The following is a 57,671-nucleotide window of genomic DNA, read 5'->3' on the forward strand; positions in this document are numbered from 1 at the left end:
CAATCAACCACATCTGGTCATACCAGATGGTATGCACTCATTGAGGAGAATGACATGCTCTACCTAAGTGAAACTATTCAAGTAAAATGGCTAAAAGATGGCATTGCTGAACTCATTTTCAATGCACCGGCTGCAATTAATAAATTAGACACAAAAACGGTCACTTCACTGGATAAAGCCGTTGCGACCCTTGAGCAAGAGACTAAACTAAAAGGGTTACTGCTACGCTCTGAAAAACAAGCTTTTATTGTTGGTGCTGATATCACAGAATTTTTATCGCTATTCAGTGCACCTGCAGAAAAACTGCACGAATTACTGAATCTCGCTAACAATATCTTTAACCGTATAGAAGATCTTCCGGTTCCGACTATCTCGGCTATCAATGGCTATGCCCTTGGCGGTGGCTGTGAATTGGTACTTTCAACAGATTTTCGTATCGCATCCCCCGATCTTCGCATTGGATTACCAGAAACTAAATTGGGCATTATGCCAGGATTTGGGGGTTCTGTTCGCCTGCCACGCTTGATTGGCACAGATAATGCTCTCGAAATCATCTCCGCAGGAAAAGATATTGGTGCTGAAGAAGCGCTGAAAAATGGCTTGATCGATGCCGTCGTTTCTGCTGAAAAACTGGTTGATTCTGCCGTTTCAGTTCTGGAACAAGCCATTCGAGGAGATTTAGATTGGCAAGCCGCCCGTCAGCCTAAATTGTTGCCTCTGACTCTCAATGAGATCGAACGTACCATGAGTTTCACCGTAGCAAAAGGTATGGTAATGAAGGTTGCTGGCCCGCATTATCCAGCACCAATCACAGCGGTAAAAACCATTGAAAAAGCCGCTACACTCGGTCGCGATGAAGCCTTAAAACTGGAATCAGCCAGTTTTGTATCATTAGCGCACACCTCTGTCGCTCGTGCGTTAGTCGGCATCTTCCTGAATGAACAGTATGTTAAAGGGCTAGCGAAGAAACACCTACAAACCGTTACAACCCCTGAACATGCGACTGTACTGGGTGCTGGTATCATGGGGGGAGGGATTGCCTATCAATCAGCGCGCAAGGGTATTCCTGTCTTGATGAAAGATATTAATCAAAAAGCGCTGGATTTAGGTATCAATGAAGCGGCCAAGTTGCTGAATAAACAGTTTGAACGGGGACGTTTAGATGCCATGAAGATGGCCAAAATTCTGGCATCCATCCAACCAACCCTGAATTATACGGGTATTGAACAATCCCAAATTGTTGTTGAAGCTGTAGTTGAAAATCCTAAGATTAAAGCTGCGGTTTTGGCAGAAACAGAATCACATATCAGCGATGACTGCATTCTGACTTCCAATACCTCCACGATCCCAATCACTGAATTAGCAAAATCGCTAAAACGCCCGGAAAACTTCTGTGGTATGCATTTCTTCAACCCAGTACATCGTATGCCATTGGTTGAAGTCATCCGTGGAGAAAAAACTTCAGAGAAGACTATTGCAAGCGTTGTCGCCTATGCCAGTAAAATGGGTAAAACACCGATCGTTGTTAACGACTGTCCTGGCTTCTTTGTAAACCGCGTATTGTTCCCTTATCTGGCTGGTTTTGGCATGTTGCTACGGGATGGTGGCGATTTCCGCCAAATCGACAAAATCATGGAAAAAGAATTTGGCTGGCCAATGGGTCCTGCATATCTCATTGATGTTGTCGGTATTGATACTGCTCACCATGCACAAGCTGTCATGGCTCAAGGTTTTCCAGACCGCATGAGCCGCGATTATCGGGATGCCATTGATGTACTATTTGAAAATCAGCGTTATGGTCAGAAAAATGGCGTTGGTTTCTATAAATATACCCAAGATAAAAAAGGTAAACCGAAAAAAGAGCTGGATGAGACTACCGATCAGTTACTGGCAAGCATCAGCAAACCGAAACATACTTTCTCTGGTGAAGAGATCATTGCCCGAACCATGATCCCAATGATTAACGAAGTTGTTCGCTGCTTAGAAGAAGGTGTCATTGCCAGCCCAGCAGAAGCAGACATGGCACTGGTATATGGTTTAGGCTTCCCTCCATTCCATGGTGGCGTTTTCCGTTACCTGGATACCATGGGAACCGCAGCCTATGTGAAGATGGCAGAAAGTTATGCTGATTTAGGCGCACTCTATCACATACCCGCTGGCCTGAAAGCAAAATCCGAAAGCAATGAAAGTTACTACCCGGCACCAGCAGAACTTGCTGTTAATCCAGGTGAAAAAGCGTGAGGTCTGAAAACATGGAAAACGTAGTTATTATTGATGGTATCCGTACCCCAATGGGGCGCTCAAAAGGTGGTGTATTCCGTCAGGTCCGTGCCGAAGATCTCTCCGCACATCTGATGAAGTCAATACTCAAGCGCAATCCTGCCGTTAGGCCTGAAGATATTGATGATATCTCTTGGGGATGCGTACAACAAACACTGGAACAAGGGTTCAATATTGCCCGCAATTCTGCTTTACTGGCGGGCATTCCTCACTCAGTCCCCGCGGTAACCGTTAACCGCCTCTGTGGTTCTTCAATGCAATCATTGCACGACGGTGCCCGCATGATCATGACCGGTGATGCCAGTGTTGTTATGGTCGGCGGTGTTGAACATATGGGACATGTTCCCATGACACACGGTGTCGACTTTCATTCCAAATTAAGCCGTAACGTTGCTAAGGCAGCAGGTGTGATGGGATTGACGGCAGAAATGCTGGCTAAAATGCACAATATTAGTCGTGAAATGCAAGATGAGTTTGCCCTGCGTTCTCATCAACGGGCAGCACAAGCGACTGAATCCAAGGCTTTCGCTAACGAAATCGTTCCTATATATGGACATGATGCTGATGGGAATATGAAACTCGTCGATTTTGATGAGGTGATCCGCACAGATGCTAATCTCAAAGGGTTGGCTGCACTGCGTCCCGTTTTTGATCCTGTCACTGGCAGTGTGACTGCGGGTAACTCCTCCGCGCTTTCCGATGGCGCCTCTGCCATGCTGATCATGAGCGAAAGCAAAGCTAAAGCGTTAGGATTAAAACCTCGCGCCCGTATTCGCTCAATGGCGGTGGTTGGTTGTGATCCTTCGATCATGGGTTATGGCCCGGTGCCGGCCACACAAATGGCCTTGAAAAAAGCCGGCTTAAGCCTGACGGATATTGGCGTCATGGAATTGAACGAAGCATTTGCTGCACAATCCTTGGCCTGCGTAAAGGGGTTGAATCTGCTGGATAGTATGGATGACAGAATCAACCTGAACGGTGGCGCTATTGCTCTTGGTCACCCATTGGGATGCTCTGGTACTCGCATTACAACCACCTTGCTTAACTTGATGGAAAGTAAAGATGTTCAGTTCGGGCTATCAACCATGTGCATCGGGTTAGGCCAGGGTATAGCCACGATTATTGAAAGAGTATAGTCATGAAAATTTGGCTATAAAGCATAGCTGATGATTAACATTGATGACTTTTAAAAATTAACGTTTTTCCCTTGTCTGTCTTATCTATTGCATCACTCTAGTAAGTTGTTGCCATAGTTTCCCGCCTGTCAGGGGCGGGTTTTTTTATTTTTGCGTCTTATTTTTTATCGGCAAATGGCTCAAATAAACTCAAATGCATCCCCATACATGCGTTCGATAGATGCATCACGCTCACTACAGAACCGTTCACGGGCAATTTTAGCCATCTCAAAACGACCAGCAATGTAGATATCATGGTTTGCCAAACTGCCGAAATCTTCCAAAACTGCACTCAAAACTGTGCCCGTTCTTCCGCGCCAATGCTCATCAACTTGTTCAACCACCGGTACAATAGTCAAATTAGGATAGTGCTCACTTAATGATTGCAATTCCCCCAAATCATACAAATGTTGCAGCTCTCGTCCTCCCCAGTAAATGGAAATTTCGCGATTAGGATTTTGTTCCAATGCAGACAATAAGATAGAGCGTGTATATGAGAATCCTGTTCCACCAGCAATCAATAACATCGGGTTTTTGCTGTCTTCACGAAACCAGGCCTGGCCATGTGGAATATCAATATCAATGACTTTCTGATCCAGAATTCTATCCATAACCGCCATCGCATAGAGATTTAGCTCAGAAGTACCAATATGCAACTCAATGATCTGTTTTTCTGATGGTGGTGATGCCATGGAGAAAGGACGCTTATCCCTATCATCCATAATCACCATTAAATATTGCCCCGCACGGAAAGAAAAAGGCGAATCAGGTAATAAACGAACCCGATAAACTGTATCTGTAATGGAGTCAACCGATGTTACTTTACAGCTTAATATTGTCATGCGTTCCCTCTTATCGCTTCAAAATATCTAATTGATCCCAAACTTCATCGACACGGGCCCGAATCTCATCGCTCATCACTATCGGACGCCCCCATTCCCTTTGTGTCTCTCCTGGCCATTTATTCGTTGCATCCAATCCCATTTTTGAACCTAACCCAGAAATAGGGGATGCAAAATCGAGATAGTCAATGGGTGTATTTTCCATTAAGACAGTATCTCTCTGCGGATCCATTCGCGTTGTTATCGCCCAGATGACATCATTCCAATCTCGCGCATTGATATCATCATCACAAACGATAACAAATTTTGTGTACATAAATTGTCTCAGATATGACCAAACTCCCATCATTACTCGCTTGGCATGGCCTGCATACTGTTTTTTGATTGTAACGATAGCGAGTCGATAAGAGCAGCCCTCTGGCGGCAAGTAAAAATCCACAATTTCAGGAAATTGTTTTTGCAATATTGGCACCAAGACTTCATTCAACGCAACCCCTAACACCGCAGGTTCGTCCGGTGGACGCCCAGTGTAAGTAGAATGATAGATAGCATCACTACGTTGGGTAATATGGGTTACCGTAAATACTGGGAACGTATCTACTTCATTGTAATAGCCGGTATGATCACCATATGGACCTTCTGGAGCCATTTCGCCCGGTTCAATATAGCCTTCAAGGATAATTTCAGCACTGGCCGGTACTTCCAGATCATTAGATATACATTTAACAACTTCCGTTTTATGTCCCCGTAATAATCCAGCAAACGCATATTCAGACAAGGTATCAGGAATTGGGGTAACCGCTCCCAATATCGTGGCAGGATCGGCGCCCAATGCAACGGACACGGGAAAACGTTCTCCTGGATGTGCCTGACACCACTCCTGAAAATCAAGCGCACCGCCACGATGTGATAACCAGCGCATAATCAGTTTGTTTTTTCCCAATACCTGTTGGCGGTAGATCCCCAAGTTCTGGCGCTCTTTATTAGGCCCCTTAGTCACCGTCAACCCCCAGGTAATCAAAGGGGCGACATCTTCTGGCCAACAATGCATAACTGGAATACGGGTGAGATCCACCTCATCTCCTGCCCAAATTTGTTCCTGACACGGCGCAGAGCTGAGGCGTTTAGTTGGCATATTCAAAACCTGTTTGAACTTAGGCAGTTTATCGACCAAATCACGAAAGCCTTTTGGCGGTTCAGGCTCTTTAAGGAAAGCTAATAGCTTCCCAACATCATGCAGTGCCTTAACATCATCCTGCCCCATACCCATGGCAACACGCTTAGGTGTGCCAAATAAGTTGCACAAGACAGGCATCGAATATCCCTTAGGGTTTTCAAATAATAAGGCGGGACCACCGGCACGAAGAGTACGATCTGCGATTTCAGTCATTTCCAGGTATGGATCAACTTCCATACGAATTCGTTTTAATTCACCTGATTGTTCTAACAAGGAAAGAAAGTCTCTTAGATCGCGATATTTCATAGTGTTCATTCATGCCGATTTTCAAGGAGGGAAAGCCATTATAATCCCTCCCATGAGGGTTACAAGGAAAACTCATAACCTGCTAAAACACAATGGATTTAGTGTAATAATTAATACATAAATTTTTGCTAGAAATAGGCACAATAGAATATAAAAAAATACGGCTTACACTTTAAGTAACGTGTATTTTTACTGATGACCCTATAGTACTGGTTTTGTTATGCTAGACATTCTACGCAATGGAGTCTAAATATTATGGGAAATTGGTATCTTCTTTACTGTAAACGTGGGCAAATCTCTCGAGCAATAGAGAATTTAGAGCGACAAAACGTAACTTGCTTAACACCTACAGCCAAAATTGAAAAAATCATCCGAGGTAAACGAACCACTGTTACTGAACCACTGTTTCCCAATTACCTGTTTGTTCATTTTGATCCTGAAGTTATTCATACTACGACAGTTAACTCAACACGTGGTGTAAATCATTTCGTTCGATTCAGCACTTACCCTACCATTATTCCACAAACATTAATTGATGAATTAATGTCTGTTACTGAGCAAGAATATATTGCACCAGAAACCCCAAATACGGGTGATACTGTCCTGATCACCGAAGGAATTTTCGAAGGAATTCAGGCAATTTACAACGAACCGGATGGGGAAGCCCGTTCCATTCTCTTGCTAAATATTCTCAACAAAGAAGTTTCTAAAGTTTTAGATAATAAATATTTCATCAAAATTTAATCAATAAACGGGCAAAATTGCCCGTCTTTAATATCCCCTGGCTATTACAATAATCAATATTTTTGTTCATGTAACCACTGCGCTACACGCTTGGCAAAATAGGTCAGAACGCCATCTGCTCCCGCTCGTTTGAAGCATAATAATGATTCCATAATCACGGGCTGCTCTTTCAACCAACCATTTTGAATGGCCGCCATATGCATGGCATATTCACCCGAAACCTGATAGGCAAATGTTGGCACACCGAAAGTATCTTTTACCCGGCGAATCACATCCAAATATGGCATACCAGGTTTAACCATAACGCTATCTGCACCTTCCTGTAAATCCTGTGCAATTTCCTGCAAGGCTTCATCACTGTTTGCAGGATCCATTTGATAGGTCATCTTATTGCCACCTTTCAAGTTACCGCTGGTACCAATCGCATCTCTAAATGGCCCATAGTAACAAGAGGCATATTTGGCAGAATAAGCCATGATTTGGGTATTCACATACCCCCCCATCTCAAGCTGATCGCGAATAGCACCAATACGGCCATCCATCATATCGCTTGGTGCGACAATCTCAGCCCCAGCTTCAGCATGGGATAATGCTTGCTTCACCAGAATATCTTTGGTCACATCATTGATAACATAGCCATCCTGATCAATAACACCATCTTGGCCATGGGTAGTAAATGGATCGAGCGCTACATCCGTCAACAGCCCCAATTCAGGAACAGCATCTTTCAGGGCACGAACAGCACGCTGGATCAAGCCATCTGGATTATAAGCTTCTTTCGCATCCAACGATTTCTTATCCGCTTCAATGGCTGGAAACAGGGACAAAACAGGAATACCCAGTCGGGCAATCTCTTCTGCTTCTTTCAGCAAAAGATCGATTGTCAGACGATACACTCCTGGCATTGAAGGCACTTCCTGACGCTGATTTGTTCCTTCCATAACAAATACAGGATAAATCAGATCATTAACAGTAAGTTGATTTTCAGCAACTAAGCGGCGGGAAAAATCATGACGGCGCACACGGCGCATACGACGACCGGGAAATACCCCCGGAAATACATAGCTCATATGGTTCTCCTAATGTAAAACCCAGCGACAAAGCGCTGGGTTAGTCGTCATCGTTTCATGATAATGATATTAACACCATCAATCAGTTCACGATAATTATGAATGTCTGGTATCAGATTATTTTTTAAAATTGTCACCAATATCACTGTCTGCTTTATCTTCTGGGTTGATAAAATTACGCCGTCCCCATTTACCAACATAGAACTGCGAAAGTACAATTCCCAGTTCAAATAGCAAATACATGGGAACAGCCAGCAGAGTCTGGGAGAAAACATCAGGTGGTGTTAACAACATCCCAACCACAAACGCCCCAACTAAAATATAAGGACGTTTTCTCTTTAGTGATTCTGGCGTCACAACCCCACTCCAACACAGCAAAATAATGGCAATAGGGATTTCAAATGAAACCCCAAAAGCCATAAATAGCGCCATGACAAAACTTAAATAATTGCTGATATCCGTCGATATTACGACCCCAGCGGGCACCGTATTGATAAAGAAACCAAATGCTATGGGAAAAACGACAAAATAGGCGAATGCCATTCCCAGATAAAATAATATGCTACTGGAAAACAACAGGGGCATAATCAAACGGCGTTCGTGTTTATACAATGCCGGTGCAATAAATGCCCATACTTGATAAAGGATCATCGGTGCCGAAACAAAGATAGACACCATAATGGTCAGTTTAATTGGGGTAAAGAAAGGTGATGCAACATCTGTTGCAATCATATTGGCGCCTTTAGGTAATTGCTCCATTAAAGGCGCTGCAATAAGCCGATAAATGTCATTGGAAAAATAAACTAATGCCAGAAATACTACCAGCACGGTAATTAGACTATTTAAAATCCGCTTACGCAGTTCAATCAGATGACTGATAAGAGGTTGGGTATTATCCACAGACATGTTTCAGTGTTCGCCATTTGCTTGTTCAGGAAGTTTTCTTTTCTGCTGCTCTGGTATTGTGCTCGATTGGAACCCAGAAGAATGAAAATGCGTTTCGTCTTCCTCCAACTCCCTCATTTCATCCGGTTTCAACTGATAGGTATTTTTCAATGATTCAGCCGCTTCCTTCAACTCCTCCATTGAGGCTTTCAGTTCTGGCGAAAGTGATTGCAGGTCAGCTTTTTCTTCCATTTTTTTCAGTGTGTCCTGAAGCTCTTGCAATTTTAGTTCTTGAGCAAGTTCATTCTGAACGTTAGCTGCCAGCGAGCGCAATACGCGAATCCATCCAGCCACTGTTTTGACCGCGATAGGCAAACGCTCCGGCCCCAAAACAACCAAGCCAATGATCATCACTAACAGTAGCTCACTAAAACCAATGTCAAACACGGTTTATACCTGCTCTTTGTCTTTACTTTTACTCTCTGATTTTTCAGATTGCGCAACCGTGGACTTTTCAGTCAGGTTTTTAGTTTCAAACTCGGCATCCTGACTCATTTTCTCCGGCTGCTGTGACTTTTCATCATCACTCATTGCCTTTTTAAAGCCCTTTATGGATTCACCCAAGTCCGAACCCAAGGTACGAAGTTTATTAGTACCAAACAACAGTACGACAATGACGGCAATGATGAGCAATTGCCAAATACTTATACCACCCATACTGACCTACCTCTATTCATCAGAATATGACTCGTGATTTAATTATAAACGACGAACTTGATGTTCAAAAATAATGCAATCATATCAAGGTTCGTGGCAAAATTACCTTCATTTAATATTCATCATTACTGAATTATTGAAGTTTACTTAAATGACGCCAGCCCAATCCCCATGATGCAATGCCGACCCCTATCATTCCCCATGCCAGGTGTTTCTGATCTATAATGAAAAACAAACTACCACAGATAAAGAGAGTTGCACCAATCCCCAATAAATAAAGAGACTTGCGTTGTCTGAGCTGTTGTTGCCTGAATTGTTGCGATATCTGATCAATGCTGCTCTGCAAACGTCGGTGCTGCTGAAGCGAGCCATATACCAGTTCGGGAAGCTCTGGTAACTTTTCCGCCCAATAAGGCGCTTTCTCTTTAAAGGCTCGCACAATAGCGGGAAGCCCAACCTGGTTATGCAACCAATCTTCCAGAAAAGGTTTTGCTGTTTTCCACAGATCAAGCTGAGGATAAAGTTGGCGCCCCAAGCCTTCAACATACAACAACGTTTTTTGCAACAGAACCAACTGGGGCTGAACTGTCATATTAAAACGGCGGGCGGTATTGAAAAGGTTTAGCAGAACATGCCCAAATGAGATTTCAGCCAGTGGTTTTTCAAAAATGGGTTCACAGACGGTACGGATAGCAAATTCGAAATCCTCCACATTGGTATCTGCCGGCACCCAACCAGAATCGACATGCAGTTCAGCAACCCGACGATAATCACGATTAAAAAAGGCAATGAAATTTTCTGCCAAGTAGCGTTTATCATCTTTATTCAAAGAGCCAACAATACCGTAATCGATACCGATATAAGTAGGATCTTCTGGTTTGTCATAACTGACGAAAATATTACCGGGATGCATATCCGCATGGAAAAAACTGTCACGAAATACCTGGGTGAAAAACACCTGAACGCCACGCTCAGCCAACAATTTCATATTGGTGTTCTGTGCCTCTAACGCCGCAACGTCTGACACAGGAATGCCATAAATGCGCTCCATCACCAAAACATTTTCTCGGCAATAGTTAGGATAGACCTCTGGCACATAGAGCATAGGACTATCTTCAAAATTGCGCCGCAATTGAATCGCGTTTGCAGTTTCACGCAATAAATTCAGCTCATCAAGCAGGGTTTTTTCATATTCTCTTACAACTTCACGCGGACGAAGACGACGACCATCAGGTAAAAGAGGAACCAAATTTGCCAGACGATACATTAACCGCACGTCAGCTTTAATTACAGGCAGAATATCCGGGCGGATCACCTTTAGGACAACCTCTTTGCCATTTTCCTTCAGTCGGGCAGTATGTACCTGAGCAATAGACGCGGAAGCCAGCGGTTGTGGATCAAAATCCTCAAACCACGTTTCCAGTGCTCCCTCTAACGCCGTTTCAATCGATTTTCGTGCCACCGCACCATCAAAGGGAACTACCCGATCTTGTAACATCGAAAGTTGATCTGCGATGGCAGGTGGGAACAAGTCACGACGTGTGGAGAGCATCTGGCCAAATTTGATCCACACTGGGCCGAGTTCTTGTAATGCTAAACGCAAACGTTCGCCGAGAGGTTTATCCTTATGCTTATTAGGTATCCAAAACAGGAAATAACGCCCAAAACGCAACGGCCAGGTCAAACGAATATTCGGGATGAGTTCATCCAACCCGTAAGAAAGAAAGACCCGGATGATAAAGTAAAGTCGTCTAATTTCACTGGGTGTCATGTTTTTCCTCCAGTGCCGCCAACCGTTTTTCGAGTTGGTTTATCTGATTGGCAACGGCATTAACTTCCTCACTGAAATAGGCCACTTCCAGCGCACTGGGAACCATTTCCCATTCTTCCGTCAATGATTCGGTGAAATGCGTTTTCTTCTTTGCAATGGTATTGCTGGCAAATTCAAAACTTTTCTTCACCATCCGGGTGATGCCTTCTGCGACAATATCACCAACATAAGGGGAGAGGTAATGCGCAGGATCCCACTCTGACATATCCAGCAAAGCAGACCATTGTTGAATCACCTGCATATCCCCTTCAATGACAATTTCACCACGGTTAATCAAGGCTGAAAGGCACTGGCGATCCCGTAGCTTGAGTAATGCAGGGAGCGTTGCTTTCATCGAGCAATCCACAGGTTCCGACCATTGGCTCAAAACATCCACTTGTTTCTCACTGAATATCAGTATCAAGGGAGTTTCGATTTCTTTCAGTTTAATGGACAGTATCTTACCTGCTAGTCTCAAGCGGGCAGGTTTTAATACAGCTTCTCGATATAAAAGACGATTCAAGGTTGTTTCCAGAAAGGCCGTTACTACCGGAAACAACACTTTTTCATTTGAGATCGCAAAAGCCATATTATGGCTTGATGAGGGTATTTCCATCTCAGAATTTGAACCCTTTGTGCAATGCAACAACGCCACCAGTCATATTGGTGTAGTAAACCTGGTCAAAGCCCGCTTCTTCCATCATGCCTTTCAAGGTTTCCTGATCAGGATGCATACGGATGGATTCTGTCAAATAGCGGTAACTGTCCGCATCATTCACAACGATCTGACCGATTCGGGGCAGAACGTGGAATGAATAAACATCATAAATCTTACTTAACGGTGCCAGTACAGGTTTGGAAAACTCCAGCACCAACAAGCGGCCACCAGGCTTAAGTACCCGATACATGGAGCGTAGCGCTTTTTCTTTGTCCGTGACATTACGCAAGCCAAAAGAAATGGTAATACAGTCAAAATGGTTATCCGGGAAAGGCAGTTCTTCAGCATTGGCTTGAACATAACTGACGTTGCCTACGATACCGATATCGCGTAATTTTTCGCGGCCAACTTTCAACATTGAGTCGTTGATATCCGCCAAAACAACCTGCCCTTTTTCCCCACAATTCGGGAGAATTTTGCGGTTAGATCGCCTGTCCCACCAGCAAGATCAAGCACCTTATGACCACGGCGAACACCACTTGACTCAATTGTGAAACGTTTCCAGATACGGTGAATGCCAAATGACATCAAGTCATTCATTAAGTCATATTTCGAGGCCACAGAGTGGAACACCTCTGCCACCATCTCTTTTTTTTGTTCTTTGGCTACAGTGCGGAAACCAAAATCAGTGGTTTCTTTTGATTGATCTGCCATATTATTTGTCCGCTTTTTATTCAAAAAAATTTATAGTCAGTGTATCAGCCTTTCCAACAAAACCCTATTCCAGACTTTACTCATTTACCTGCAACGATTGGAAAGATTTATCAATCAACTGTGAATCAATAGGACACTTCACATCCACGCCTAAATCACGAAATCCTTCGGCCTGACTAATTAAATTACCTCTGCCCTCAACAAGCTTTTTCATTGCGAAATGGTAACTCGTCTGTGCTTTGTTAAGGCTTTGCCCTAATCCTTGCATATCATCCACAAACAATCGCATTTTGTCATACATTCTGGCGGCTTTATCAGCAATCAAACGGGCATTTTGACTTTGATATTCATAACGCCACAAGTTATTGATAGTACGAACGGCAACCAGCAAAGTTGATGGGCTAACCAGCATAATATTATGTTTCCATGCTTCATCAAGTAATTCTGGCGCCTGGTTGAGTGCAACCAAATAAGCGGGTTCCACAGGAATAAACATCAAAACATAGTCCAATGATCGCAATCCGGGTAATTGTTGATAATCTTTTCGGCTCAGGCCACGGATATGTCCTCTGATAGAATTGATATGTTCCTGTAAGGCTGGCGCCTGTTGTTCTTCGCTATCACTATTGAAATAACGTTCATAGGCGACCAAGGACATTTTGGCATCAATAATGACATCTTTTCCCTGCGGCAGATGCACGATCACATCAGGTTGAAAACGTTCATTGTTTTCAGCCTTAATATTAACCTGTGTATCGAATTCATATCCCTCACGCAAGCCAGAGGCTTCCAAAATTCGAGCCAATACCATCTCTCCCCAATTTCCCTGTATTTTATTGTCTCCTTTCAGAGCCTTTGTAAGATTAATAGCTTCTTTTGCCATCTGTGCATTAAGTTGCTGAAGATTGCGGATTTCATGAGTCAAGGTATGGCGCTCACGGGCTTCTAGCCCAAAACTGTCTTGTACCTGACGGCGAAATCCCTCAAGTTGTTCACGAAATGGCATCAGAAGATGATTGAGATTTTGGCGATGATATTCATCGGTACGGAGTCGGTTCTGCTCAAAGATGCGATTGGCCAGATTTTCAAATTGGGTACTTAATCGCTGCTCACTGCTGATCAATAAACGCTGCTTTTCCTCCGCAGCTAGTCTGGTTTCTTCAAGCCGAATGCTAAATTCGCGCAATTCAGCTTCCTGCACACTGTTAATTTCACGTTGCGCCAGTAACTCTTGGTTTAATTGATCGCATTCAGTACGCCAATAGTGGGCTTGCTCCCGTTTTTCATGGCTGACAGCCAGTTGGCTATATAATTCACGCAGCTCCTGCTCTTTTTGCTGGAGCCTCTGCTGAACAGAAAGCCAGACGAAGATCCCTCCGCCCAGCAATCCACCCAAGCCACCGATCAGCATGTATAACCACTGGATATCCACCTATACACCCTCGCTAACTCTATTATTTTTTATTGGCACGATTACCGATAAATTTCAGACAACTTTTGTGAGTCATTAGCCCCAATGTAAGTTAAATAGAGGCTGTATAGATGTCCAGAGTATTCAATGGCTTTCTTTCAGTTTGCAAAGTAGCTCGCAATTATCCCATCCACTCTGCCAACCAACGCAAACCAAATGCCCCTGGTGCTAAAATACCGAATGCCCAAATCAATGCAGAAGCTAGGTTAGCAAGCTGAAAATGGCGTTTTGGCATAGCACAGATTCCGGCTACCAGCGGTACAACAGCTCTCAAGGGACCAAAAAAACGCCCAATGAAAACGCCCCATACACCCCATCGTTCAAAAAAACGATGTCCGCGAACCAAAGTTTGAGGATGGCGAGAAAGCGGCCACATCTTGCCAACATCTTCTTTGTAATGGCAACCAAACCAGTAAGAAACCCAATCACCAAAGAAAGCACCAGCGGCTGCGGCTATCCATATTGGCCAGAAAGTTAACCCACTTTCACCAATTAACGCTCCTAACCCTAACAAAATGATCGTTGCTGGTAACAATAGGGAAATAAATGCCAACGATTCACCAAATGCCAGTAGGAAAATGATGGGAATTGCCCAAACTTCATGGGCTTTTACGAAGTTTATGACCAATTCGATAATTTCATGCAGGCTCACATTAATCTTTCCTGTATTATCAGTGGGAGGTGATAAGGTCAGCCCTGAACAATCCGCCCAATGCTAACCTAATATTTTTATTCAAGAAAATAAGTTTGTAGTTTTTCACGCGCAGCGATATTGAGTCCAATATCTTTTTCCAGCCAAATATCTATGCTGCCATAATGCTGGTTGATGCTATTAAGTGCGGTCAGTAAAAACTCTTCCCTTACTGAATAAACATAGGCAAATTTTTCGACTACACTTTCGCTCATAATTTTTGCGTGTTCATTCAATAAATAGTCGCGGTATGGAGCCAATGTGACATTGGTTAATAAATAATCTTCCATTACCGTATCCAGATCAGCACCCAACGCGAATAAAACCAGTGCAGAGCCCACTCCTGTCCTGTCTTTACCAACCGCGCAGTGTTGCACAATGCCGCCTTTCTCTGGTTGCAGCAATAATGTCGCTAACGTCTTATACGCTGGATTGTTAATGGGTAACAATTCATATAAGCGAGACATAAATGTTTTCGCGTCGAATTGCTCCAATATTTTCATATCTAACTTATCCAGATTAGCATCCACTTCTTTGGAAAGAGGGTTGGCAGGAGCATGATGATAATGCGCCCCATTCCATACTCGATCTGGTTTATCCATAATTTCGCTGCTATCACGATAATCAATGATCTGCAAAAGGTTTTGATCCACTAAAAAAGCCTGATCGTTTTCTGTCAGCCTGTCCAATGAACCGGAACGAAATAACATGCCTGATTTAATCCTGACGCCATTGCCCAGTGTCTTATTACCTAAATCACGAAAATTAATGCCGCCATTTAAAGGAAGTAGTGAAGGATGGGATAGAAATGTTATGGTCATAGTCACTCTTGCTGAGATTAAAAATAGTTAATAGAACAAACTATCTATTAGTACAAAGTGCTATGACATTATCAAATTTTGAAATGAAAGGAAGAGAAGATCACACAAACGATAGGGCCAGAATCATCTGACCCTTGATAAAAGGCATTACAGCAGACGACGAGCTGCCTCCACAACTATCCCCAGCGCATTGCTTTCTGTTTTCTTCAGCAACTCAACATCTGGGATTTCCTGTTGGGTACGGTTAACAATCACACCAGCGACCATACCGGCACGCAGTCCTTGACTTGCACACATGGTCAACAATGTTGCTGATTCCATCTCAAAGTTCATTACGCCCATTTCTTGCCATTCTTTCATTGAACCCTGGAAACGACGAGCGACACGGCCAGAATAGGTATCGTAACGCTCCTGGCCGGGATAGAAGGTATCGGAAGATGCCGTAATACCAACATGGGTCGCAGAACCAGAGGCTTTTGCTGCTTCATACAAAGCATTTGTACATTCAAAATCAGCAACTGCCGGGAACTCCATTGGGGCAAAATGCAAGCTGGCACCGTCCAAACGAACCGCCGCAGTCGTCACCAATACATCCCCTACATTGATATGTGGCTGGATTGCTCCCGTTGTTCCGATACGCAGGAAAGTACGTACTCCCAACTGTGCCAATTCTTCTACAGCGATTGACGTTGAGGGGCCACCAATGCCTGTAGAGCAGACAACTACTGCTTTTCCATCAATTTCTGCACGCCAGGTCGTAAATTCACGGTGGGAAGCTAAATGTACTGGGTTATCCATTAATCGCGCAATTTTCTCAACACGGTTAGGATCGCCGGGTACAATCGCCAGAGTTGCGCCTTGCAGGTCGCTTTTGGTAATACCTAAGTGAAACACATCAGACATATCAGACTCCTCAACGGGCATGATTCAAAATATGAATACCTAAATTTAATCAATACTCTGACATTTTTTAGTAATTGAAATCATCTTTAATTAATATAAAAAAGAAACACATACATAAATTTGTGATTAATATCACATTTGAAAGGTAGTGCCCTCTACAGAGCACTATCACTATTCACATAAATCATTCACATAAACCGTTCATATAAAAAGTTACATGACGAGATTAAGAAGCAGCACACCGCATAATCCGATCCCCCATGCAATTGTGGTGGGAATCGACCAAATGATAATCTGTTGCTTCGTATTTTTAATGCCCATCATCCGGTTAACCACCCAGAAAAAACAGTCATTGAAATAACTGAAAAATAGTGTACCCATCATCGCAGCTTGAGCCGCCACCAGCATATTAACATCCGGTATTTGTTTGATAACAGGCGCAGAAATAGACGCCGCAGTTATCATTGCCACTGTGCCAGAGCCTTGAATTATGCGTATAAGCGTTGCAATGATAAATGGGATCAAAACAGGTGTTATGGGCAGGCTGGCAATATAATGCGCCAATATCGTCCCTGTCGCGCCTTCGTTCAATACTGCGCCTAATGCTCCTCCCGCTCCTGACACCAACAAAATAATGCCTACAGTTTTTAACCCTGTTTCCAGATGTTCAATTACTTCATGCTTACTGACGTTTGGCATTAAGGTATAAACCGCCAGTAATACACTGATTGCTAGCGCAATAATGGGTGATCCTAGAAAATCAAAAACCTGAAAATAGAAAGTGTCCTCTTTACCAGCAAACTCATCAGTTCTCAGTATCATTCCATTAATTACACCAATAAAAATCAGAATAATTGGCACGACGATGGGTAAAAGAGAAAGAAATAGGCTTGGAAGTGATTTTTGCTCTTTCTCTTCCAGATAACGCTGATGAACTTGTGATAAGTTTTCTGCTCTTTCTTCTGTATCACCAAGTTGATATTCAGGATATTTAGTCTCCAGCCACTTCGCATAGCAGGTAATACCAATAACACAGGGTACCGCCAATACCATACCTGCCAGCATCATTTTGCCGATACTCACCCCAAATATTCCGGCGACACCAAGCGGCCCTGGCGTTGGTGGAACGATATGGTGAGTCACCACTAACCCTCCCGCCAGAGCAACCCCAAGGGACAGTACATTGCGTTTACCTTTCTTCGCCAATGCCTTCACCAGCGGATAGAGGATCACAAAAGCTGAATTCACAAATATGGGGATACTGACAATATAACCGGTAATCGCCAAAGCCCACTCTTCACGCCTTTTGCCCAACCATTTTATCAAGCTATAAGCGATTTGCTCTGTTGCGCCTGATACTTCCAATATTCGCCCCATCATGCATCCCAATCCAATCACAATACCGATGTTGCCTAATGTCGAACCAAATCCTTTAGCGATCACATCAACGACATTATTTATAGTCAAACCGCCTGATATTCCAGCGATTATCGCTGCAATTAGCATAGCAATCAGGACATGAACACGAGTCCGCAACACCAGAAAAACCAGCGTAAATACCGCCACTCCCAACCCAATAATTGGAATGTAAAACTCCATCACCAAACCTCATCAAAAATGGACAAACTGGAACATGCCATATTTGTTATGCTTTTCGCTATCAGAAATCGATTTGGTAGTTGAAAAACTCAGTGATAAGGAATGAAAATCGCAATTGAAAAAAGGAGATTGTTTGAAAAAAAGTCTGGCAATTATCTAACTATCCAATACATGACCAACTTTTCTACCCGCCATATTGCACTAATTGTAGCGGGCAGTTTTATTACTTATTAAGTTTAAATTAAACAAATAAACGCTATACGCATTAAACTTTAAGTTGCAATTTACAATATGATATAAAACCTGATTTTTCCCCACTTCGCAGGGAAAAATCAGATTGGTATAAGTTAACTATTTAATGAAGAGCGCAAGCGTTTTGCCGCTTCAACCATGTTTGCCAACGCTTGCCTGGTTTCTGTCCAACCGCGCGTTTTCAAGCCGCAGTCTGGGTTCACCCACAAACGCTCGACTGGAATACGATCAGCCGCTTTGCGTAACAATGCCTCAATCCATTCAACGCTTGGGACGTTTGGTGAGTGAATGTCATACACCCCAGGCCCTATCTCATTCGGATAAGAGAAATCTTCGAACGAATCCAGCAATTCCATATCCGAGCGCGAGGTTTCAATGGTGATCACATCCGCATCCAGCGCTGCAATCGACGGCATGATGTCATTGAACTCGCAATAACACATATGAGTGTGAATTTGGGTATCATCTTTCGCAATGGCTGCGCTCAGTTTGAAAGCATCCACTGCCCACTCCAGATATTCCTGCCACTCTTCTCTGCGCAGTGGCAAGCCTTCACGCAATGCCGGTTCATCAATCTGGATAATGCCAATGCCTGCCTTCTGCAAATCATCAACTTCATCACGCAAAGCCAGTGCGATCTGTTTAGCAATGGTTTCACGACTAATATCTTCCCTTGGGAATGACCAGCAGAGAATGGTCACAGGCCCGGTCAACATGCCTTTGACTGGCTTCTCAGTCAAGGATTGCGCATAGGTCGCCCAGTTTACTGTTATCGCCTCTGGACGGCTAATATCGCCAATAATGACCGGTGGTTTCACGCAACGGGAGCCATAACTCTGCACCCAACCATTTTGGGTAAAGACATAACCGTCAAAGTGTTCGCCGAAATATTCCACCATGTCGTTACGTTCAGCTTCACCGTGTACCAAGACATCCAACCCCAAACGCTCCTGCTCTTGGATCGCCTGTTTAATATGTTCATTGATATTGGTTCGGTAGTGCGTACTATCCACCCGACCTTTTTTGAAATCGAGACGTAGGCTGCGAATTTCCGTCGTTTGTGGGAATGAACCTATGGTTGTTGTTGGCCACAGCGGTAAGTTGTAACGTTGACGCTGGAGCTTAGCACGTTCAGCATATGCCTGCTGACGTTCACTGTCCTGTGGCTTAATTGCCGCAATACGCCCAGCGACCGCAGGATTGTTCACTCTTGTGGAACTGCGACGGGCGCGAATTGGTGCACTATAGACATCCAGTTCGGTTTGTTTATTGCCTTCTGGCACATTCAATGCTTGCGACAGCAAAGAAAGTTCCGCACATTTTTGTAATGCAAAGGCAAACCAGCTTTTCACTTCTTCATCCAACCCAGTTTCATCATTCAGATCAATAGGGCTATGCAGCAGTGAACAGGAAGTGCCAATCCACACATTTCTCTTACCAACCCATGGTGCAACAAGCTGATATTTCTCACTCAAATCGGCTCGCCAAACATTACGGCCGTTAATCACTCCCAATGAAAGCAACCAATCTTTCGGCAGAGATGTATCCAAATTCTCAAGTGAATCCCTTCCCGCAACCAAATCAACATGCAATCCCTGCACTGGCAACGATTTGATCGTCTCCAGATTGTGACCAATGCTATCGAAATAGGTCGTCAGCAACAATTTCACCTGCCCCTCAAGTGCTTGATAAGCCGTTGAGAATGCCGCCAGCCATGTTTCTGGTAATTCCAGTACCAGAGCTGGTTCATCAATCTGCACCCATTCAATGCCACGTTTTGCCAGTTCTGCCAGTATTTGCTGGTATACCGGCAGGATATCTTTCAATAGAGACAAGCGATCAAAAACTTTGCCTTTTACCTTACCGAGCCATAAATAGGTCACTGGTCCCAAAAGTACAGGTTTTACGTTGTGCCCCAGTGCCAGAGCTTCATCAACTTCGTCCAACAACTGAGTCCAACCCAGCTTAAATGCCTGCCCCTCTTGAAATTCAGGCACGATATAATGATAATTTGTATTAAACCATTTAGTCATTTCCGAAGCAGCCGCAGGTGTACCTGTTGGTGCTCGGCCACGGGCAATACGGAACAGTGTATCCAGATCAATATTGCCATCTTCATTTTGATGACGTGGCGGAACATTGCCCAATAACAGGCTTGTGGTCAATACTTGGTCATACCAGGCAAAATCACCAACGGGGACTAAATCAACGCCCGCTTCTTTTTGTTGTTGCCAGTGACGTGCACGTAATTCACGACCTGTCTCCAGCAATTCCTGTTGAGAAATTTTGCCCGCCCAATAGTTTTCTTGCGCCTTTTTTAGCTCTCTTTTCAATCCGATACGTGGAAAACCTAATGTATGATTCAAAACCGTCATGTCGTCACCCGTAATTTTTAGCCGTCTAGATGTTTACACTTCTATAATCAACAGGTAATGTATAAACCACAAGCGCAAATTATTCATTATCATCTTGAAGGTTTTTCATGATCGAACTAAAACACTTAAAAACACTACAAGCACTGAACCATTGTGGCTCACTCGCAGCAGCAGCAAATTATTTGCATCAAACGCAATCTGCGCTCTCTCATCAGTTCAGTGAATTAGAACATCGGCTGGGATTTAAGTTATTCATTCGTAAAAGCCAACCCCTGAAGTTAACGCCTCAAGGAGAAGTGCTATTAAAATTAGCAGAGCAAGTCTTGCCCTTAGTGACAGCTTCCTTGCGTCAATGCCATGAACCACAAGAGACAAACTTACGCATTGCCATTGAGTGCCATAGCTGTATTCAATGGCTGACACCTGCGCTTAAGCGTTTTCGTGAAAGCTGGCCGCAGGTTAATGTGGACTTTAAATCTGGTGTGACATTTGATCCTCAACCTGCCCTGCAAAAACGCGAGCTGGATATTGTCCTGACATCTGACATTATTGCAGACAGTAACCTGCACTATACACCGCTGTTTGATTATGAAGTGAAGCTAGTGATCGCACCAGATCATCCACTGGCAAACACACGCGATATTCGCCCACAAGATCTCGCCGCTGAAACTTTGCTGATTTATCCCGTTCAGCGCCAACGGCTTGATATCTGGCGACGCTTTCTCCAACCCGCGGAAATTACGCCGACATTAAAAACGGTTGACAATACGTTATTGCTCATTCAGATGGTTGCCGCCCGATTGGGTATTGCCGCATTACCACACTGGGCTGTAGAAACATTCGAAAGACAAGGGTTGGTTGTAACCAAAACATTAGGAGAGGGATTATGGAGCAGATTGTACGCTGCCAGCCGAGAAGGAGAGCAGCGCCAACCCGCGATCGATACCTTTATTCGTTCTGCACGCCGGCACGCGGTGGACAATTTGCCGTTGGTAAAACGGGTTTCAGTATCCAACGGTGATGCACCCAAAGTGACGCAACAATCAGGCTGCCTCCAATGGTAAAGTTCAGCCAGTTAGGATGCTGCTGCCAAATTGCAAAATTGACCAATAACCCCGCCGGAACCAACATATTATTCATAATTGCCAGTGTTCCGGCATCCACTTGGGTGGCACCATAGTTCCACATAAAGTAGCCAATCCCCGATGCCCCAACACCCAGCCAAACCAAGACACCCCACTGAAGCTGAGTTGTGGGCAATTTTTGCGGATCACCAAACATTAGCCAGCCGATGATGGCGACGGTACAAGCGCCCAGATAGAACCATGAAAATGCCACTCGTTGTGGAATGGGATGGATCTCCATCAAGCGCTTATAACCGACCTGACCAATCGCAAAGAAAATATTTGCCAATTGCACTAACAGCAAGCCAATCCAGAAAGATTCACTCAATCGGTCATAACGAATAATCGCTGCACCAGCCACTGCCAATAAAGAACTCAAGGCATAACCCCAGCGCAATCGCTGACGCCCCATCAGATCATAAATTAATGTGACATAAAGTGGCGTCATAATGGTAAACAGCAAAAACTCAGCCACAGTCAGATAATGATAGGCATGAAAAACAAACAAATACATCACACCAAGCTGACAGGCACCAACAGCCATATACAGTGAAATAACTTTCAGAGATAACCCACGCCAGCGCAAAAATGGTAAAAATACCATTGCTGCTAACATTACCCTGACAAGAACCGAAAACCAGCTATCAACCTGACCAGCGAGATAAGCGCCAATCAGGCTAAATGAGGCGGCCCACAAAAATGTTGTGATCGTTAACAGCCACATAATTTATTGGTCTTTCACCTTTTATTGATCTTTCTCCACTAAAAGCGCTTCTAACAAATCAAGATCATGTAGCAACGTTTGTAGTGTTTCATTACTAATCTTACGGGTTGCACGCAAGTGATATAACTCCCCGCGTTCAGCCCTTAATGCCGTCAAACGGAAACGGCGTTCCAAATCTTCAACCATCAGATTATGCTCGATTTCATCCGTTCCCGCGGTACGGCGCCGCAAATAACCGGTAACGCGAGATGCAACCTCATTAATGACTTCTGCATCCAATTTTTCTTCAGTGCTGGCCGACAGACGCTCTTCCATCTTATTCATACTGACAATAGCAACTTCAGCCATTGCCGATTTTGCCATTCTGATTTCATCGAGATCTGCTTGCTTATCGCCAACTTTCATGCCACGTAGCAGCAAAGGTAAACCGATAACCCCGACAAAGAGGGAGAACAAAATCACGCCCGCTGCAATGAAAATTAACTGATAACGTGCCGGAAATGGGTCGCCATCCGGCAGGAACAGTGGCACAGACAGTGCACCTGCCAGTGTAATTGCCCCACGGACACCCGCAAAAGAAGCCAACCATAATTCACGGGTCGTATAGGAGGCAAACTGAAGCGGTTTTTTCTTTATCAGCATCTTGCTGATATTTTTCATCAGCCATAACCAACTGAATCGCAGTAATACCAGCGCAACGTAAATGATGCCAACGGCAGCAAACAGCATCCAGGTTTCAACATTTGGATCAAGCTCAGCCTGATCTACCGATGTTTCCCAAATGCCCGGCAATTGCAGACCCAGCATGATAAACACCAGGCCATTGAAGACAAAGGCCAGCATTCCCCATACATTATCGGCACGCAGACGCATATCCAATGGTGCGTTACGGATCACTCCTGCTTTACTGATAGTCATACCTGCGGAAACCGCAGCCAAAATCCCTGATACACCGATATGCTCGGCAATCATATAGGAAGCGAACGGCAACAACATCATAAACATGATTTGAGTTGCAGGATCATCCCCGCTCCAACGACTCATTAAGCGCAGTGATTTGCTGTATAACCATGTGATGGCGATGCCCGACAACAAACCACCAATCGCAACCTTGAAAAACTCCACCGTTGCGCCAGTGACAGTAAATACCATCGTGCCCATGGCAATCGCCACCGCAAATTTCAGAGCCACCAGACCGGAAGCATCATTCATTAATGCTTCCCCTTCCAGCACGCTCATCATATTTTTAGGAATACGTCCTTTTCCAACAATTGATGACAACGCCACCGCATCTGTTGGGGACAATACCGCCGCCAGTGCAAAGGCAGCAATAAGAGGGATACTTGGCAATAACCAATAGATCAAATAACCAATGCCAATAACCGTCACCAGTACCAATACTAAAACTAAAATGACGATTTCACGCCCATGCTGGAAAAACTCTCTGGTTGGTGTTTTCCAACCATCAACAAATAACAAAGGGGGGATAAGTAATACGAGGAAAAGTTCAGGATCGAAAGTAACGTGTAAACCAAAATGAGGCCAAGCCAGCAACGCTCCCATTGCTATTTGCACTATCGGCAAGGGGATACGGAACGGAATCATTTTAGTAAGAACACCAGAAACTGACACCACCAAAATCAAGATCAAGATAGTAAAGAATATTTCCATGTTACCCTTACAAATTGCCAAAAATCCGTCAGTGGAAAGATTGTGACTGTTTTTTACTGTTAATAATAGCGCTAATAACCATAAATATTACAGTTACTAAAGAAAATCAAAAAGCAATCACATTGTGAATCAATAAGCATTGCTTCATTTTTCTATTTTATGCTTACCAACTTGAGTATGTTGAAAAATTAGCACATTTTAGAACATACTTGGCAATCACAATATGGCTAATAATGAAACAGAGGGGTAGGAAGGGATGTGCAAACGCCAATTGTTTACACATCCTATTTTAATTAGATAGCCCAATTGCCGGCATAAAATACCACTAATATAATAGCAAGTATAACCGTGCCAATATTCAATTTACGCCATTCACCCGAAAAAATACGCCCAACAACCAGGACACTGAAACCCAGCATAATGCCTGTGACGATATTACAAGTCAGCACAATAAATACCGCACACAGTAAACCTGACATTGCATCAACAAAATCATCAAAATTCAGCTTTCGCACATTGCTCAGCATCAGTAATCCGACATACATCAAGGCAGGAGCCGTAGCATAGCCAGGCACTAAATACGACAGCGGGGATAGGAATACAATCAACAGGAATAAAATACCAACAACGGAAGCAGTTAAACCCGTTTTGCCTCCAGCAGCGGTTCCTGCGGCAGATTCAATATAAACCGCTGCGGGAGAAGAACCGATCATTCCAGCAAAAATACTACTGACAGAATCGGCTGTCAGTGCCTTGCCGCCATTGATAATCTGGCCTCTCTTATCCAATAAATTAGCTTGCCCCGCCACAGCCCGGATTGTACCCGTTGCGTCAAATATAGCTGTCATGACCAGAGCCAAAACACTGGGTAATACAACAGGCTGTAAAGCGCCCATAACATCCATACTGAACATCAGGGACAAACCATCTTCCCCCAATGTAGGAAATTTAAAGAATCCTTGATATTTAACGGCTGGATCAAAAATCAAGCCGATAATAGAAATTGCGATAATCATCAGCAAGATACCACCCGGCACCTTCTTACGTTCCAGACCGATAATGCCCGCCAGCCCCAATAACGTCATCACCACAGGAAATGACGTCAATGAACCAAAAGACACAGGCAAGCCAGCGTTTGGGTTCTTTACCACCAGACCTACGCCATTGGCTGCAATCAACAATAAAAACAAACCGATGCCAATACCCGTTCCATGTGCAATACCCATTGGCATATTACGCAAAATCCACGCTCGCACGCCCGTTATTGAAATTAACGTAAACAAACATCCCATCAGGAAAACCGCACCGAGAGCCACGGAAATGCTGACCTGTTGCCCTAATACCAGGCTAAATGCGGTAAATGTTGTCAACGAGATCGCACAGCCAATCGCCATTGGCAAATTAACCCACAACCCCATCAATAACGAACCAATACCGGTCACCAAACAAACAGAAATAAACACGGCGGTATGAGGAAATCCGGCTTGCCCAAGCATCCCTGGCACCACAATAACGGAATAGACCATCGCCAAAAATGTCGTTAATCCAGCGAGAACTTCCTGACGTATTGTCGATCCGCGTTCAGTAATCTTAAAATACCTATCGAGTTTGCATTGAGTTGGTGCCTGCATACCAGACATGTTTTTCCCCTGCTTCTGTTAACTATATCGCTTTAAAAGTTCTCTCCCTATTTCTTCACCTCTTCAAACGAAAACGATTACGCCACAAGATAATAAAAATCAGTGCTGCATTCATTGGCTCAACCATTCGTTTGCGCAATCGTTTGGCCTGCTGGATAAAGAAACAGTGAGAAAATTTGAAGCCAACGATTATCCAGTGAATCAGGGATAAGAATCAAGCAATAATCACATCAAAGATGATAAAACTCATACTCGGTATTCTGTATATTTACAGGGGTATTGGTTAACAAAGATGCTTTGCTTTCCGAAGCCAAATCGCAGGCCAAATTTACCGTGATAATCCCTCTGCTCAAGCGATAACGTGGGCATCAAAACAACATGGTGATAAGGCAATCATGCTATTCGGTGATCGGCTTAAAGAAAATCAACTGTCAGTCGCTATTGAATCACAGCCACTCAGGTCTTCTAACTCAGTTATCAAAGCCGTAGATTTTCTGGCTGATGAAATGGGTCTTATAACCTATAATAATCAAGATATTATCTGATCCCCACACCCTATCGACACATTTTTATGCGGCCTTTAAGCCTGACCTTGTGTAAAATCCCCTCAATTCGACTTTTGACTGATTCATTAGGATTTCTGTAAGAATTAAGGAGATAAACCATGACAACTTATGCCCTGGTAGGTGATATCGGCGGTACAAATGCACGTCTGGCATTATGTGATGTAGATACTGGGCAATTGAGCGCGGTCGAATTCTATCCCTGTGCGCATTATGAATCGCTTGAAATTGTTATCCGCCAATATTTGAAACAGCAGAATTGTGAAGTCAAATATGGCAGTATCGCTATTGCCTGTCCGGTGACGGACGATGTAATCAGCATGACTAACCATAGTTGGCGTTTTTCTGTTAGACAAATGAAAGCCTCTTTGGGATGGGAACGTTTTGAGGTGATTAACGATTTTACCGCCGTTTCCCTCGCCATTCCGGTTCTGGGAGCAGATGACGTAATTCAGATTGGTGGAAAGCAACCTCAAACTAAACGCCCTATTGCGGTTTATGGTGCAGGGACTGGGTTAGGAGTCGCGCATCTTGTTCACACTGGCAGCCAATGGATGAGCTTACCTGGTGAAGGTGGTCACGTAGAGTTCGCGCCAGATAGTGTGGAAGAAGATCATATGTTGCGCGTACTGCGCGAAGAATATGGACATGTCTCCGCTGAACGAGTCCTTTCCGGCCCTGGTTTAGTGAATATTTATCGTTCCCTGATGAAACTCAACGGGCAAGTCGCCGAAGATCTTACCCCTCGCGATGTTTCTGACCGTGCACTGAATGGAAATTGCTCTATCTGCAAACAAGCGTTAGAACTCTTCTGTACCGCGTTAGGACGTTTTGGTGGAAATTTAGCGCTGAATATGGGTGCATTTGGCGGTGTTTACATTGCAGGTGGGATCGTCCCTCGTTTCTTTGATTTCTTCCAAAAATCAGGTTTCCGGCAAGGGTTTGAAAACAAAGGCAGATTTACAGACTATTTAAAAGATATTCCTGTATATCTGATTACTCATGATAAACCAGGGTTATTGGGTGCAGGATCTTATATTCGCCAATTACTGGGTAAAGCGATTGGTTAAATAGAACCAAGATATTTATATATACGCATTAAACTTCAAGTTGCAATTTACAACACGCTATGAAACGTGATTTCTCCCCCGCTTCACAGGGAGAAATCACACGCATCTTGAAATGAGATTGGTATATGCTCATGCTATTTGTTTGCTTTGCTGGTGATAATTTTGAGCAATATTTAGCATAAATATTTTATGAGTGAGCTATTGAGTGACTATTCCTTCTGAAGCAAAGCAAGTATTGTTGATCGTCCAGAAGCGATTAGCCGAATCGCTGGTCGCGGTCTACCTTCATGGTTCGGCTGCGGTTGGTGGTCTTCGCCCCCGCAGCGATGTAGATTTGCTCGTGGTTATTGACCAACCGATGACATCTGAGGTTCGGGCATCTCTCGCTGCCGATTTAATGATGGTATCAGGCCGATATCCTTTTGATCCTGATGGGCATCGCCCGATTGAACTGATTGTTTTCTTGCGCACCAATCTCATCGCATCGCTTTATCCTGCCCGAAGTGAATTTATTTATGGTGAGTGGCTACGCCATAAATATGAGGTGGGAGAAATTCCCAAGCCAGTTTATGATCCAGAGCTTACCTTGGTGCTGGCTCAAGCACGGCAGGAAGCAATACCACTGCTCGGCTCGAACACAAGCAATCTCCTACCCGCTATTCCAAGTTCGGATATTCATCGAGCTATTAAGGATGTCCTGCCGAATTTAATTGAGACGCTACAGGGAGATGAACGTAATGTCCTTCTAACGCTGGCGCGTATGTGGCGGACATTAGTGACGGGAGAGTTTGTTTCTAAGGACGTTGCTGCCGATTGGGCGGCTGAGCGTCTTCCTGCCACACAGGCCGCAGTCTTAGCCGATGCGCGGGAAACCTATTTGAAAGGGCATGAAGAAGATTGGCAAAATCGCCAGCAAGAACTTCAAATTACGGTAAGTTCGCTGCACGATTGTGTGCTAACAAATCTATGTGTGAAACTTAAGACTTGATCTGACAATTATCGAAACAAAAACAATTGCCAGATCAAAGTTAAACGACTACAGATCGCAAAATCTGTGACTGGTTCTGACCAGAATCAAGCTGCTTTTTTAGTTCACTCGTAGAGTAGGCCTCAAGTTTGATGTCATCTCCCCAGCGGCCCCTCGTCAAACCGTGCGTGCGGTTTTCCCGCACACGGCTTTCCGACTGTCTTCTTCCTGCTGCATTACGACGTTACAAGGCGAGCATACCGACTGACTTCGTTTCCGTTTATCGACAGACTATACAACTTAAATAACCCGTGATACTTGTAGAACCAGCTCGGCGGATGGTCCCTCCATCCTTTAGTTCGCTTCTTGTGCTTCTTCCTCAACATAATACAGAGTGTCCATATCGTGTAATTTGCGATGCTTTTGAAATGCATCCGGGAGTTGCACGTCTTGAAATAATTACCCCACCCTCTAAGGATTGGGTTTATTTCTGTTCTGATTAGCTCCGGAAGATCCCGATGCTGACCTTTTCGTGTCACTTCACGAATCTTTCGCTTTACTCTTTTCATCGCTTCTGGTGAGGGGTAGTAATAGGTTCTCAATTTTCCATCCCTTTTGGACGGCTGCACTGCAAACCTGTGCCCCAGAAAGTCAAACGGTGACTTTATTGCATGAACGACTTTCGTCTTTTCGGTATTTAGCGTCAATCCAAGCTGATCAAGTACCTTACAGGCTTGAGCCAGATAAAACCTCGGTGCTTTCTTACACAAAATGACAAAGTCATCGGCATAACGAACAAGATGAGCGTCATGCTCACGCTGATTGAATCCCTCTTTTTCCCAGATATGATCCAGCCAGTGCAGGTAAAGATTAGCCAGTAGTGGAGATATCACGCCTCCTTGTGGAGTTCCTGCTATCCCCGCTTTCAGGTTTCCCTCTTCCATTACTCCAGCTTTCAGCCACATTTCAATCAGTTTCACAACTGAGCGATCTATGACTCTGGTTCTCACCGATAACAGCAATTTATCATGGGGGATAGTGTCAAAATAAGACTTCAAATCAGCATCTACCACCCAGTAACATTTAAAATTTAGCCACTTATAGATTTCTCTCAGCGCCTGCTGCGCATTTCTGCGAGGCCGAAAGCCATATGAAAAATCTTTAAAACTCGCTTCGAAAAGCGGTTCTATGACTATCTTTACTGCTGCCTGAACTACACGATCTTCAATAACAGGTATGCCCAGTGGTCTTTCCTTTCCATCCGGTTTAGGAATGTAAACCCTACGCACCGGTTGAGGAGAGTACTTCTTTTGAACTAGCTTCTTCTGGATGTCTTGCAGAAAGTTACCTACACCAATTTCAGTTTCAATCTTATCGATTGTTAACCTATCAATTCCTGAAGAACCTTTATTGGCTTTAACCTGCGTCCATGCCATAACAAGCACACGACCACTACATACCTTGTCATACAGAACACCAAATTTACGTTTTGGATCCGCCTTGGCTGCCAGGTATAGCTTGCGTTGCAGTACTCGTACCTTTTCAAATGCCGTGTTTAGAGCTTTCGCAATCACGTAGTACCTCCTGTAACAACAGGCATGACAGAAGTAGAGGTCCTTCCCTACGGTAAGGTTATGTTGTCCCTACCATCAACAGTACTATGACCTCCTCCGACTCCTCTATCCTGCATCTCTCAGAATTTCAGCGGTTACCTTATATCTTTGATTACGCAGTGGGTTAGACTACGACAGGTAGAGGTCTCGTTCGTTCCACTCAGTGCTATACATGCATCCCATCCTCAATACCCCGGATCCCTGTCATGACTTCATATGGTTGTTAATCCATCATGATTCACTGGCCTTCGCCCCCATTCTAAAGGCTCGGCAGGATCACCCTACACCACACTCTCCCAGCATAACTGTATGGCTGAAATTTACGAGGCTTGTTCAGGTTCACTTGCGTTACGGGCTGCATACTTGCGCGCACCCACAGTCTGGGTCAGGGGTCACGTTTATCCGGCGTTGCTCCCGTGTTTCAGTCACCATCCACACGTACGCCATAGCTACGCAGTCAAATCAACCAACTACTGCGGCAGGACTTTCACCTGCAAGACACTGAGCAGCTTAGCGAACCGCTCAGAAAGGAATATCATCATCGAAATCTATCGGCGGCTCATTGCTCTGTGGCATAGGCGACTGCGCTGGACGAGATGGAGCACCGCCACTGAATTGCTGAGAGGCTTGTGGCTGTTGTGGTTGCCCCCAACCGCCTTGCGCTGGCGCATCCTGTGCTGCGCCACTACGACTACCCAGCATCTGCATTACCCCACCGACAGGATTGACGACAATTTCCGTGGTATAACGGTCTTGGCCGTTCTGATCCTGCCATTTACGGGTCTGCAAAGAACCTTCAATATAAACCTGAGAACCTTTGCGCAGGTATTCACCGGCGACTTCTGCCAATTTGCCGAAAAACACGACACGATGCCATTCGGTTTTCTCTCTCATCTCACCGGTTTGTTTATCACGCCAGCTCTCAGACGTTGCCAGAGTAATGTTGGTCACTGCACCGCCATTCGGCATATAGCGAACTTCTGGGTCCTGTCCCAAATTACCCACTAAAATAACTTTGTTTATGCCTCTGCTGGCCATTGGGAATACTCCTGATGAAATGAATTTTGCTAAAAACGGATTTATCTAATTATAAGCAATGTAGTTTACCATGCGAGAGATAAGTTTAAACAGAGAGCCGTTATATTATACTTTGCGAAGCGCATCGTACTTTACATTGTCATGGTGACAGCACGATTGTCCGTTAAATACTGTATATCCATTCAGCAATGTTTGTGCAATAATAACGCGTTTATGAGTTTTGCTCTATCAATCATCTGGGAAGTGGTATATGGATAACATCGAAGTTCGGGGCGCCCGCACCCATAATCTTAAGAATATCAATTTAATAATTCCCCGTGACAAGCTGATAGTCATTACTGGGCTATCGGGTTCCGGTAAGTCATCTTTGGCTTTCGATACCCTGTATGCGGAAGGGCAACGTCGCTATGTTGAATCCCTCTCTGCATATGCACGCCAGTTTTTGTCACTGATGGAAAAACCGGATGTCGATCATATTGAGGGGCTATCCCCGGCCATTTCCATTGAGCAAAAGTCTACTTCCCATAACCCACGTTCTACGGTCGGCACGATAACTGAAATTCACGATTATCTCCGTCTGCTATTTGCGCGAGTGGGTGAACCACGTTGTCCTGAGCATGATATCACGCTGGCGGCACAAACAATCAGCCAGATGGTAGATAACGTCTTGGCTCTACCAGAAAACCAACGCCTGATGTTACTGGCTCCTGTCGTCAAAGAGCGTAAAGGTGAACATACCAAGCTGCTGGATAATCTCGCTGCACAAGGCTATATTCGCGCCCGTATTGATGGTGAAGTGTGTGACCTTTCCGATCCACCAAAACTCGAATTACAGAAAAAACATACCATTGAAGTCGTCATCGACCGCTTTAAAGTGCGTGCTGATCTCGCCCAGCGATTAGCGGAATCATTCGAAACTGCATTAGAACTTTCCGGTGGTACTGCCGTCATTGCCAATATGGAGGATACACAGGCCGAAGAACTGATCTTCTCCGCCAATTTTGCTTGTCCAATCTGTGGCTATAGTATGAGCGAGTTAGAACCTCGCTTGTTTTCCTTCAACAATCCCGCAGGGGCTTGCCCTACTTGTGATGGATTAGGGGTTCAGCAATTTTTTGATCCCGAACGCGTTGTCCAAAATGAAGGTATCTCCCTTGCCGGAGGTGCGATCCGTGGTTGGGATCGCCGTAACTTCTATTACTTTCAGATGCTAAGATCACTGGCAGAACACTACAAATTCGATATCGAAACACCGTTTAATCAGTTAAGCCCAACCATTCAGAAAGTGGTTTTATACGGCTCAGGTAAAGAATCCATCGAATTTAAATACACCAATGATCGTGGTGATGTGACTGTTCGCCACCATCCGTTCGAAGGTGTGCTGCACAATATGGAACGCCGCTATAAAGAGACGGAATCCACCGCCGTACGGGAAGAGTTAGCAAAATATATCAGCAATCGATCTTGCGTTTCCTGCGATGGAACGCGACTGCGTAAGGAGGCGCGTTATGTCTTTATCGAAGATACTACGCTGCCACAAATTTCGGATTTCAGCATCGGTCATGCGATGGCGTTTTTCCAAAATATCAAGCTGAGTGGACAACGCGCCCAAATTGCCGAAAAAGTCCTGAAAGAGATCCGTGATCGCCTGAAATTCTTGGTTAATGTTGGATTAAATTACCTGACGCTCTCCCGTTCAGCAGAAACGCTTTCCGGTGGGGAAGCCCAGCGTATCCGTTTGGCGAGCCAGATTGGTGCAGGACTCGTCGGTGTGATGTATGTATTGGATGAACCTTCCATTGGCCTGCATCAGAGGGATAATGAGCGTTTGCTGGAAACCTTACTGCACCTGCGCAATTTGGGTAACACGGTTATCGTTGTCGAACATGACGAAGATGCCATCCGTGCGGCTGACCATATTATTGACATTGGGCCGGGCGCAGGTGTACATGGCGGCGAGATTGTTGCCGAAGGAACGATTACCGCTATCATGGAAAGCCCAAAATCACTCACAGGAAAATTCCTCAGTGGTGAGCGTCAAATTGCTATTCCAGAGCAGCGCGTGTCTGTTAATCCAGATAAGATGCTGAAATTGATTGGCGCAAAAGGCAATAACCTGAAAAAGGTGACATTAAATCTCCCCATCGGCCTGTTCACTTGTATCACAGGCGTTTCTGGTTCCGGTAAATCAACGTTGATCAACGATACGTTATTTCCTATTGCACAGCGTCAGTTAAATGGAGCAACAAATATTAGTCCTGCCCCTTATATTGATATCCAGGGTCTTGAGCATTTTGATAAGGTAATCGATATCGACCAAAGCCCGATTGGCAGAACCCCACGTTCAAATCCTGCCACTTATACGGGTATATTTACGCCTGTCAGAGAGTTATTCTCAGGCGTTCCTGAATCCCGTACCCGTGGCTATACACCGGGGCGTTTCAGTTTCAACGTTAAAGGCGGACGTTGTGAAGCCTGTCAAGGTGATGGCGTAATTAAAGTTGAGATGCATTTCTTACCTGATGTTTATGTGCCTTGCGATCAATGTAAGGGTAAGCGTTACAATCGAGAAACGCTGGAAATCAAATATAAGGGCAAGAATATTAATGAAGTGCTGAATATGACTATCGAAGAGGCTCGTGAGTTTTTTGACGCAGTTCCTGCGCTTTCCCGTAAGTTGCAAACTTTGATAGATGTCGGCCTTTCCTATATTCGCCTGGGGCAATCCGCAACGACACTTTCTGGCGGGGAAGCGCAGCGGGTAAAACTGGCGCGGGAATTGTCTAAACGGGGTACAGGCCAGACACTGTATATCCTTGATGAACCAACAACCGGCCTGCATTTTGCGGATATTCAGCAACTATTATCCGTTCTGCATCAATTGCGAGATCAAGGAAATACTATTGTCGTCATCGAACATAATCTTGATGTGATCAAAACGGCTGACTGGATTGTCGATCTTGGCCCTGAAGGTGGTAGCGGCGGTGGTGAAATATTGGTTTCAGGAACACCCGAAGAAGTCATTCAATGTGAAAAATCTCACACTGCTCGTTTTTTGAAGCCAATACTTGAGCGAGATTAATTTTAAAAAAACTATTTATAATCCTCCTCACATCGTGGGGAGTTTTTTATTTATTTTATAGACAATTATTTATCAAATTCAATTTACTACGGACAGTTAAGCCTTTTCTTACGGTCAATTCAGGTGAAACAACCTTTCGTGAATTAGTATTGTATTGTTGATCTAATACTATTAATACTCACATCACCGAAGTATTAGTGCCATAATGGCATAACATATTCTTTAAATTTATAATGGAGATTAAACATGTATATGTTTTTACCATTCTTAATTGCGCTAATTATCATCGTCACAGTTGTTACCGATAAGAAAAAGCTCACATATACCCTGTGGTTTGCTTTATTCGTTATCACGGTATTTTGGTTTAAATATCATGCAACTGATGCATTGAACCTTTCTTTCTAATCGGAGGCAATAATGAATAATACAATGTCAGCTCCGCGTAATGCTAACCTTGCAATGGCCTTAAATATTCTGGGTCTGTTCGGTATTAGTGTGGTTTTGATAATCGCGTTTTATTATCAATTAGCCCGCTTTGAACTTCCCTGCCCATTATGTTTATTGCAGCGAGCAGGCATTATCATGATTGGTTTTGGCTTTTTGTTTAATATTTATTTTGGCATAAAAAATGCCCATTATAGTCTTTCACTGCTCGGCTGCATTATAACTGGTTTCATTGCCATGCGGCAGGTTTCTCTTCATATCATGCCGGGCGATACGGGATATGGTTCAACTTTCTTCGGCCTGCATTTTTATACCTGGGCTGCCATTCTATCTATTCTGACTATTATTGCCATCGCCGCTATCATGCCCCTGAAAACAGGCAATGTTGATTCAACAAGATACACACCTCCAACTTCAGGCAAAATTGTCATGGGCTTGTTCGCATTTCTGATTGCAGCCAATCTAGTTTCTACCCTATTAGAGTGTGGTGGTGGACAATGTGATGACAACCCAACGTTCTATCAGTTATTGCAAAAGTAATCTTTATTTATATTGAAACTATTAAAACAGAAGGCTGCATAATTCCAGCAACCTTCTGTTTTTTTAAGCCGATTTTTTCACCAACAAATCACTAATTTTCTTGGCGTGATTAGATATCACACCACGCCGTCTACAGATGTAGACAAGCATGGCCATTTGGTCAACACTCGCAAACAATAAAAATCATTAACTCACCGCCGCAAACGCTTCTGCAATGCGTTGCACGTTATGATGATTCACACCAGCCATACAAACGCGGCCAGAACCGACCAGATAGACGCCAAATTCTTCACGTAATCTATCCACTTGTGTCTGACTAAATCCGGTATAACTGAACATTCCACGCTGTTGCAGTAAATGGTCAAAGTTTTTTTCTGGTAGTGCTTGTTGCAGGGCATTGACCAATACTGTCCGCATTTCCAGAATACGCAAACGCATCCGTTCAACTTCGTCCAACCACTGGTTTTTTAATTCAGGATTACTCAATACTCTGGCTACAATCTGCGCACCAAAATTTGGTGGGCTGGAGTAAATACGGCGCACCGTCGCTTTCAATTGTCCCAAGACATGTTCAGCCGCTTTTACATCGTCACAGATAACTGATAATCCACCAACACGCTCACCATACAATGAGAAAATTTTCGAAAATGAGTTGCTGACCAGGCAAGGCAACCCCGCATTGGCCATTGCGCGGATAGCGTAGGCATCTTCTTCCATACCATCGGCAAATCCCTGATAAGCGATATCAAGGAAAGGCAGCAATCCCCGCTCTTTAGTCACCTGAACCACCTGATCCCATTGGTCATTGGTGAGATCGGAACCTGTTGGGTTATGGCAACAAGGATGCATCAAAATAATACTTTTTGCCGGCAATTGCTTGAATGTTGCCAGCATTTCGTCAAACTTTACCCCTTTGGTTTTATCATCAAAATAAGGGTAATAGTTCACTTTGATGCCTGCTCCGGCAAAAATAGTGGCATGGTTTTCCCACGTCGGATCACTGCACCATACTTCAGAATCAGGAAAATAACGATGTAAAAAATCAGCCCCTACTTTTAATGCGCCTGAACCACCCAATGTTTGGATCGTAGCAATACGTTGTTGGTTTAATAGTGGGTGATCTTTGCCAAACAGTAATGCCTGAATTGCCGTACGATAGGCAAACAAACCTTCCATTGGGAGGTAAAGGGAAGCAGACTGTGGCAAGGCGTTTATTTGTTTTTCAGCAGTTGCAACAGCCTGTAATTTTGGCGTTATACCCTCTTCATCGTAATACAGCCCGATGCTCAGATTTATTTTTTCTGCGCGGGGATCATTTTTGAACTCTTCCATTAACGACAGGATAGGATCGCCCGCATACGCATCAACATTCTGGAACATTACGTTATACTCCCTGCTATTGAATTATTTATTAAAAGTGCAATAACAGACAATATAACTTACCCGGATTATTCGTCTAGATATTCCATCGCAACACGTGAAGTCAGTTTCGTAATTAGCTCATAAGCGCTGATCCCCGAATGCGCTGCAATTTTTTCAACTGGCAGGGCATTCCCCCAAAGGATAACTTCATCTCCAACTTTATCCTGGCATGTTGGTCCCAGATCCACAGTAATCATATCCATAGATACACGGCCAACAAGTGGCACTTCCCGACCATTAATAAATACTGGCGTACCGGCAGGTGCACTGCGGGGATAGCCATCACCATATCCCATTGCCACAACGCCAAGATAGGTGTCTTGTTCACTGCTCCACGTACCACCATATCCTACTGCTTCACCCGCTTTGTGTTTACGAACGGCGATTAAGCTGGATTTGAGTGTCATGGCAGGGAGTAAATTAAAATCGGCAGCAGTCTTATCGGCCATCGGCGAAGCACCATACATCATGATGCCGGGACGAACCCAGTCCAAATGCGCCTTTGGCCATAATAAGATCCCCCTGATGCAGAAATGGATTTTTCGCCAGATTTATCCACGATAAATGCCATAAAACGCTCCATTTGTTGCTGGGTCGTTTCAACTGTGGGTTCATCTGCACGGCTAAAATGGCTGATGATATTAACGGGTTGCTCAACATGACGACAGCGGCTGAGACGTTGATAAAATGCGTCTGCTTCATCGATCCGGACTCCCAGACGATGCATACCTGTATCGAGTTTCATCCACACTTTAATGGGATGGGATAAATCCGCCTGTTCCAATGCTTCAAGCTGTTCAATGCTATGCACCACGGTTTCAATATGATTGACGACTAAAACGGGGAGATCAGCCGCTTCAAAAAAACCTTCTAATAGCAAGATTGGCTTGGCGATCCCACCACTGCGCAAGGCCAGCGCTTCCCCAATGCGAGCAACACCGAAGCAATCAGCATCTTCCATTGTGTAAGCAGTTTCTAATAAACCATGTCCATAGGCGTTTGCTTTCACAACTGCAATTAACTTACTGTCAGGCGCTTGTACTCTCACCTGTTGCAGATTGTGTCGCAGAGCGCGGCGGTCGATAACAGCAGTTGCCGCTTTCATTCCATCCCCTTTTTATCATTTTTCAGTCAGGTTTGATAATAACAGCCTATCTTCGATATTGATTATTGACGCTATTTGAACACGAACGATAGGCACTTGGATTTATTCGTCACTGTAACTTGGTCCAGCATAATTATCGAACCGTGACCATTGGCCATTAAATGTCAGCCTTACCGTGCCGATAGGGCCGTTACGCTGTTTACCAAGAATAATTTCTGCCACACCTTTCAGTTCACTGTTATCGTGATAAACCTCGTCACGATAGATAAACATGATCAAGTCAGCATCCTGTTCGATAGAGCCTGATTCACGTAGATCGGAGTTAACCGGCCGCTTATCGGCTCGCTGTTCCAAGCTACGGTTAAGCTGGGAGAGTGCGACGACCGGCACTTGAAGTTCTTTTGCCAATGCTTTTAATGAGCGGGATATTTCCGCAATTTCCAGTGTTCGGTTGTCAGATAGAGAAGGTACTCGCATCAATTGCAGGTAGTCGATCATAATCAAACTGAGCCCACCGTGTTCGCGGAAAATGCGTCTCGCACGGGAACGTACTTCTGTTGGCGTCAAACCAGATGAGTCATCGATATACATATTGCGTTTTTCCAGCAAGATCCCCATCGTACTGGAAATGCGTGCCCAATCCTCATCATCAAGCTGACCGGTACGAATACGTGTTTGGTCTACGCGGGACAGAGACGCTAGCATACGCATCATGATCTGGTTGCCGGGCATCTCAAGGCTGAAAATCAAAACAGGTTTATCCTGCATCATGGCCGCGTTTTCACACAAGTTCATCGCAAAAGTCGTTTTACCCATTGAAGGACGCGCCGCCACGATGATTAAATCTGATTTTTGCAATCCTGCGGTTTTCTTATCCAGATCTTGATAGCCGGTAGAAACGCCTGTTACACCATCATGCGGGCGCTGATAGAGCTGTTCAATTCGTTCAACAGTTTCTTCTAGGATCTGTTCAATGCCTTTTGGACCTTCATCTTTATTTGCCCGATTTTCTGCGATCTGGAATACTCGTGATTCAGCCAAATCCAACAGTTCTTCGCTGGTTCGCCCTTGCGGATCATAGCCTGCATCGGCAATTTCATTGGCTACCGCAATCATCTCGCGTACTACTGCACGTTCGCGGACAATATCGGCATAAGCATTGATGTTCGCCGCGCTTGGGGTATTTTTCGACAATTCAGCAAGATAGGCAAACCCTCCGACATTATCGAGTTCACCATTCTGTTCAAGAGATTCCGCTAATGTGATCAGGTCGATAGGTTTGCCCGTTTCGAGCAAACGCTGCATTTCAGCAAAAATACGCCTGTGTGGTCGGCTAAAAAAGTCATTGCTAGTAACCCGTTCGGATACACTATCCCAACGTTCATTATCCAGCATCAAACCGCCTAACACGGATTGCTCTGCTTCCAAAGAGTGTGGTGGAAGTTTCAGCCCTTCCACTTGGCGATCTTTTGGTTCAGCCATACTGTTGTTAGTTGGTTTTTTTCCAGCCATGTATACCGCATCAATCCACGAAACAAAAAACGAAATAGGGTATCAGTATACGCCATGAAAACAGCCTTGAGTAATTATATATATACCAATCTAATTTCAAGATGCGTGTGATTTCTCCCCGCGAAGAAATCAGGTTTCATATCGTGCTGTCAATTGCAACTTGAAGTTTAATGCGTATAGTCTGTAATGATTTCAAATACATTAACGTTATTTGCAGCTATTTCATTGCAAACATGCGAAGCTGTTCCCAGTATTTCTAATATAATGAGAGCGTTACCATGGCAAAACACATCGAATTATCCGCTACTGGCGGCCCAGAAGTACTCCGATATTGTGAATTTATACCCGCTGACCTTGTTCCCGATGAAGTACAAGTCGAAAACAAAGCTATCGGCATTAATTATATTGATACCTACATGCGCAGTGGGTTATATCCACCAGCCAGCCTGCCCTGTGGCCTGGGAACGGAAGCCGCAGGCATTGTTACTAAAGTTGGTTCCAATGTGACATCAATTAAAGTCGGTGATCGTGTGGTTTATGCTCAGTCAACTTTAGGTGCTTACAGTGAAATACACAACGTTCCTGAAAGCAAAGTCGCGCTGTTGCCGAATGAAATTTCGTTCGAACAAGCGGCTGCATCATTTTTAAAAGGGCTGACTGTTTACTATCTGTTCAATTTGACTCATAAGCTCCAGACAGGCGAAACAATTCTATTTCATGCTGCCGCTGGTGGTGTTGGTTTGATTGCCTGCCAATGGGCAAAAGCATTGGGTGCGAAATTGATTGGCACAGTAGGCTCAGACGAAAAAGCGGCACTCGCCAAGGCAGCAGGGGCATGGCAAACCATCAACTATCGTCGCGAAAATATTGCAGAACGTGTCTTGGCTATTACTGGCGGGGAAAAAGTCGGTGTCGTATACGATTCTGTCGGCAAAGAGACTTGGCTGGATTCGCTGGATTGCCTGAAACGACAAGGTTTGATGGTCAGTTTCGGTAACGCTTCAGGCCCCGTAACCGGCGTGAATTTGGGTATCCTCAATCAGAAAGGTTCGCTGTTTCTCACCCGCCCTTCCCTTAATGGCTATATCACTACTCGCGAAGAGTTAGCTGAAGCCAGCAAGACATTATTTGCTTTAATTGCCAGCGGCAAAATTAATGTGGATGTACCAGAAAACCAGAAATTTCCACTGAGAGAAGCAGTAAGAGCACACCAGACGCTGGAAAACCGTGCAACCCACGGTTCCAGCTTATTGATTCCATAATTTCTGAACGGATTTACATCCGCTCTGTCACCATTTCCAACGCTTTTTCAACAACCATAATATCAGCGCCCGACTTATGGGCGTTTTCACTTAAATGACGACGCCACTGACGTGCCCCAGGGATCCCCTGGAAAATGCCTAGAATATGGCGGGTGATATGCCCTAAATAAGTGCCTTTAGACAGCTCTTGTTCGATATAAGGATAAAGCGCTTTAACGGCCTCAACCGTATTGGTCACTGGAACTGTTTGATCAAACAATTCACGATCCACATGTGCCAGAATGGATGGGTTTTGGTAGGCTTCTCGTCCAACCATTACGCCATCCATATACTGCAAATGCTGTTTGGCTTCTTCCAGCGATTTAATGCCACCATTAATTGAAAGCGTCAGGTAGGGGAAATCTTGTTTCAATTGATAGACTCGCGGATAGTCCAAAGGCGGAATTTCGCGGTTTTCTTTCGGGCTTAAACCCGACAGCCATGCTTTACGTGCATGGATAATAAAATTATCGCAATCGCTGTTTTTCACAACAATATCAATAAAATCACACAAAAACTCGTAGCTATCCTGTTCATCAATTCCAATGCGGGTTTTAACCGTAACAGGAATATCCACGACATCCTGCATTGCCTTAATACAATCAGCAACTAGCGCGGATTCTCCCATCAGGCAAGCCCCAAAACGACCATTCTGCACACGATCAGAAGGACAACCCACATTCAGATTGATCTCATCGTAACCTCTTTCCTGTGCGATCCTGGCACACTGCGCTAATGCCTGTGGATCACTCCCCCCCAATTGCAGTGCTACTGGATGTTCTTGCTCGTTATAGGCCAGATAATCCCCTTTACCATGAATAATCGCTCCCGTTGTAACCATTTCCGTGTAAAGCAATGCTTCCTTGCTTAATAAACGATGAAAGTAACGGCAATGGCGATCTGTCCAGTCTAACATGGGCGCAACGGAAAAGCGGGAAGGTTTGAATCTTCTCGCATCCGTTGATATTACAGTGAATTTATTAGGTTTTTGTATCTGTATATTTTCGTGCATTTCAGGTTATTTTTGAATTATCAGCACCCCAAGCAGAACCCCATTAATTTGGGGACCTGAAAAGGAGAGTATTAAAGATGGTCTACTATAGCATAGAAAAACGCCCGCGCGCAGACGGCACTGCCCGCTATCGTTGCACTATTGGTGTTAAGCCTGGTGGTAAATATATCTATAGAGAGAACCGTATATTCGGAAGACAGTCCCACGCCAAGACACGGGGGCACTGAGCTAGAACAAAACGGAGTTCCCGCGCCAGAAGGTGTAATCGGTTTATTTGGGCTAGCAGGGATTGCAGGTGCTCTAATAGCAACCAATGTTGGCCATTATGTTGATAAAGGTCAGGCAAAATCGGTAACGAAAGTCGGTTTAACTCTCTTATTATTTTCTTGGTTACCTATGGCATATGTACAATACTCTATCTATGGGTTAATTGTTGGGATTATTTTATTAGATCTCGCTGTTCAAGGATTGAATGTTATTAACCAAAGTACAATCTATAAAATATTGCCAGAAGCGCAAAACCGATTAACATCAGCTTATATGACAAGTTGTTGTTCAGGTACGGCATTAGGTTCTATTATTTCTATTTATACTTATAAATCTCATGGTTGGTTTGGTATTGTTATTTCCGGCTTAATTATTTTCATAATAAATTTGGCAATATGGTTTTATATGCATAAACATGAAACCAAAGAATTTCATTATTCAAAATAGAGGGCAAGTGATAGTATAGTAGCTCTTTTTAGAGAGCTACTATGTAATGCAATAAGAAATTATTCCCGTTGGTTATTAGTGCAAAACGCGAATTTCAGTATGACTACTATCTTCATCCATTATCTCATCATAAAGTGAATCTTCCATTTGATCCTTCAACATGGAATTGACCACATCAGCAAAACCCTCTTTCATATATTGTTCCATAAAGATACCTTTCGGGTTTGGCCAAGGTAATTGAGCTATCGGCCAGTCACAATATTCCTTGTAAAACAAAAACGCTTTTAGGCGTCCTTTCACTGTGTCAAAATCTCGACTCCAATAGGCATTACCTAACCGATAATTCGTATAGAATTCATCGAAGCTGCCAAAAATTTCATAAACATAATCGGCTGTTTTTAATATATTTTTCCACGCCGTTTCTTCACTAATATAGCCCGCCGCAAAACAATTTCGGCTCAAAACAATCGCTCGCCAGAGATCAAATCCCCAAAGTAAAGCGGGTGGGCGTCCATTAATTGAGCGAGAACATTGCTGTATATATTCCTCTGGCTCTTCAATTAAACTGCCAAGTATCTTAAACATTTCTCCATCGGTAAAAACTGCATCAACCGCAAAACGCTCTGAGTGCATTCCTGCCCATAAATCATGCAATACTTTCCAATAATCTTTTTCATCAAGTATTCCCCAATTTGTATAGACTTGGGACTGATGAGGTTCTGCATCAGATAAGGGCAAGATACGGTATTGGTAATTATCGCGAGAAACTCGGCTTTTTAAAGGGTAATGTTCTAATGTTTCTGTCCAAAAACCCTCGTAATAAGAGTTAACGATATCCAAACGCAATGCCTGACGTTTTTCTTCCGGTAAAACAGAATATTTTGCCTGTAAGTAATAACGTTTTTGTTCGGTAATAGGGAGATTTTTGATGCGTTGGAAACTATATGTGGAGAGATATATACCAAGTAAGCTCAAGCCAATCATGCTAGCCCAAAGTATATATCCCTTTGAAGGTACGTTATTAGAAGCAAAGATCAGGATCGTTACTCCAACCGAGAATACAACCAGAAAAAAGGTCGCAATCCAAAGAACACTTAAACCCACGATCTGAATAGGTCTGAGAAATACCACGCCTTTTCTTTCCTTGAGGATATTTTTGATTATCCTAAAACCATTAACAGGAAATCTTCTATTATTCGGGTGGTTTTGTAATAATTCTTTCATTTTTAATCCATTAAGTAAGATGTATTTAGAATATTTTTAATGTTTAAATCTTTTTTCTTCCTAAGTGGAACTACTAGAATAAACAGCTTTTTCATTAATCATTGTTGACCATCTCTAATATTAGTAATGTAAAATACTATTTTTAGTGTTAATAATAAAGAAGACTATATTTAAACAGAATATAATTTTAATTTCCAATATAATTATCTAAATAAGTTTCCTTCGTTATTTGACCCATTTTATTGTTCTTATCCACGGATTAATTTTATTTTCAAGTATCTCATCATGACAAGTTAACCCCTTTTCTTCACAGGCATATTGCACATCAGAAGAGAACTGAACATCATATCGATCCCACTCTCAGGTTAAAAAACATGATAACATTAAAGTCATTAGCATCGTGTAGGTGTGAGAGGTGTAATGAAAACTATCAATCAAAAAAAGTTACTGGCACAGGCTGAAACAATATGCCTGTCAAGAGGAGTTCGTTTGACGCCTCAACGCCTTGAAATTCTTCGTTTAATCACTGAACAACCTGGCGCAATAAGCGCTTATGATTTGCTGGATTTATTACGTGAAGTTGAGCCACAAGCTAAGCCTCCAACAGTTTATCGTGGATTGGAGTTTCTGCTGGAACAAGGTTTTATTCACAAAATAGAATCCACAAACAGCTATGTACTTTGCCATCATTTTGAAGAGCCAAGTCACACTTCGGCAATGTTTATTTGTGAATTTTGTGGTTTAGTAACCGAAAAGGATGCAAAGGATATAGCATCAGCTATTCAGCAGTTGGCACAAGGTACAGGATTTCATTTGCGAAATAGTGTGATAGAAGTTCATGGTATGTGTTCCTCCTGCCATGAAATTGAATCCTGCACGGAGCGCGATACATGCCAGCACAATCATTCGGCTGAAGAAAATAGAAAGAAATAAAAAACGCTTGAAGATAAATTGAACAATGAGGCGGTCATAACTGATATAATCATATATTTTTCAAGCTCCTGTTAAACTTAAGTTTAACGGGTTCTGGGAAAAATGACCGCCCCAGGATGGCAAACTGCAATTATCGCCTTTACAATCAGAACCAGTCCCCATTACGAATAATGCCGACTGCCAATCCTTCAACAGTGAAATTTTGCTCACTTAAATCAACAACAATAGGCTTAAATTCCGGATTCTCAGCAATCAGTTCAATCTTGCTTCCTGTTTGTTTGAAGCGTTTTACTGTGACTTCATCTTCAATACGCGCCACAATAACTTGCCCATTATGAACATCCTGTGTTTTATGTACAGCCAGTAAATCTCCATCCATAATCCCAATGTCTTTCATGGACATCCCACTGACACGTAATAAAAAATCAGCGCTTGGTTTGAATAATTCAGGATCAACCTTATAGTGACTTTCGATGTGTTCCTGAGCCAGCAGTGGTTCCCCGGCAGCAACACGACCGATCAACGGCAATCCTGCCCCTTCATTTTCTTCAAGCAGCAAACGGATACCTCTGGATGCACCAGAGATAATCTCTATCACCCCTTTACGCGCAAGTGCCTTTAAATGCTCTTCTGCTGCGTTAGGTGAACGAAAACCAAGCTGCGCTGCAATTTCAGCACGTGTTGGTGGCATACCCGTTTGCGAAATATGGTCACGCACCAAGTCATAGACTTGCTGCTGCCTGGCAGTTAACGCTTTCATTTCGCCCCCTGTTTGTTTATACAGTCAGACTGTGAGTATATACAGGTAAAGCCGAATTGGGAACCAGTCGGCATGTAAAAGCAACTAAATAACGTATTTGATGAAAAAACACGCTACTTCTCAGCCCATAAAATGTGACCAAGATCATTCCCCAAATAAATAACGCCAAAAAGTAGGGTGAGCAATACCGCCGCAGATCCCATATCTTTCGCTCGACCTGATAATTCATGATATTCACTACCAATGCGATCCACGACGGCTTCTATGGCACTATTGAGAATTTCAACAATGACCACCAGCATAATAGAGCCAATCAGGAAGAGTCTCTCAAGTAAGCTAAAATCTAAAGAAAATGCTATGATGATCGCAAGTATGGCAGCAATTACTTCCTGCCGAAATGCCGCTTCATTTTGCCATGCAGCCTTAATTCCTTTCACCGAATACCCAGCAGCTTTAATGATACGACTTAAACCTGTTGATTGATTTGCCATAAAATTTCTTTAAATGAACTCAATGATGATATGGATATATAACTTTTCGCTCTTATTATTGTCTTATTTCCACAGATCTCAAAATCTGTTTCTGGTATCCTTGCGATGCGTTGCTAACAAGAGGCTTAAAGCAGTTATGTCAGGTTGGCGTAAAATATATTATAAGTTATTGAATTTACCACTAAAATTATTAGTAAAAAGTAAATTAATCCCTACGGATCCTATTGCGGAGCTGCGTCTTGATACGACTCGGCCTATTTTGTATATACTGCCGTATCACTCAAAAACAGACTTATTGACTCTGCGTCAACAATGTCTGGCGCAAGATTTACCAGATCCTTTGGATCCTTTGGAAATTAGTGATATACAGCTTCCCAGTTGTGTTTTTATCGATAACGGTCCACGTGTGTTCCGTTGTTATGCTCCAAAACATGAATCTGTGAAAATTTTTCACTCTTATCTGGACTTACATCACAATAATCCTGATCTAGATATCCAGATGGTGCCCGTTTCCGTCATGTTTGGCCGCTCCCCAGGACGCGAAGGGCAAGAAGGACATACAACCCCACAATTACGTTTGCTAAACGGTGTACAAAAATTATTTGCCATCTTATGGCTTGGACGGGATAGTTTTGTCCGTTTCTCCACACCGGTGTCTTTACGCCGTATGGCTGACGAGCATGGTGCAGATAATATCATCGCCAATAAACTCGCCCGTGTGGCTCGGATGCACTATTCTCGCCAGCGTCTTGCGGCAGTTGGGCCGCGTTTGCCTGCCAGGCAGGATCTGTTCAACAAGTTGCTGACATCAAAAGCAATAGAAAAAGCGATTGCTGATGAAGCCCGTAGCAAGAAAATCTCTCCCGAAAAAGCAAAGCAGAACGCCATCAATATGTTGGAAGAGATTGCCGCGGATTTCTCCTATGAAACCGTACGCTTGACCGATCGGGTTTTAAGCTGGACCTGGAACCGTTTGTATCAAGGCATCAATGTTCATAACGCCGAACGGGTTCGCAAGTTGGCGCAGGATGGCCATGAACTGGTTTATGTTCCATGCCATCGCAGCCATATGGACTACCTTTTGCTCTCTTATGTGCTCTATCACCAAGGGCTGGTTCCACCTCATATTGCTGCGGGCATTAACCTGAATTTCTGGCCTGCCGGCCCGATATTCCGTCGTCTCGGTGCGTTCTTTATCCGCCGTACATTTAAAGGTAATAAGCTCTATTCAACCCTCTTTCGTGAATATCTCGGCGAGTTGTTTACCCGTGGTTATTCAGTTGAATACTTTGTCGAAGGAGGACGCTCCCGGACTGGTCGTTTGCTTGATCCCAAAACTGGAACGCTCTCCATGACCTTGCAAGCCATGCTGCGAGGGGAATCTCGTCCCATCACGATTGTGCCGATCTATATCGGTTATGAGCATGTGATGGAAGTGGCAACGTATGCCAAAGAGCTGCGCGGTGCAACCAAGGAAAAAGAGAGCTTTTTCCAGATGGTGCGCGGGTTGCGTAAATTACGTAATCTGGGACAAGGTTACGTGAATTTTGGTGAACCTATCCCGTTGACACAATACCTGAATCAACATGTCCCAGAGTGGCGTGATTCCATTGATCCAATCGAATCGCAACGTCCAACATGGCTGACGCCAACAGTCAGTAAACTGGCTAACAATATTATGGTCAATATCAATAATGCTGCCGCTGCCAATGCTATTAATTTATGCACTACGGCATTATTGTCATCACGCCAGCGAGCACTGACCCGTGAACAGCTTATTGAGCAGTTGGATTGCTATCTGCAATTACTGCGTAATGTGCCTTACACTGACAATATCACGGTGCCAAACCAAACCGCAGAAGAGTTGCTAGATCACGCTCTTATGATGGATAAGTTTGAGGTCGAGAAAGATAGTCTGGGAGATATTATTATCCTGCCACGTGAAAGCGCGGTATTGATGACTTATTATCGTAATAATATCCAGCACTTATTGATCCTACCATCCCTGATTACCAGTATTATTATGCATCACCGCCGCATTAGTCGCAGTGAATTGCTCAGACAAGTAGCGCTGATTTATCCGCTGATCAAGCAGGAACTTTTCATGCGTTACAGCAAGGAAACGCTCCCGGAGGTTGTCAATACCTTGATTGATGAGCTGGCACGCCAATGCCTTGTCTGCAACAAAGAGCAAGGAATGCTGGTGCTAAATCCTGCGCGTATTCGCCCGCTGCAATTGCTGGCAGCCGGCATCAGGGAAACGCTGCAACGTTATGCCATTACGCTCTCTTTGTTGAATGCCACACCTGAAATCAGCCGTGGTGTACTGGAAAAAGAGAGCCGGATGCTGGCACAACGTCTGTCAGTGCTGCATGGCATCAATGCGCCGGAGTTCTTTGACAAGGCCGTTTTTGTTTCCTCGGTCAATACGTTACGTGAAGAAGGTTATATTCAAGACAGCGGCGATATGATTACCACCAGTGCCCAGGAACTCTATCATGTATTGAGTGAGCTGATGTCACCTGAAATTCGTTTGACGATTGAAAGTGTCAGTATGCCACCAGAACAAAATGAACCTTTACAGGTAACACAAGATCAGCAATAACGACACCACGCTGGTCAGAAGATAACGGGTGGTAATCCGCCCGTTATCTAAACGCTACACCCTATTAGACATAGCTAAAAAAGATGCCGAGGAACAGAACTAAACCAACGTAGTTATTGTTCATAAAAGCGTGAAAACAGGCAGACCTTTCCCGATTTGTGATCAATTTTTGCTGATAAATGAATAATGCTGTTACCAGCAATACCGTCCAATAATAGATCCCGCCCAGATTCACCATCCCGCCAACGAAGACCAAAATGCCCAGCATGATGAATTGCAGAATGCCAATGATCAGTTTATCAAAGCGTCCGAAAAGTACGGCGGTCGATTTCACGCCGATTTTCAGGTCATCGTCACGATCAACCATGGCATACTGCGTATCGTAAATTACAGACCAAATGATATTAGCTAAAAATAACAGCCAGCATTCCAAGGGTAAGGATTCACTAACTGCGGCAAAGGCCATCGGAATTGACCAGCCGTAAGCCGCACCTAACACAACTTGTGGCAAGTGACTAACACGCTTGACAAAAGGGTAAACACACGCCAATGCCAGACCAACGACCGACAATGCAATCGTCATTTTATTCAGTGTCAAAACCAGTGCGAAAGAAATGAGTACCAGTGTGGCAAACAAGATTTTGCTTTCTTTTTCGGTAATAGCGCCACTAGGGAGAGGACGAGATTTTGTCCGTTCTACATACCCATCAAATTTTCTGTCTGCGAAGTCATTAATGCAACATCCCGCCGCACGCATAAAAAACACACCAAGAGTAAATACTAATCCTATGTGCCAATCTGGTATGCCTTTTGCGGCGATCCACAATGCCCAATAGGTTGGCCATAATAGTAATAATGCGCCAATAGGTTTATCAATACGCATTAAACGGCAATAAGCACGCCATTTATCTCGCGTCATACTGACCTTCAATCTATTTCTCCCCTTCAGTTCTGTTGATCTTAATTCTATTTATATACAGGTGAATTCGGTAAAAAAGTCTCTGTGAGCAACAGCGGTTTGCCTGACAGCCTCAATAAGGAACGGCGTACCCAATGATCCCCCTGCTGGCCTATTTGAATATAATCCCGTGTTAGATTATTACCACTAAAAAGATAACGTCCAAGTGGCACAGTTCCGATATCAACCAATTTCTTATCTGGGCCTGTGAGTGTTTCCACTGGAATAATAGTACGTCCTAAAAGCCACGGGATGTTATCCCCATACAAGACCGTTTCACGCAACCAGTATTTTTCACTTACAGGTAAGTGCTCACTTTCACTACTTAACGCTTCCGGAGTGATAAAGCCCTCCCGGAAAGGCATCACCGATACATTCTGACAATGTTGTTCAAAACGACGTGTCATTGAGCCGGCTTCCATCAGCCAATCGAAAACAGATTCAGGAATATGGTCAGTCTTATCTGACGATAACCAGTGAATGGAGGGTGAAGTTAATATTGTGTCATCTACCATGTTATTTTCCCATTGCGGGGAATAGCCATTTCCCCGACAGCACAACGAATGGGGAGTGAGGATATCATGTTGCAAACCAATAAAATTAAAAGTTGATAACAAATTATGTAATTCACAAAAAAACTCAGCTTAATAACAGTTATTAAGCTGAGAAGAGATTTACCAATCTAACTTCTCCCCGCTTAGCGGGGAGAAATCAGGTTTCATCGTGTTGTAAATTGCAACTTGAAATTTAATGCGTATAGATAATACGGCAGTTCAGATTAACGCCATGTTTTGAATTGGTTAATCAGCCCATTTGTAGAGCTGTCATGGCTAGTTACAGCTTCTGCATCGTGCAGCTCAGGCAAAATACGGTTCGCCAATTGTTTGCCCAATTCTACGCCCCATTGGTCAAATGAGAAGATATTCAGAATGGCACCTTGAACAAAGATCTTATGTTCATACATAGCAATCAATGCGCCCAAACTGAATGGGGTAATTTCACGTAATAAAATAGAGTTGGTCGGACGGTTACCTTCAAACACTTTGAATGGCACAACATTTGCCACGTCTTCAGCATTTTTTCCTGCTTGCGCAAATTCAGCTTCCACCTGAGCCTGTGTTTTACCAAATGCCAATGCTTCAGTTTGTGCGAAGAAGTTAGAGAGTAGTTTACTGTGGTGATCACTCACTGGATTATGGCTGATTGCTGGCGCAATAAAATCACACGGGATCAATTTAGTTCCCTGGTGGATAAGCTGATAGAACGCATGTTGACCATTAGTGCCAGGCTCGCCCCAGATAATCGGCCCTGTCTGGTAATTCACCGGATTGCCATTACGATCGACATACTTACCATTTGATTCCATATTGCCTTGTTGGAAATAGGCAGCAAAACGGTGCAAGTATTGATCGTAAGGCAGAATCGCTTCAGTTTCCGCACCAAAGAAATTGTTGTACCAGATGCCGATCAGTGCCAGCAAAACAGGAATGTTCTGCTCGAAGGCCGTTTGCTCAAAGTGTTTATCCATGGCATGGGCGCCACTTAGCAGCTGTTCGAAATTTTCATAACCAATGGAAAGCGCAATAGATAAACCAATTGCAGACCAAAGCGAATAGCGTCCCCCTACCCAATCCCAGAACTCAAACATGTTTTGGGGATCGATGCCGAATTTTCTCACTTCTTGTTCATTGGTGGATAATGCCGCAAAATGTTTCGCAATATACGTTTCATCAACAGCACTTTGCAGGAACCAATGGCGGGCAGAATGTGCATTGGTCATCGTTTCTTGCGTGGTAAACGTCTTGGAGGCAACCAAAAATAAAGTGGTTTCTGGATCTAAGTTTTTTAGTGTTTCGACAATGTGGGTTCCATCAACATTGGAAACAAAATGCATATTCAGGTGATTTTTATACGCTTTCAGTGCTTCAGTCACCATATAAGGACCAAGATCAGAGCCACCAATGCCAATATTGACGACATCTGTAATAGCTTTGCCTGTATAGCCTTTCCACTCGCCACTAATGATGCGCTCACTGAATGATTTCATTTTCGCCAACACCGCATTGACTTGCGGCATCACATCTTCGCCATCCACCATAATCGGAGTATTACTACGGTTACGTAGGGCAATATGCAGCACCGCACGATCTTCAGTACGATTGATTTTCTCACCAGAGAACATGCTGCGAATTGCGCTGGCTAAATCGGTTTCTTGCGCCAATGCTTGTAATTTCTCCAGTGTTTCCGCGGTGATACGGTTTTTAGCGTAATCCACCAGAATCTGCTGATCAAACGTCGCAGAAAATGTCGTAAATCGTTTTTTATCCTGTTCAAACAGATCCCGCAAATGCACATTTTTCATTTGCTCAAAATGCTGCTGCAATGCTTTCCAGGCTTCGGTCTGGCTAGGGTTGATGCTTTTCATGAATAATGCTCTCTATCAACTGTCAATAACAATAGGAATGCACAGATTGTAACGGTTTAATTCTGTGATTAATCTCCTTTTCCTTGTAATCACTGATATTGGTCAAAATAGCCCATGATTTCCAGTCTTAATTGTTGAGATAGGCAAAAACGATAATTGCTTTTCCATCATGAAAATTATTTATGCTTCATCATCAAATATTGACTCCATACGCCTAACCCGATATTTCTAAAAGCCTACTCTCTGAACTATCCTCCGAACAAAAGGTTATCATTCATGTGTGCTGTTTCATCTCCTAACTCACAGTATGTAGTAGCAAAATTTGGTGGTACTAGTGTGGCAGACTTTGATGCCATGAATCATTGCGCCGACATTATCTTGGCGGACACCAATATCCGTGTGATCGTTCTGTCAGCTTCCGCTGGCGTAACCAATTTACTGGTTGCATTAGCAGCTGGCTGCGAGAGTGACAAACGGGAGAACTACCTGAAACAGATCCGTGACATTCAATACGCCATTATTGACCGATTGAATGACGCTGGTGTGATCCGTGAGGAAATAAATCGTCTGCTGGAAAATATTGAAATGCTGTCAGAAGCAGCATCGCTTGCTACTTCAGAAGCATTGATAGATGAATTGGTTAGCCACGGTGAAGTTATGTCCACCTTATTGTTTGTAGAGTTGCTACGTCAACGCAATATGGATGCCGAATGGTTTGATATCCGGCGGATCATGCGAACCAATGATAACTTTGGGCAGGCAGAGCCAGATATACTCCAGCTCCATACTTTGGCAATGGAATCTCTTCATCCTCGCCTGAACGATACCATCGTCATTACTCAAGGGTTTATTGGCAGAGAAGAAAAAGGGCGTACAACTACGCTGGGGCGAGGTGGCAGTGATTATACCGCCGCCTTACTGGGTGAAGCGCTTGGTTTACAGCGTGTTGATATCTGGACAGATGTTCCAGGCATCTACACTACCGATCCCCGTATTGTTCCTACAGCTAAACGCATCAATAAAATTGCCTTTGATGAAGCGGCAGAAATGGCAACATTTGGTGCCAAAATCCTCCATCCTGCCACTCTGCTACCCGCTGTTCGCTGTGGCATTCCGGTATTTGTCGGCTCCAGCAAAGATCCACAAGCAGGTGGTACGGTGGTTTGTGATAAAACAGAAAATCCTCCGCTGTTTCGTGCATTGGCCTTGCGCCGTAAACAAACTTTACTGACATTACATAGCCTGAAAATGCTACATGCCAGGGGCTTTCTGGCTGAAGTTTTTACCTTACTATCACGCCATAATATTTCGGTAGATTTGATTACTACATCAGAAGTCAGCATCGCCCTGACGCTGGATACCAAAGGTTCCACCAGCACTAATGGCAACCTGCTGACCAATGCATTGTTAACTGAACTTTCTAAATTGTGCCGTGTGGAAGTCGAAGAAGATATGGCATTAGTGGCGATTATCGGTAATGAACTTTCACAAGCAAAAGGATTGGGAAAAGGAATTTTTGGTGTGTTGGAGCCATTTAATATTCGCATGATTAGCTGTGGTGCAAGCAGCCATAATGTCTGTCTGCTTGTTCCTGGTAACGATGCGGAACAGGTCGTTCAGACATTGCATCAGAGTTTGTTTGAAGGCTGAAAAAATAAAGTCAAATATCTTGCCAGAAAACCCGCATAAAAAGCGGGTTTTTTGATGTTGCAAAGAAGAAACCACAACACATCGGATGTGTTTTTCCCCTCGTTATCATCCATAATAAGAAAACGAAAATAAATTCCATTTTATGTCCATCGCAGCTATCGTTGCTGCAAGCAGACGATTATTCAGAGGGAATCTTATGAGCACGGCCGTTGCCAGCAAACGCACAAAAAAAACGAAAACGATGACAAACAGTGCCGCTGCAAGCGGTCAGGTTCAATCTTTAAGTCGAGGGCTAACACTTTTGGAATATATTTCCGATTCATCTGTTGGTGTCGCCCTGACTGATCTGGCGATACAAGCTGGTTTGCCCAACTCCACGACCCATCGCCTTTTAACCACCTTGCAACAGCATGGTTTTGTTCGCCAGATAGGTGATCTAGGATTGTGGGTGATCGCTTCCCATGCTTTTGTCGTTGGCAGTAGTTTTCTACAAAGCCGTAATCTGATGGTGCTGGTTCACCCGATATTGCGTCAGTTAATGGAAGATTCCGGTGAAACCGTCAACCTTGCCATCCTTAATCTGGATGAATATGAAGCCGTGATTGTCGATCAAGTGCAATGTAACGCGCTGATGAGAATGTCCGCCCCCATTGGCGGTAAACTACCAATGCACGCTTCCGGTGCTGGGAAAGCCCTGCTGTCTACCCTATCTGAACAAAAACGCCTCCAATTGCTGCATAAAAAAGGGATGCACGCTTATACCCAACATACCTGTACCACCGCCGCAGCATTAACAGAAAATCTCGAACAGATCCGCAAGCAAGGTTTTTCATTTGATGATGAAGAACATGCGTTAGGATTACGCTGTATTGCTGCCTGTATCTATGATGAGCATCATGAGGCTTTTGCCGCTATTTCCATCTCCGGCCCAGTATCACGCATCTCTGATGATCGAGTGACGGAGCTTGGCGCTCTTGTTATGCGGGCTGCAAAAGCAATTAGCCGAGAATATGGTGGAATTAAGTAATTTTAGACTGGCAAGCTAAATCGTGACTGTGCTGTCGTTGTCCATTATCAATGCCCACAAGCTACTGTAATGCCAGAATTGCACATATTGCATTACTTTTAATCAACGGGAGAAACGGCTTTGGAAAACAACCGCAGAAAATATCCTGACCGATAGCCCTGTCATTGTTATCAATGAAATTGAACATGCTATTCCTTTGGCGAGGGCATTGGTTGCCGGTAGAATTCGTACTCTGGAAGTGACATTAGGAACTGAATGTGCACTGGAAACCATTCGTTTTATCGCCAAAGAAGTGCCTCAAGCTATTATCAGTGCAGGCACTGTCATTAATCCTGAATAATTGTCTGCCGCGGTGTTCAATTTGCCATTAGCCCAGGATTGACTGATGAACTGTTAAAAGCCGCAAATACAGACTCAATCCCTCTTATTCCAGGGAGCCACACTGTTTCTGAATTAATGCTGGGGATGAGTTATGGCCTGAACTGTTTTAAATTCTTCCCAGAAGAAAAGGATGGCGGTGTTAAGGCATTACGCTATTCTTTATCATGTAATAATTCATTATCTTTATATGTGGACATGGTAATACCACTGATGATACGTTTTATTTGGTTGATTTCAGTACGCTGACTGAACCGCTGTCTACGGCGATAAGCAAAAACATCTTCTATATATCCTTTTTTAATCCGCTCTTGCAAAGTCCGCCAATAATCTGCCTTAAATAGATCACTGTGACTTTCTTCAAAATAACACCGAATACGTTTGTCAGTGCATAAAAAATGTCGAAACTCTTCTGGAAAAACATCGTTAACAGCAACGCTGTACCAAGGTTCACTCGCCAATTCATCTTCAGGATAACGTGGTGGAGGAATATCCCGAAAGTTCACTTCGGTCATGTAACAAATTTCATCATAATCGTAGAAAATCACCCTCCCATGACGTGTCACACCAAAGTTTTTAAACAACATATCACCAGGGAAAATATTTGCAGCAGCCAGTTGTTTAATGGCGTTTCCGTATTCTTCAATCACATCCTTTAATTGCACTTCATTGATCTGTTCCATATAAATATTTAACGGTATCATTTTACGTTCCATATAAAGATGCTTTATCAAAAGTTTATCTCCAAAATCTTCTAACTTTTCGGGTATCTCTTTTTGCAATTCTACCATTAACTCAGGACTAATATGGCGTTTATCAATCACAAAGTTTTCGAATTCCTGAGTATCTGCCATTCTTCCAACACGATCATGCTCTTTTACCAGTCGATAGCACTCCTGAACACGTTCTTGAGAAACCTCTTTCTGTGGTGCAAATTTGTCTTTAATCACTTTAAATACACGATCAAATGACGGGAAAGTGAAAACTAGCATGACCATGCCCTTCACACCTGGTGCAATTGTAAACTGTTCCTGAGTGGCATTAAGGAATGTCAAGTATTCACGGTAGTATTCTGTTTTACCGTGTTTCTGACAGCCTATCGCCATGTATAGCTCTGCCGTGGATTTCGTAGGAAGAATTTCACGCAACCACTCAACTAACGCTGCGGGTAAGGGCGCGTAAACCATAAAATAGGAACGGGCAAAACCAAAAACAATGCTGGCATCATCGTAATTGGTCAGGCAGGTATCGACAAAAATTCCCCCCGATTCATTGTGATGAATCGGTAACAAAAAGGGATACACAATCGCCCCCATTCTAATTTTTCCTACTAACCAGGCTGCCTTATTACGGTAAAATAGTTCATTAGCAATTTGGAATGTGGAGTGTAATAAATCACATTGGGAGAATGTATTCTGTAAATATTGCGTGATATAACCAATATCTCGATCTAAATCCTCCCATTTAAGGCGTAATGGCAAATCATTTAAAATGGTTCGCAGCATTGATGCAAGATCCCCATCAGGGAAAAAATCCCGTGATAATGGGCGAGAAATATGGCGAAAACGGGAAGAAGGTTGAGAAGAAAAGATATAGAGGTTTTCTGGTTTCAAGTTACGATGTTTGAAAAATCGACAGTAAACTGAATTAAAAAAACTTTCTGCAATTTCAAAACGCGGATAATCAGGCAGTAAACAGGTATAAACCGCTTTAACTTCGGCAATGTAATCTTCATCATATTGTAACGGAGTGTGAATGCGTTTCAATTGCTCCACCACCAATCCAACATGATGATCATACAAGTTAATCCGCTTTTTCATCGCCTGTTGTACAGCCGGCCAGTCAGCCTGTTCAAAACGTTGCTGCGCCCCAGAAGTGACTTCCAGAAACCGACCATATTGCGCATCAAATCCCTGTAAAATGGTTTGTGCAATTAAATGTGCGAGATCTATTTCCATATTTAGCCACCTCTACCCGACACGTAAAGGGGTATCCCTTTATTGGAATTCCCCCACAATTTACTACCTCAATCAGGATAATGAACTTAGAATTGCTGTTCTTCAGTTGATCCGGTTAATGCAGTAACAGAAGAACCCTCTCCCTGAATAATCGTGGTCACCTTATCAAAATATCCCGTACCCACTTCCTGCTGATGTGAGGAGAATGTATAACCACGGTCAAGGGCAGCAAATTCTTGTTCCTGAACTTTTTCAACATAATGTTTCATTCCTTCACCACGTGCGTAATCGTAGGCCAAATCAAACATGTTGAACCACATGCTATGTATGCCCGCGAGTGTGATGAACTGGAATTTATATCCCATCGCAAATAACTGATCCTGGAAACTGGAGATCGTTTTATCATCCAGATGCTTTTTCCAGTTGAAAGAAGGCGAACAGTTATAAGCTAACAACTTGCCAGGATATTTAGCATGGATGGCTTCAGCAAAACAACGAGCCGCTTCAATATCCGGTGTCGAGGTTTCGCACCAGACAACATCTGCGTAAGGCGCATAAGCCAATCCACGACTGATAGCTTGTTCAATACCAGCACGGGTGCAATAGAAACCTTCACAGGTTCGTTTGCCAGTAATGAACGTTTTGTCATAAGGATCACAATCTGAAGTCAGTAAATCTGCTGCATCTGCGTCAGTGCGAGCGATTAGCAAGGTGGGTACACCAGAGACATCAGCCGCTAATCGTGCAGCGACCAACTTCTGAATAGCCTCTTGAGTCGGAACCAAGACTTTCCCACCCATGTGTCCACATTTTTTCACTGCCGCCAGTTGATCTTCAAAATGCACTGCCGCGGCACCAGCCTCGATCATCGCTTTCATCAGTTCAAATGCGTTCAATACCCCACCAAACCCCGCTTCTGCATCAGCGACAATCGGCAGGAAATAGTCAATATACTCTTGACTATCTGGCTCGATACCACTTGACCATTGGATCTGATCTGCACGACGGAAGCTATTATTAATACGTTTGATTACATTAGGAACAGAATCAACAGGATACAATGATTGATCAGGATACATGCTCGCTGCGGTGTTCGCATCTGCCGCCACTTGCCAGCCGGAAAGATAAACCGCCTCAATACCTGCTTTAGCTTGTTGAAGTGCCTGGCCGCCTGTCAGCGCCCCAAGCGCATTCACATAGCCTTTTTTTGCTTTACCATTCAACAAGTTC

Annotated in this window: 44 protein-coding genes and 4 pseudogenes (1 of these 48 running past the window's edge); 16 read left to right on the forward strand and 32 right to left on the reverse strand. The window is 43.8% G+C overall.

What is annotated here, in order from left to right:
- Nucleotides 1-54 precede the first annotated feature (54 nt).
- Both fadB and fadA read left to right on the forward strand, forming a co-directional pair.
- The gene (fadB, locus tag AAC853_RS16530; RefSeq protein ID WP_340615216.1) at nt 55-2,241 is read left to right on the forward strand and encodes a fatty acid oxidation complex subunit alpha FadB; all 2,187 of its coding nucleotides are present in this window, start codon (nt 55-57) and stop codon (nt 2,239-2,241) included.
- 11 nt (nt 2,242-2,252) lie between these two features.
- Complete coding sequence (gene fadA, locus AAC853_RS16535) at nt 2,253-3,416, forward strand: acetyl-CoA C-acyltransferase FadA (protein WP_338884544.1); 1,164 nt, start codon at nt 2,253-2,255, stop codon at nt 3,414-3,416.
- 179 nt (nt 3,417-3,595) lie between these two features.
- On the opposite strand, the gene fre is transcribed toward fadA, so the two are convergent.
- Nucleotides 3,596-4,297, reverse strand: coding sequence for an NAD(P)H-flavin reductase (gene fre / locus AAC853_RS16540; RefSeq protein ID WP_338884543.1), 702 nt, complete (start codon nt 4,295-4,297; stop codon nt 3,596-3,598).
- A gap of 10 nt (nt 4,298-4,307) precedes the next feature.
- Nucleotides 4,308-5,780 (reverse strand): 4-hydroxy-3-polyprenylbenzoate decarboxylase, encoded by a 1,473-nt coding sequence (ubiD, locus tag AAC853_RS16545; protein WP_338884542.1) that lies wholly within the window; start codon nt 5,778-5,780, stop codon nt 4,308-4,310.
- 255 nt (nt 5,781-6,035) lie between these two features.
- Between ubiD and rfaH the strand changes: the two genes are divergently transcribed.
- The gene (rfaH, locus tag AAC853_RS16550; protein ID WP_338884541.1) at nt 6,036-6,524 is read left to right on the forward strand and encodes a transcription/translation regulatory transformer protein RfaH; all 489 of its coding nucleotides are present in this window, start codon (nt 6,036-6,038) and stop codon (nt 6,522-6,524) included.
- A 53-nt stretch (nt 6,525-6,577) separates the two neighbouring features.
- On the opposite strand, the gene hemB is transcribed toward rfaH, so the two are convergent.
- The 13 genes and pseudogenes from hemB to metE all read right to left on the reverse strand — a co-directional run bounded on the left by hemB (nt 6,578) and on the right by metE (nt 20,490).
- Nucleotides 6,578-7,594: a porphobilinogen synthase gene (gene hemB, locus AAC853_RS16555; RefSeq protein WP_338884539.1), complete on the reverse strand. Its 1,017-nt coding sequence runs from the start codon at nt 7,592-7,594 to the stop codon at nt 6,578-6,580.
- A gap of 117 nt (nt 7,595-7,711) precedes the next feature.
- On the reverse strand, nt 7,712-8,500 hold the full coding sequence (gene tatC, locus AAC853_RS16560) for a Sec-independent protein translocase subunit TatC (RefSeq protein WP_338884538.1): 789 nt from the start codon (nt 8,498-8,500) through the stop codon (nt 7,712-7,714).
- Nucleotides 8,501-8,503: 3 nt separating this feature from the next.
- Complete coding sequence (gene tatB, locus AAC853_RS16565) at nt 8,504-8,926, reverse strand: Sec-independent protein translocase protein TatB (RefSeq protein WP_340615197.1); 423 nt, start codon at nt 8,924-8,926, stop codon at nt 8,504-8,506.
- 3 nt (nt 8,927-8,929) lie between these two features.
- Complete coding sequence (tatA, locus tag AAC853_RS16570; RefSeq protein WP_338884535.1) at nt 8,930-9,196, reverse strand: Sec-independent protein translocase subunit TatA; 267 nt, start codon at nt 9,194-9,196, stop codon at nt 8,930-8,932.
- A gap of 133 nt (nt 9,197-9,329) precedes the next feature.
- Nucleotides 9,330-10,967 carry a ubiquinone biosynthesis regulatory protein kinase UbiB gene (gene ubiB, locus AAC853_RS16575; RefSeq protein WP_340615198.1) on the reverse strand — a complete coding sequence of 546 codons (1,638 nt, stop codon included), beginning with the start codon at nt 10,965-10,967 and terminating at the stop codon, nt 9,330-9,332.
- The gene (ubiJ, locus tag AAC853_RS16580) at nt 10,954-11,622 is read right to left on the reverse strand and encodes a ubiquinone biosynthesis protein UbiJ (RefSeq protein ID WP_422824235.1); all 669 of its coding nucleotides are present in this window, start codon (nt 11,620-11,622) and stop codon (nt 10,954-10,956) included. Before ubiJ ends, ubiB begins: the two co-directional genes overlap by 14 nt.
- 1 nt (nt 11,623) lies before the next feature.
- Nucleotides 11,624-12,378: pseudogene (gene ubiE, locus AAC853_RS16585) on the reverse strand (bifunctional demethylmenaquinone methyltransferase/2-methoxy-6-polyprenyl-1,4-benzoquinol methylase UbiE).
- 76 nt (nt 12,379-12,454) lie between these two features.
- A complete protein-coding gene (rmuC, locus tag AAC853_RS16590; RefSeq protein WP_340615200.1) occupies nt 12,455-13,810 on the reverse strand; it encodes a DNA recombination protein RmuC in 1,356 nt (451 codons plus the stop codon).
- 160 nt (nt 13,811-13,970) lie between these two features.
- On the reverse strand, nt 13,971-14,501 hold the full coding sequence (locus AAC853_RS16595) for a DedA family protein (RefSeq protein ID WP_340615201.1): 531 nt from the start codon (nt 14,499-14,501) through the stop codon (nt 13,971-13,973).
- Nucleotides 14,502-14,578: 77 nt separating this feature from the next.
- Entirely contained in the window at nt 14,579-15,361 is a 783-nt protein-coding gene (locus AAC853_RS16600; RefSeq protein WP_340615202.1) for a tyrosine-protein phosphatase, read from the reverse strand.
- Between the two features lie 147 nt (nt 15,362-15,508).
- On the reverse strand, nt 15,509-16,264 hold the full coding sequence (udp, locus tag AAC853_RS16605) for a uridine phosphorylase (protein ID WP_340615203.1): 756 nt from the start codon (nt 16,262-16,264) through the stop codon (nt 15,509-15,511).
- 213 nt (nt 16,265-16,477) lie between these two features.
- Nucleotides 16,478-17,863, reverse strand: coding sequence for a GntP family permease (locus AAC853_RS16610; protein ID WP_340615204.1), 1,386 nt, complete (start codon nt 17,861-17,863; stop codon nt 16,478-16,480).
- Nucleotides 17,864-18,210: 347 nt separating this feature from the next.
- Nucleotides 18,211-20,490 (reverse strand): 5-methyltetrahydropteroyltriglutamate--homocysteine S-methyltransferase, encoded by a 2,280-nt coding sequence (metE, locus tag AAC853_RS16615; RefSeq protein WP_340615205.1) that lies wholly within the window; start codon nt 20,488-20,490, stop codon nt 18,211-18,213.
- 107 nt (nt 20,491-20,597) lie between these two features.
- Between metE and metR the strand changes: the two genes are divergently transcribed.
- Nucleotides 20,598-21,554: an HTH-type transcriptional regulator MetR gene (gene metR, locus AAC853_RS16620; RefSeq protein ID WP_338884522.1), complete on the forward strand. Its 957-nt coding sequence runs from the start codon at nt 20,598-20,600 to the stop codon at nt 21,552-21,554.
- On the opposite strand, the gene AAC853_RS16625 is transcribed toward metR, so the two are convergent.
- The 3 genes from AAC853_RS16625 to AAC853_RS16635 all read right to left on the reverse strand — a co-directional run bounded on the left by AAC853_RS16625 (nt 21,439) and on the right by AAC853_RS16635 (nt 25,649).
- The gene (locus AAC853_RS16625) at nt 21,439-22,338 is read right to left on the reverse strand and encodes a carboxylate/amino acid/amine transporter (RefSeq protein WP_338884521.1); all 900 of its coding nucleotides are present in this window, start codon (nt 22,336-22,338) and stop codon (nt 21,439-21,441) included. The genes metR and AAC853_RS16625 overlap by 116 nt on opposite strands.
- A gap of 21 nt (nt 22,339-22,359) precedes the next feature.
- Nucleotides 22,360-24,009 carry a Na+/H+ antiporter gene (locus AAC853_RS16630; RefSeq protein ID WP_338884520.1) on the reverse strand — a complete coding sequence of 550 codons (1,650 nt, stop codon included), beginning with the start codon at nt 24,007-24,009 and terminating at the stop codon, nt 22,360-22,362.
- A gap of 293 nt (nt 24,010-24,302) precedes the next feature.
- Nucleotides 24,303-25,649, reverse strand: a complete 1,347-nt coding sequence (locus AAC853_RS16635; protein ID WP_338884519.1) for an NCS2 family permease — start codon at nt 25,647-25,649, stop codon at nt 24,303-24,305.
- A 664-nt stretch (nt 25,650-26,313) separates the two neighbouring features.
- On the opposite strand from AAC853_RS16635, the gene glk reads away from it, so the two are divergent.
- A complete protein-coding gene (gene glk / locus AAC853_RS16640; protein WP_340615206.1) occupies nt 26,314-27,282 on the forward strand; it encodes a glucokinase in 969 nt (322 codons plus the stop codon).
- A gap of 205 nt (nt 27,283-27,487) precedes the next feature.
- The gene (locus AAC853_RS16645; RefSeq protein ID WP_338884515.1) at nt 27,488-28,270 is read left to right on the forward strand and encodes an aminoglycoside adenylyltransferase family protein; all 783 of its coding nucleotides are present in this window, start codon (nt 27,488-27,490) and stop codon (nt 28,268-28,270) included.
- A 215-nt stretch (nt 28,271-28,485) separates the two neighbouring features.
- Here the strand turns inward: AAC853_RS16645 and ltrA are convergent, their stop codons facing one another.
- Both ltrA and AAC853_RS16655 read right to left on the reverse strand, forming a co-directional pair.
- Complete coding sequence (ltrA, locus tag AAC853_RS16650; protein WP_340613479.1) at nt 28,486-29,823, reverse strand: group II intron reverse transcriptase/maturase; 1,338 nt, start codon at nt 29,821-29,823, stop codon at nt 28,486-28,488.
- Nucleotides 29,824-30,384: 561 nt separating this feature from the next.
- Complete coding sequence (locus AAC853_RS16655) at nt 30,385-30,900, reverse strand: single-stranded DNA-binding protein (RefSeq protein WP_338884513.1); 516 nt, start codon at nt 30,898-30,900, stop codon at nt 30,385-30,387.
- Nucleotides 30,901-31,150: 250 nt separating this feature from the next.
- Between AAC853_RS16655 and uvrA the strand changes: the two genes are divergently transcribed.
- From uvrA to AAC853_RS16670, 3 genes are all read left to right on the forward strand, one after another.
- Nucleotides 31,151-33,982, forward strand: a complete 2,832-nt coding sequence (gene uvrA / locus AAC853_RS16660) for an excinuclease ABC subunit UvrA (RefSeq protein WP_340615207.1) — start codon at nt 31,151-31,153, stop codon at nt 33,980-33,982.
- Between the two features lie 246 nt (nt 33,983-34,228).
- Entirely contained in the window at nt 34,229-34,387 is a 159-nt protein-coding gene (locus AAC853_RS16665; RefSeq protein ID WP_338884509.1) for a DUF5993 family protein, read from the forward strand.
- Between the two features lie 12 nt (nt 34,388-34,399).
- On the forward strand, nt 34,400-34,966 hold the full coding sequence (locus tag AAC853_RS16670) for a disulfide bond formation protein B (RefSeq protein WP_340615208.1): 567 nt from the start codon (nt 34,400-34,402) through the stop codon (nt 34,964-34,966).
- 186 nt (nt 34,967-35,152) lie between these two features.
- On the opposite strand, the gene AAC853_RS16675 is transcribed toward AAC853_RS16670, so the two are convergent.
- From AAC853_RS16675 to dnaB, 3 genes and pseudogenes are all read right to left on the reverse strand, one after another.
- Entirely contained in the window at nt 35,153-36,346 is a 1,194-nt protein-coding gene (locus tag AAC853_RS16675; protein WP_338884506.1) for an amino acid aminotransferase, read from the reverse strand.
- Nucleotides 36,347-36,414: 68 nt separating this feature from the next.
- Nucleotides 36,415-37,493: pseudogene (alr, locus tag AAC853_RS16680) on the reverse strand (alanine racemase).
- 102 nt (nt 37,494-37,595) lie between these two features.
- Complete coding sequence (gene dnaB, locus AAC853_RS16685) at nt 37,596-39,005, reverse strand: replicative DNA helicase (RefSeq protein ID WP_340615209.1); 1,410 nt, start codon at nt 39,003-39,005, stop codon at nt 37,596-37,598.
- 278 nt (nt 39,006-39,283) lie between these two features.
- Here dnaB and AAC853_RS16690 point away from each other — a divergent pair, with 278 nt between their 5' ends.
- Nucleotides 39,284-40,267, forward strand: a complete 984-nt coding sequence (locus AAC853_RS16690; RefSeq protein ID WP_340615210.1) for a quinone oxidoreductase — start codon at nt 39,284-39,286, stop codon at nt 40,265-40,267.
- Nucleotides 40,268-40,280: 13 nt separating this feature from the next.
- On the opposite strand, the gene dusA is transcribed toward AAC853_RS16690, so the two are convergent.
- Entirely contained in the window at nt 40,281-41,318 is a 1,038-nt protein-coding gene (gene dusA, locus AAC853_RS16695) for a tRNA dihydrouridine(20/20a) synthase DusA (protein WP_338884502.1), read from the reverse strand.
- Nucleotides 41,319-41,474: 156 nt separating this feature from the next.
- Here dusA and AAC853_RS16705 point away from each other — a divergent pair, with 156 nt between their 5' ends.
- Entirely contained in the window at nt 41,475-42,032 is a 558-nt protein-coding gene (locus AAC853_RS16705) for an MFS transporter (protein ID WP_422824236.1), read from the forward strand.
- 75 nt (nt 42,033-42,107) lie between these two features.
- Here AAC853_RS16705 and AAC853_RS16710 read toward each other — a convergent pair whose 3' ends face one another.
- Nucleotides 42,108-43,256: a DUF1266 domain-containing protein gene (locus AAC853_RS16710; protein WP_340615211.1), complete on the reverse strand. Its 1,149-nt coding sequence runs from the start codon at nt 43,254-43,256 to the stop codon at nt 42,108-42,110.
- 420 nt (nt 43,257-43,676) lie between these two features.
- Here AAC853_RS16710 and zur point away from each other — a divergent pair, with 420 nt between their 5' ends.
- Nucleotides 43,677-44,189, forward strand: a complete 513-nt coding sequence (zur, locus tag AAC853_RS16715; protein ID WP_338884499.1) for a zinc uptake transcriptional repressor Zur — start codon at nt 43,677-43,679, stop codon at nt 44,187-44,189.
- 145 nt (nt 44,190-44,334) lie between these two features.
- Here zur and lexA read toward each other — a convergent pair whose 3' ends face one another.
- The gene (lexA, locus tag AAC853_RS16720; protein WP_338884497.1) at nt 44,335-44,949 is read right to left on the reverse strand and encodes a transcriptional repressor LexA; all 615 of its coding nucleotides are present in this window, start codon (nt 44,947-44,949) and stop codon (nt 44,335-44,337) included.
- A 139-nt stretch (nt 44,950-45,088) separates the two neighbouring features.
- A pseudogene (locus AAC853_RS16725) lies at nt 45,089-45,440 on the reverse strand (diacylglycerol kinase); the annotation flags it as partial.
- A 136-nt stretch (nt 45,441-45,576) separates the two neighbouring features.
- Between AAC853_RS16725 and plsB the strand changes: the two are divergent.
- A complete protein-coding gene (gene plsB, locus AAC853_RS16730; protein ID WP_338884494.1) occupies nt 45,577-48,045 on the forward strand; it encodes a glycerol-3-phosphate 1-O-acyltransferase PlsB in 2,469 nt (822 codons plus the stop codon).
- Nucleotides 48,046-48,109: 64 nt separating this feature from the next.
- On the opposite strand, the gene ubiA is transcribed toward plsB, so the two are convergent.
- From ubiA to pgi, 3 genes are all read right to left on the reverse strand, one after another.
- The gene (gene ubiA / locus AAC853_RS16735) at nt 48,110-48,964 is read right to left on the reverse strand and encodes a 4-hydroxybenzoate octaprenyltransferase (protein ID WP_338884492.1); all 855 of its coding nucleotides are present in this window, start codon (nt 48,962-48,964) and stop codon (nt 48,110-48,112) included.
- A gap of 47 nt (nt 48,965-49,011) precedes the next feature.
- Entirely contained in the window at nt 49,012-49,518 is a 507-nt protein-coding gene (gene ubiC / locus AAC853_RS16740) for a chorismate lyase (RefSeq protein WP_340615212.1), read from the reverse strand.
- A gap of 263 nt (nt 49,519-49,781) precedes the next feature.
- Nucleotides 49,782-51,428 (reverse strand): glucose-6-phosphate isomerase, encoded by a 1,647-nt coding sequence (pgi, locus tag AAC853_RS16745; protein ID WP_338884488.1) that lies wholly within the window; start codon nt 51,426-51,428, stop codon nt 49,782-49,784.
- A 276-nt stretch (nt 51,429-51,704) separates the two neighbouring features.
- Here pgi and lysC point away from each other — a divergent pair, with 276 nt between their 5' ends.
- The 3 genes and pseudogenes from lysC to AAC853_RS16760 form a co-directional block, all read left to right on the forward strand.
- Nucleotides 51,705-53,078 carry a lysine-sensitive aspartokinase 3 gene (gene lysC / locus AAC853_RS16750; RefSeq protein WP_340615213.1) on the forward strand — a complete coding sequence of 458 codons (1,374 nt, stop codon included), beginning with the start codon at nt 51,705-51,707 and terminating at the stop codon, nt 53,076-53,078.
- A 196-nt stretch (nt 53,079-53,274) separates the two neighbouring features.
- Nucleotides 53,275-54,105, forward strand: a complete 831-nt coding sequence (gene iclR, locus AAC853_RS16755; protein ID WP_340615214.1) for a glyoxylate bypass operon transcriptional repressor IclR — start codon at nt 53,275-53,277, stop codon at nt 54,103-54,105.
- A gap of 91 nt (nt 54,106-54,196) precedes the next feature.
- A pseudogene (locus AAC853_RS16760) lies at nt 54,197-54,639 on the forward strand (beta/alpha barrel domain-containing protein); the annotation flags it as partial.
- Here AAC853_RS16760 and aceK read toward each other — a convergent pair.
- Together aceK and aceA are read right to left on the reverse strand one after the other, a co-directional pair.
- Entirely contained in the window at nt 54,639-56,441 is a 1,803-nt protein-coding gene (gene aceK / locus AAC853_RS16765) for a bifunctional isocitrate dehydrogenase kinase/phosphatase (protein WP_340615215.1), read from the reverse strand. The pseudogene AAC853_RS16760 and the gene aceK sit on opposite strands and share 1 nt — an antisense overlap.
- 86 nt (nt 56,442-56,527) lie before the next feature.
- Nucleotides 56,528-57,671: the 3' portion of an isocitrate lyase gene (gene aceA, locus AAC853_RS16770; protein ID WP_340614147.1), read on the reverse strand. 164 nt of this gene lie beyond the right edge of the window; only the last 1,144 of its 1,308 coding nucleotides appear in the window; its start codon lies beyond the right edge, outside the window; the stop codon is at nt 56,528-56,530.

This window comes from Xenorhabdus thailandensis, assembly GCF_037996785.1.
Taxonomy (GTDB): Bacteria; Pseudomonadota; Gammaproteobacteria; order Enterobacterales; family Enterobacteriaceae; genus Xenorhabdus; species Xenorhabdus griffiniae.

What these genes read in the sequence shown, in the direction of transcription:
- fadB (WP_340615216.1), top strand. Translation starts at nt 55, where the DNA reads ATGCTCTACCTAAGTGAAACTATTCAAGTAAAATGGCTAAAAGATGGC.
- fadA (WP_338884544.1), top strand. Translation starts at nt 2,253, where the DNA reads ATGGAAAACGTAGTTATTATTGATGGTATCCGTACCCCAATGGGGCGC.
- fre (WP_338884543.1), bottom strand. Translation starts at nt 4,297, where the DNA reads ATGACAATATTAAGCTGTAAAGTAACATCGGTTGACTCCATTACAGAT.
- ubiD (WP_338884542.1), bottom strand. Translation starts at nt 5,780, where the DNA reads ATGAAATATCGCGATCTAAGAGACTTTCTTTCCTTGTTAGAACAATCA.
- rfaH (WP_338884541.1), top strand. Translation starts at nt 6,036, where the DNA reads ATGGGAAATTGGTATCTTCTTTACTGTAAACGTGGGCAAATCTCTCGA.
- hemB (WP_338884539.1), bottom strand. Translation starts at nt 7,594, where the DNA reads ATGAGCTATGTATTTCCGGGGGTATTTCCCGGTCGTCGTATGCGCCGT.
- tatC (WP_338884538.1), bottom strand. Translation starts at nt 8,500, where the DNA reads ATGTCTGTGGATAATACCCAACCTCTTATCAGTCATCTGATTGAACTG.
- tatA (WP_338884535.1), bottom strand. Translation starts at nt 9,196, where the DNA reads ATGGGTGGTATAAGTATTTGGCAATTGCTCATCATTGCCGTCATTGTC.
- ubiB (WP_340615198.1), bottom strand. Translation starts at nt 10,967, where the DNA reads ATGACACCCAGTGAAATTAGACGACTTTACTTTATCATCCGGGTCTTT.
- ubiJ (WP_422824235.1), bottom strand. Translation starts at nt 11,622, where the DNA reads ATGGAAATACCCTCATCAAGCCATAATATGGCTTTTGCGATCTCAAAT.
- AAC853_RS16600 (WP_340615202.1), bottom strand. Translation starts at nt 15,361, where the DNA reads ATGACCATAACATTTCTATCCCATCCTTCACTACTTCCTTTAAATGGC.
- udp (WP_340615203.1), bottom strand. Translation starts at nt 16,264, where the DNA reads ATGTCTGATGTGTTTCACTTAGGTATTACCAAAAGCGACCTGCAAGGC.
- AAC853_RS16610 (WP_340615204.1), bottom strand. Translation starts at nt 17,863, where the DNA reads ATGGAGTTTTACATTCCAATTATTGGGTTGGGAGTGGCGGTATTTACG.
- metE (WP_340615205.1), bottom strand. Translation starts at nt 20,490, where the DNA reads ATGACGGTTTTGAATCATACATTAGGTTTTCCACGTATCGGATTGAAA.
- metR (WP_338884522.1), top strand. Translation starts at nt 20,598, where the DNA reads ATGATCGAACTAAAACACTTAAAAACACTACAAGCACTGAACCATTGT.
- AAC853_RS16625 (WP_338884521.1), bottom strand. Translation starts at nt 22,338, where the DNA reads ATGTGGCTGTTAACGATCACAACATTTTTGTGGGCCGCCTCATTTAGC.
- AAC853_RS16630 (WP_338884520.1), bottom strand. Translation starts at nt 24,009, where the DNA reads ATGGAAATATTCTTTACTATCTTGATCTTGATTTTGGTGGTGTCAGTT.
- AAC853_RS16635 (WP_338884519.1), bottom strand. Translation starts at nt 25,649, where the DNA reads ATGTCTGGTATGCAGGCACCAACTCAATGCAAACTCGATAGGTATTTT.
- glk (WP_340615206.1), top strand. Translation starts at nt 26,314, where the DNA reads ATGACAACTTATGCCCTGGTAGGTGATATCGGCGGTACAAATGCACGT.
- AAC853_RS16655 (WP_338884513.1), bottom strand. Translation starts at nt 30,900, where the DNA reads ATGGCCAGCAGAGGCATAAACAAAGTTATTTTAGTGGGTAATTTGGGA.
- uvrA (WP_340615207.1), top strand. Translation starts at nt 31,151, where the DNA reads ATGGATAACATCGAAGTTCGGGGCGCCCGCACCCATAATCTTAAGAAT.
- AAC853_RS16665 (WP_338884509.1), top strand. Translation starts at nt 34,229, where the DNA reads ATGTATATGTTTTTACCATTCTTAATTGCGCTAATTATCATCGTCACA.
- AAC853_RS16670 (WP_340615208.1), top strand. Translation starts at nt 34,400, where the DNA reads ATGAATAATACAATGTCAGCTCCGCGTAATGCTAACCTTGCAATGGCC.
- AAC853_RS16675 (WP_338884506.1), bottom strand. Translation starts at nt 36,346, where the DNA reads ATGTTCCAGAATGTTGATGCGTATGCGGGCGATCCTATCCTGTCGTTA.
- dnaB (WP_340615209.1), bottom strand. Translation starts at nt 39,005, where the DNA reads ATGGCTGGAAAAAAACCAACTAACAACAGTATGGCTGAACCAAAAGAT.
- AAC853_RS16690 (WP_340615210.1), top strand. Translation starts at nt 39,284, where the DNA reads ATGGCAAAACACATCGAATTATCCGCTACTGGCGGCCCAGAAGTACTC.
- dusA (WP_338884502.1), bottom strand. Translation starts at nt 41,318, where the DNA reads ATGCACGAAAATATACAGATACAAAAACCTAATAAATTCACTGTAATA.
- AAC853_RS16710 (WP_340615211.1), bottom strand. Translation starts at nt 43,256, where the DNA reads ATGAAAGAATTATTACAAAACCACCCGAATAATAGAAGATTTCCTGTT.
- zur (WP_338884499.1), top strand. Translation starts at nt 43,677, where the DNA reads ATGAAAACTATCAATCAAAAAAAGTTACTGGCACAGGCTGAAACAATA.
- lexA (WP_338884497.1), bottom strand. Translation starts at nt 44,949, where the DNA reads ATGAAAGCGTTAACTGCCAGGCAGCAGCAAGTCTATGACTTGGTGCGT.
- plsB (WP_338884494.1), top strand. Translation starts at nt 45,577, where the DNA reads ATGTCAGGTTGGCGTAAAATATATTATAAGTTATTGAATTTACCACTA.
- ubiA (WP_338884492.1), bottom strand. Translation starts at nt 48,964, where the DNA reads ATGACGCGAGATAAATGGCGTGCTTATTGCCGTTTAATGCGTATTGAT.
- ubiC (WP_340615212.1), bottom strand. Translation starts at nt 49,518, where the DNA reads ATGGTAGATGACACAATATTAACTTCACCCTCCATTCACTGGTTATCG.
- pgi (WP_338884488.1), bottom strand. Translation starts at nt 51,428, where the DNA reads ATGAAAAGCATCAACCCTAGCCAGACCGAAGCCTGGAAAGCATTGCAG.
- lysC (WP_340615213.1), top strand. Translation starts at nt 51,705, where the DNA reads ATGTGTGCTGTTTCATCTCCTAACTCACAGTATGTAGTAGCAAAATTT.
- iclR (WP_340615214.1), top strand. Translation starts at nt 53,275, where the DNA reads ATGAGCACGGCCGTTGCCAGCAAACGCACAAAAAAAACGAAAACGATG.
- aceK (WP_340615215.1), bottom strand. Translation starts at nt 56,441, where the DNA reads ATGGAAATAGATCTCGCACATTTAATTGCACAAACCATTTTACAGGGA.